Annotated in this window: 47 protein-coding genes and 1 tRNA gene (1 of these 48 cut by a window edge); 31 read left to right on the top strand and 17 right to left on the bottom strand. The window is 64.5% G+C overall.

Annotation, left to right across the window (positions count from 1 at the left end; all coding sequences use genetic code 11):
• Positions 1-62, top strand: partial view of a 2-phospho-L-lactate guanylyltransferase gene (cofC, locus tag BV95_RS07925; RefSeq protein WP_037449731.1) — the end only. The gene continues 517 nt to the left of window position 1, outside the view; only the last 62 of its 579 coding nucleotides appear in the window; its start codon lies beyond the left edge, outside the window; its stop codon occupies positions 60-62.
• A 167-nt stretch (positions 63-229) separates the two neighbouring features.
• Here cofC and BV95_RS07930 read toward each other — a convergent pair whose 3' ends face one another.
• From BV95_RS07930 to BV95_RS07945, 4 genes are all read right to left on the bottom strand, one after another.
• A complete protein-coding gene (locus BV95_RS07930) occupies positions 230-3,967 on the bottom strand; it encodes a calcium-binding protein (RefSeq protein WP_037449734.1) in 3,738 nt (1,245 codons plus the stop codon).
• A 349-nt stretch (positions 3,968-4,316) separates the two neighbouring features.
• A complete protein-coding gene (locus tag BV95_RS07935; RefSeq protein ID WP_037449737.1) occupies positions 4,317-5,483 on the bottom strand; it encodes a glycosyltransferase family 4 protein in 1,167 nt (388 codons plus the stop codon).
• Positions 5,480-6,814, bottom strand: coding sequence for a pectate lyase family protein (locus BV95_RS07940; protein WP_037449739.1), 1,335 nt, complete (start codon positions 6,812-6,814; stop codon positions 5,480-5,482). Before BV95_RS07940 ends, BV95_RS07935 begins: the two co-directional genes overlap by 4 nt.
• Positions 6,811-7,815 (bottom strand): sulfotransferase family protein, encoded by a 1,005-nt coding sequence (locus BV95_RS07945; protein WP_037449867.1) that lies wholly within the window; start codon positions 7,813-7,815, stop codon positions 6,811-6,813. Before BV95_RS07945 ends, BV95_RS07940 begins: the two co-directional genes overlap by 4 nt.
• A 203-nt stretch (positions 7,816-8,018) precedes the next feature.
• Here BV95_RS07945 and BV95_RS07950 point away from each other — a divergent pair, with 203 nt between their 5' ends.
• Positions 8,019-9,347, top strand: coding sequence for an O-antigen ligase family protein (locus BV95_RS07950; protein ID WP_037449742.1), 1,329 nt, complete (start codon positions 8,019-8,021; stop codon positions 9,345-9,347).
• Between the two features lie 13 nt (positions 9,348-9,360).
• Here the strand turns inward: BV95_RS07950 and BV95_RS07955 are convergent, their stop codons facing one another.
• Positions 9,361-10,341, bottom strand: coding sequence for a 2OG-Fe(II) oxygenase family protein (locus tag BV95_RS07955; RefSeq protein WP_037449745.1), 981 nt, complete (start codon positions 10,339-10,341; stop codon positions 9,361-9,363).
• A 274-nt stretch (positions 10,342-10,615) separates the two neighbouring features.
• Here BV95_RS07955 and BV95_RS07960 point away from each other — a divergent pair, with 274 nt between their 5' ends.
• Both BV95_RS07960 and BV95_RS07965 read left to right on the top strand, forming a co-directional pair.
• Positions 10,616-12,889, top strand: a complete 2,274-nt coding sequence (locus BV95_RS07960) for a GumC family protein (protein WP_037449747.1) — start codon at positions 10,616-10,618, stop codon at positions 12,887-12,889.
• A gap of 59 nt (positions 12,890-12,948) precedes the next feature.
• On the top strand, positions 12,949-13,623 hold the full coding sequence (locus tag BV95_RS07965) for a helix-turn-helix transcriptional regulator (RefSeq protein WP_037449749.1): 675 nt from the start codon (positions 12,949-12,951) through the stop codon (positions 13,621-13,623).
• A 133-nt stretch (positions 13,624-13,756) separates the two neighbouring features.
• On the opposite strand, the gene BV95_RS07970 is transcribed toward BV95_RS07965, so the two are convergent.
• The 6 genes from BV95_RS07970 to BV95_RS07995 form a co-directional block, all read right to left on the bottom strand.
• Entirely contained in the window at positions 13,757-15,139 is a 1,383-nt protein-coding gene (locus tag BV95_RS07970) for a lipopolysaccharide biosynthesis protein (protein WP_037449751.1), read from the bottom strand.
• Between the two features lie 26 nt (positions 15,140-15,165).
• Positions 15,166-15,918 carry a LuxR C-terminal-related transcriptional regulator gene (locus tag BV95_RS07975; protein WP_037449754.1) on the bottom strand — a complete coding sequence of 251 codons (753 nt, stop codon included), beginning with the start codon at positions 15,916-15,918 and terminating at the stop codon, positions 15,166-15,168.
• 344 nt (positions 15,919-16,262) lie between these two features.
• Positions 16,263-16,946 (bottom strand): PIG-L deacetylase family protein, encoded by a 684-nt coding sequence (locus tag BV95_RS07980; RefSeq protein ID WP_037449757.1) that lies wholly within the window; start codon positions 16,944-16,946, stop codon positions 16,263-16,265.
• Positions 16,947-16,949: 3 nt separating this feature from the next.
• On the bottom strand, positions 16,950-17,864 hold the full coding sequence (locus BV95_RS07985) for a formyltransferase family protein (protein WP_037449760.1): 915 nt from the start codon (positions 17,862-17,864) through the stop codon (positions 16,950-16,952).
• Complete coding sequence (locus BV95_RS07990; RefSeq protein ID WP_037449763.1) at positions 17,827-18,423, bottom strand: sugar transferase; 597 nt, start codon at positions 18,421-18,423, stop codon at positions 17,827-17,829. Before BV95_RS07990 ends, BV95_RS07985 begins: the two co-directional genes overlap by 38 nt.
• The gene (locus tag BV95_RS07995; protein ID WP_037449766.1) at positions 18,420-19,604 is read right to left on the bottom strand and encodes a glycosyltransferase family 4 protein; all 1,185 of its coding nucleotides are present in this window, start codon (positions 19,602-19,604) and stop codon (positions 18,420-18,422) included. Before BV95_RS07995 ends, BV95_RS07990 begins: the two co-directional genes overlap by 4 nt.
• 348 nt (positions 19,605-19,952) lie before the next feature.
• Between BV95_RS07995 and BV95_RS08000 the strand changes: the two genes are divergently transcribed.
• The 11 genes from BV95_RS08000 (at position 19,953) to BV95_RS08050 (ending at position 32,055) form a co-directional block, all read left to right on the top strand.
• Entirely contained in the window at positions 19,953-22,076 is a 2,124-nt protein-coding gene (locus BV95_RS08000; RefSeq protein WP_037449769.1) for a polysaccharide biosynthesis protein, read from the top strand.
• Positions 22,077-22,089: 13 nt separating this feature from the next.
• On the top strand, positions 22,090-23,328 hold the full coding sequence (locus BV95_RS08005) for a DegT/DnrJ/EryC1/StrS family aminotransferase (protein WP_037449772.1): 1,239 nt from the start codon (positions 22,090-22,092) through the stop codon (positions 23,326-23,328).
• Positions 23,329-23,332: 4 nt separating this feature from the next.
• Positions 23,333-24,175, top strand: a complete 843-nt coding sequence (locus BV95_RS08010; protein ID WP_037449775.1) for a sulfotransferase family protein — start codon at positions 23,333-23,335, stop codon at positions 24,173-24,175.
• A 271-nt stretch (positions 24,176-24,446) separates the two neighbouring features.
• Positions 24,447-25,022, top strand: coding sequence for a polysaccharide biosynthesis/export family protein (locus BV95_RS08015; protein ID WP_037449778.1), 576 nt, complete (start codon positions 24,447-24,449; stop codon positions 25,020-25,022).
• Positions 25,022-26,260 carry an outer membrane beta-barrel protein gene (locus BV95_RS08020; RefSeq protein WP_037449781.1) on the top strand — a complete coding sequence of 413 codons (1,239 nt, stop codon included), beginning with the start codon at positions 25,022-25,024 and terminating at the stop codon, positions 26,258-26,260. The genes BV95_RS08015 and BV95_RS08020 overlap by 1 nt, the downstream gene beginning before the upstream one ends.
• Positions 26,261-26,370: 110 nt before the next feature.
• Entirely contained in the window at positions 26,371-27,507 is a 1,137-nt protein-coding gene (locus BV95_RS08025) for a glycosyltransferase family 4 protein (RefSeq protein WP_037449785.1), read from the top strand.
• Positions 27,504-28,361 (top strand): sulfotransferase domain-containing protein, encoded by an 858-nt coding sequence (locus BV95_RS08030; RefSeq protein WP_037449789.1) that lies wholly within the window; start codon positions 27,504-27,506, stop codon positions 28,359-28,361. Before BV95_RS08025 ends, BV95_RS08030 begins: the two co-directional genes overlap by 4 nt.
• Position 28,362: 1 nt before the next feature.
• The gene (locus tag BV95_RS08035) at positions 28,363-29,499 is read left to right on the top strand and encodes a glycosyltransferase family 4 protein (RefSeq protein WP_037449792.1); all 1,137 of its coding nucleotides are present in this window, start codon (positions 28,363-28,365) and stop codon (positions 29,497-29,499) included.
• Between the two features lie 2 nt (positions 29,500-29,501).
• Positions 29,502-30,206, top strand: a complete 705-nt coding sequence (locus BV95_RS08040; protein ID WP_234703121.1) for a metallophosphoesterase family protein — start codon at positions 29,502-29,504, stop codon at positions 30,204-30,206.
• A complete protein-coding gene (locus BV95_RS08045; RefSeq protein WP_037449798.1) occupies positions 30,203-31,186 on the top strand; it encodes an ATP-grasp domain-containing protein in 984 nt (327 codons plus the stop codon). Before BV95_RS08040 ends, BV95_RS08045 begins: the two co-directional genes overlap by 4 nt.
• The gene (locus tag BV95_RS08050) at positions 31,183-32,055 is read left to right on the top strand and encodes an NAD-dependent epimerase/dehydratase family protein (protein ID WP_037449801.1); all 873 of its coding nucleotides are present in this window, start codon (positions 31,183-31,185) and stop codon (positions 32,053-32,055) included. The genes BV95_RS08045 and BV95_RS08050 overlap by 4 nt, the downstream gene beginning before the upstream one ends.
• Positions 32,056-32,227: 172 nt before the next feature.
• On the opposite strand, the gene BV95_RS08055 is transcribed toward BV95_RS08050, so the two are convergent.
• Positions 32,228-32,800, bottom strand: coding sequence for an outer membrane protein assembly factor BamE (locus BV95_RS08055; RefSeq protein ID WP_037449869.1), 573 nt, complete (start codon positions 32,798-32,800; stop codon positions 32,228-32,230).
• Positions 32,801-32,887: 87 nt separating this feature from the next.
• Between BV95_RS08055 and BV95_RS08060 the strand changes: the two genes are divergently transcribed.
• The 3 genes from BV95_RS08060 (at position 32,888) to dinB (ending at position 35,102) form a co-directional block, all read left to right on the top strand.
• Positions 32,888-33,418: a ubiquinol-cytochrome C chaperone family protein gene (locus tag BV95_RS08060; RefSeq protein WP_037449804.1), complete on the top strand. Its 531-nt coding sequence runs from the start codon at positions 32,888-32,890 to the stop codon at positions 33,416-33,418.
• Positions 33,415-33,939 (top strand): DUF177 domain-containing protein, encoded by a 525-nt coding sequence (locus tag BV95_RS08065; RefSeq protein ID WP_013848078.1) that lies wholly within the window; start codon positions 33,415-33,417, stop codon positions 33,937-33,939. The genes BV95_RS08060 and BV95_RS08065 overlap by 4 nt, the downstream gene beginning before the upstream one ends.
• Before the next feature lie 83 nt (positions 33,940-34,022).
• Positions 34,023-35,102: a DNA polymerase IV gene (gene dinB, locus BV95_RS08070; protein WP_037449808.1), complete on the top strand. Its 1,080-nt coding sequence runs from the start codon at positions 34,023-34,025 to the stop codon at positions 35,100-35,102.
• Positions 35,103-35,168: 66 nt separating this feature from the next.
• Here dinB and BV95_RS08075 read toward each other — a convergent pair whose 3' ends face one another.
• Positions 35,169-35,981 carry a DUF1134 domain-containing protein gene (locus BV95_RS08075; protein WP_037449811.1) on the bottom strand — a complete coding sequence of 271 codons (813 nt, stop codon included), beginning with the start codon at positions 35,979-35,981 and terminating at the stop codon, positions 35,169-35,171.
• A gap of 230 nt (positions 35,982-36,211) precedes the next feature.
• Here BV95_RS08075 and BV95_RS08080 point away from each other — a divergent pair.
• Together BV95_RS08080 and BV95_RS24735 are read left to right on the top strand one after the other, a co-directional pair.
• A tRNA-Ser gene (locus tag BV95_RS08080) sits at positions 36,212-36,303 on the top strand.
• 186 nt (positions 36,304-36,489) lie between these two features.
• Positions 36,490-36,615, top strand: coding sequence for a hypothetical protein (locus BV95_RS24735; protein WP_267880729.1), 126 nt, complete (start codon positions 36,490-36,492; stop codon positions 36,613-36,615).
• A 193-nt stretch (positions 36,616-36,808) separates the two neighbouring features.
• Here the strand turns inward: BV95_RS24735 and BV95_RS08085 are convergent, their stop codons facing one another.
• Entirely contained in the window at positions 36,809-40,474 is a 3,666-nt protein-coding gene (locus tag BV95_RS08085) for an autotransporter outer membrane beta-barrel domain-containing protein (RefSeq protein WP_234703122.1), read from the bottom strand.
• A 615-nt stretch (positions 40,475-41,089) separates the two neighbouring features.
• Between BV95_RS08085 and BV95_RS08090 the strand changes: the two genes are divergently transcribed.
• Together BV95_RS08090 and BV95_RS08095 are read left to right on the top strand one after the other, a co-directional pair.
• Positions 41,090-41,776, top strand: coding sequence for a type IV toxin-antitoxin system AbiEi family antitoxin domain-containing protein (locus BV95_RS08090; RefSeq protein WP_037449817.1), 687 nt, complete (start codon positions 41,090-41,092; stop codon positions 41,774-41,776).
• Positions 41,769-42,620, top strand: a complete 852-nt coding sequence (locus BV95_RS08095) for a nucleotidyl transferase AbiEii/AbiGii toxin family protein (protein WP_037449820.1) — start codon at positions 41,769-41,771, stop codon at positions 42,618-42,620. The genes BV95_RS08090 and BV95_RS08095 overlap by 8 nt, the downstream gene beginning before the upstream one ends.
• Before the next feature lie 336 nt (positions 42,621-42,956).
• Here the strand turns inward: BV95_RS08095 and BV95_RS08100 are convergent, their stop codons facing one another.
• Positions 42,957-43,139 carry a hypothetical protein gene (locus BV95_RS08100; protein ID WP_037449822.1) on the bottom strand — a complete coding sequence of 61 codons (183 nt, stop codon included), beginning with the start codon at positions 43,137-43,139 and terminating at the stop codon, positions 42,957-42,959.
• A gap of 58 nt (positions 43,140-43,197) precedes the next feature.
• Positions 43,198-43,890 carry a CDP-alcohol phosphatidyltransferase family protein gene (locus BV95_RS08105; protein WP_037449824.1) on the bottom strand — a complete coding sequence of 231 codons (693 nt, stop codon included), beginning with the start codon at positions 43,888-43,890 and terminating at the stop codon, positions 43,198-43,200.
• A 385-nt stretch (positions 43,891-44,275) separates the two neighbouring features.
• Between BV95_RS08105 and BV95_RS08115 the strand changes: the two genes are divergently transcribed.
• The 7 genes from BV95_RS08115 to BV95_RS08145 all read left to right on the top strand — a co-directional run bounded on the left by BV95_RS08115 (position 44,276) and on the right by BV95_RS08145 (position 47,885).
• Positions 44,276-44,491, top strand: a complete 216-nt coding sequence (locus BV95_RS08115) for a hypothetical protein (protein ID WP_037449829.1) — start codon at positions 44,276-44,278, stop codon at positions 44,489-44,491.
• A complete protein-coding gene (locus BV95_RS08120) occupies positions 44,488-44,730 on the top strand; it encodes a hypothetical protein (protein ID WP_037449831.1) in 243 nt (80 codons plus the stop codon). Before BV95_RS08115 ends, BV95_RS08120 begins: the two co-directional genes overlap by 4 nt.
• Before the next feature lie 334 nt (positions 44,731-45,064).
• Entirely contained in the window at positions 45,065-46,150 is a 1,086-nt protein-coding gene (locus BV95_RS08125; protein ID WP_037449833.1) for a sensor histidine kinase, read from the top strand.
• Positions 46,147-46,524: a response regulator gene (locus tag BV95_RS08130; RefSeq protein WP_037449836.1), complete on the top strand. Its 378-nt coding sequence runs from the start codon at positions 46,147-46,149 to the stop codon at positions 46,522-46,524. Before BV95_RS08125 ends, BV95_RS08130 begins: the two co-directional genes overlap by 4 nt.
• Positions 46,525-46,696: 172 nt before the next feature.
• Entirely contained in the window at positions 46,697-46,903 is a 207-nt protein-coding gene (locus tag BV95_RS08135; RefSeq protein WP_037449838.1) for a cold-shock protein, read from the top strand.
• A gap of 2 nt (positions 46,904-46,905) precedes the next feature.
• Entirely contained in the window at positions 46,906-47,166 is a 261-nt protein-coding gene (gene infA / locus BV95_RS08140) for a translation initiation factor IF-1 (protein WP_037449840.1), read from the top strand.
• Positions 47,167-47,639: 473 nt separating this feature from the next.
• Entirely contained in the window at positions 47,640-47,885 is a 246-nt protein-coding gene (locus BV95_RS08145; RefSeq protein WP_037449842.1) for a hypothetical protein, read from the top strand.
• Positions 47,886-47,888: 3 nt separating this feature from the next.
• Here BV95_RS08145 and BV95_RS08150 read toward each other — a convergent pair whose 3' ends face one another.
• A complete protein-coding gene (locus tag BV95_RS08150; RefSeq protein WP_037449845.1) occupies positions 47,889-48,119 on the bottom strand; it encodes a hypothetical protein in 231 nt (76 codons plus the stop codon).
• 246 nt (positions 48,120-48,365) lie between these two features.
• On the opposite strand from BV95_RS08150, the gene BV95_RS08155 reads away from it, so the two are divergent.
• Together BV95_RS08155 and BV95_RS08160 are read left to right on the top strand one after the other, a co-directional pair.
• The gene (locus tag BV95_RS08155; RefSeq protein WP_037449848.1) at positions 48,366-50,192 is read left to right on the top strand and encodes a cation:proton antiporter domain-containing protein; all 1,827 of its coding nucleotides are present in this window, start codon (positions 48,366-48,368) and stop codon (positions 50,190-50,192) included.
• A 152-nt stretch (positions 50,193-50,344) separates the two neighbouring features.
• Positions 50,345-50,752, top strand: a complete 408-nt coding sequence (locus BV95_RS08160; RefSeq protein ID WP_162179728.1) for a YegP family protein — start codon at positions 50,345-50,347, stop codon at positions 50,750-50,752.
• Positions 50,753-50,907 lie beyond the last annotated feature (155 nt).

Raw genomic sequence — 50,907 nt, forward strand, 5'->3', positions numbered from 1 at the left:
GCCTGGGCTTTGACATCGACCAACCGGGCGATCTGGCCGATTGGGAACGGCGCGCACCTTAGGGAAGCTCGCCCCACCAAATCCTCCCTACGCGCAGCGTGGGGAGGGGGACCGCCGCTGAGCGGTGGTGGAGGGGAAATTCGGAGGTCGTGCCCGTTCCCCTCCACCAGCCTTCGGCCGGTCCCCCTCCCCATCTCTCGATGGGGAGGAATAGGAGAGGTTCTGCGCCTTAAATGAAGCTGCTGGAATCCACTCCCGTCAGAGTGTTGACCCCCAGCAGCAGCACGCTTTGTTCGAACGCTCCGTCGCCATTGGCGTCGTAGAAGACCCAGCCGTCGGTTGTCCCGGCGACGAAGGTCACATGGTTGACCCCGGCGGTCGTGTTGGCCGCCGCCAGAGCGTCGGCGAAAATATTGGTGGCGATCGCCTTCTCGGCATAATCGACAGCGGGCAGGGAGCCGTTCAGGAAATCGAGGTCGATGCGGTCGCCCTCACTCGCCTTGAAATCCGTGATCCGGTCGTAGCTTGCCGTGTTGAGTGTCGTGTCGCCCCGGTTGAAGACGAACATGTCCGCCTCCGTCCCGCCGGTCAGCGTATCCTTGCCCGCGCCGCCGATCAGCACATCGTTGCCCGCGCCGCCCTTCAGCGTGTCGCCCGCCGCGCCGCCGTCCAGCAGGTCGTTGCCCGCGCCGCCGTCCAGACTGTCCTGCCCATCCTCGCCATAGAGCCGGTCGTCGCCCGCATTGCCCAGCATGGTGTCGTTGCCCAGCCCGCCCCAAAGGCCGTTATTGCCGCTGTTGCCGGTGATGGTGTTGGCAAGGTCGTTGCCGGTTCCGTCGATATTGTCGATGCCGGTCAGGGTCAGCTTCTCGATCTCGGCGGCCAGTTTGTAGCTGACCGAAGCGTTCACCTGATCGGTGCCGCCCCCGGCCAGTTCGAAGATCAGGTCGTCATTGGCGCTGTCGCCATCATCGGACCAACTGTCGACGATATAGCTGTCGTCCCCGCCGCCGCCGGTCATGCTGTCCGCGCCGCTGCCGCCATCCAGATAATCATTGCCCAGCCCGCCCGTCAGCACGTCATTGCCGTCGCCGCCGAACAGATTGTCGTTATCGTCCCCGCCGTCCAGCATGTCGTTGCCGCCCAAGCCGTAGAGGATGTCGGCGCCCGCGCCGCCGGAAAGCATGTTCGCCGCGTCATTGCCGGTGATATTGTTGGCCAGATCGTTGCCAAAGCCGTTGATCGCCGCCGCGCCGGTCAGAACCAGCTTCTCCACATTGGCGGCCAGGCGATAGCTGACCGAGGCATAGACGAGGTCGCTGCCCCCGCCCGCCAGTTCGATCACCTGATCGTCATTCCCGGCAAAGCCGTCGTCCGAATAAGTGTCGACATAGAAGATGTCGTTGCCCGCGCCGCCATCCATATAATCGGCGCCTGCCCCGCCATCGATGGTGTCGTTGCCCGCCAGCGCATAGATGGTGTCGTTGAGCGCGGTGGTCTGATAGGCGAGCACGCTGGTCGTCGGGCTGATACTGTTGTTGCCGGAGGAACCGGTGATGGTCCTGCCCCCCTCCGCCACGTCGGTGACGGTGATGGACAGCATCTGGTCGTCGACATTGCTGCCGTCGGTCGCGCGGACCATGACCTGATAGACGCCGTCGCCATCGGCATCGAGGCGGTTTTCGAAATCCGGCGGGTTGATGAAGGACAGCGCGCCCGTCACCGCGTCTATGATGAAGAGCGCCGCGTCGGCTCCGCCCGATATGGCGTAGGTCGGCGTCGTGCCGTCCGCATCGGCGGCCGCGACGACGGTCACGGCGCTCGCATTTTCCGCCATGCTGACCGTTGCCGTCGTGCCGCCTCCATTGGAGGTGATGACCGGGGCGTTGTCGTTCGTATTGGTGACCGTGATCGCCAGCGTCTGCGCGACGCTGGTGGCGCCGTCGCTGGCGCTGACGATGACATTGTAGATGCGGTCGCCATCGCTGTCGTCGGGCGCTTCATAATCGGGCGCGTTGATGAAGGAGAGCGCGCCGGTCACAGCGTCTATGGCGAAGAGTGCCGCGTCCGCCCCGCCGCTGATCGTATAGCTGAGCGTCGCGCCGTCGGCGTCGCTGGCCTGTATCGTGGCGGCCAGCAGGCTGTTTTCCGCCACCGACAGGGCTGTGGAGGCCGCCCCGCCATAGGAGGTCAGCACCGGCGCATTGTCGTTGAGATTGGCAATGGTGACAGCCAGCGTCTGCTGGTCCGTGTTGCTGCCGTCGCTGGCCTGCACGATCACGTCATAGACATTGTCGCTATTGGCGTCGGCGCGGGCTTCATAATCGGGCGCGTTGATGAAGGAGAGCGCGCCGGTGACCGCATCGATGGCGAAGAGCGCCGCATCCGCCCCGCCGACTATCGCATAGGCGATTGATGGTCCGTCCGCGTCGGTCGCCGTCACCGTCGTCACGGCGGTCGCATTCTCATCGACCATGATCGCCGCCGCAGCGCCGCCGCCGTTGGAGGTGATGACCGGGGCTGCTCCGTCCGGCACGTCGTTCACGGTCACCGACAGCGCTTGCGTATCCACCCCGCCATTGCCGTCATTGGCGGCGACGATCACATGATAGACATTGTCGCCATCGGCATCGGCCGGACTTTCGAAATTGGGCGCGGCGATGAAGCGCAACTCGCCCGTCGCCGCGTCTATGGCGAACAGGGCGGCGTCGTCGCCGCCGACGATGGAGAAGCCGACAGTCTGCCCGGCGTCCGTATCGGTCGCGGTGACGGTGGTGACCGCCGTGCCATTCTCATCGACGGCCAGCGCGGCAGTAGCGCCGCCGCCGTTGGAGGTGATGACCGGCGGCGCGTTCAATGCCGTCGAGGACGTCGTCATGTCCGCGAACTGGAAGAATTCGACATTGCGGATCGTCTTGCTGCCCTCCGGCGATCCGGCGCGCTGGTCGACCGCGATGAAGCTACCGTCGGTTTGCAGGGTAAAGATATAATCCATCCGGTTGCCGGAAAAGACGACGGTGTCGATATCGCCGCTGCCGTCGATCACGTCGTTGCCCGCGCCCGCAAGGATCGTGTCGTTGCCCGCGCCGCCATGCATATAGTCGTTGCCGTCGCCGCCATCGAGCAGGTCGTCGCCCGTGCCGCCATAAAGTTCGTCGCTGCCCGCGCCGCCATAGAGCCGGTCGTTGCCCGCATCGCCGTTCAGCGTGTCGTTGCTGTTGGTGTCGGCGTCGTCGCCATAGAGAATATCGTTGCCGCTGCCGCCCGACAGATTGTCGCCGCCCGCCTGGCCGTAGAGGATGTCGTCGTCATCGCCGCCGGTCATCCTGTCGCTGCCCCGGCCGCCATAGAGGATGTCGTTGCCCGTGCCGCCGTCGATCACGTCGTCCCCGGCGATGCCGTTGAAGCCCAGATCGTCGCCATAGAGCAGGTCGTTGCCCGCCCCGCCGGAAATAGTGTCGCCGCCGCGCCAGCCGAAGATGATGTCGTCGCCTGCGTCGCCCTGCAGATTGTCCTTGCCCGCGCCGCCGATGATGACGTCGTTGCCCAGACCCGCCTGGACCAGCACGTCCTTGGCATAATCGACGCCGCCCGCGCCGTGCGCCGTCAGGTCGATAATGTCGTCGCCATCGCCCAGCCAGAATTGCTCGATATTGTCGAAGCTGCCGAAGCCGCCGGATATCGCGCCATTGTTGTAGAAGATCGCATCGGACAGATTGGACCCGTAGATGACGTCCGTTCCCGTGCCGCCCATCAGCATGTCCATGGAAATCTGGATATTCATCGCGGCCAGTTGATAGGCCGCACCGCCGCCGGTCAGGATCGCGGAATTCCACACAAGCTGCGCCAGCACCGCGTCGGGACGCACCATGTCCAGATTGGCGAGTCGGGTGAAGGCGAAGAACTGGTCTTTTTCATTACCAGCTATGATGGTCTGACTGCCCAACGCGTTGAAATAATTCGCCATGCTTGCCCCCTGTCAGCGTCCTTGTGAAAGGTCGCAAAGCTTTAACTGTAATTGGCGCCGGGGCGGTGGGGGCATCGGGATAATGCTTACTCCATCGGGAGTGCGCCGATGGGTGTAGCGGTGTTCATTCGGGTTTGATGACGTCCTGTCTTCGCAGGAAGGGTGGGTGGATTGGGTGGAGAGCGGACATCGCCAAATCCTCCCCATCATTAGATGGGGAGGGGGACCATGCGGAGCATGGTGGAGGGGAAGTTCGGAGGTCGTGCCCCTTTCCCCTCCACCAGCCTTCGGCCGGTCCCCCTCCCCACGCTGCGCGTAGGGAGGATTTATTGCCGAAGCCGACCGCCGATCATGGCCGCAGCGCTTCGTAGATCGCGCTGACCTGGGCGGCATGGGCGGCTTCGCTGAAGCGGCTGCGCGCATCGGCCTGCGCCGCCAGCGCCATGGGCCGGGCGTCTCCCAGGCCATCGCAAGCCAGCGCCAGGGCATCCGCATCGTCCGGCTCCACCAATAGGCCCAGACCTCCCTCCAGCGCCTCGATATTGCCGCCGGAGCGGGCCGCGACGATGGGCGTGCCGACCAGCATCGCCTCCACCAGCGTCCGTCCGAACGGCTCGCCCACAGCGGGGACGACAAGCTGGTCGCAGGCGGCGATCCAGAAGGGGCCGGGCGTACGATAGCCCATCAGCTTCACCCGGTCCCCGACGCCCTTGTCCGCGATCCGCCTGCGCAGCGCCACATCCATGGCGGGCAGGCGCGCCTCCCCGAACATCAGGCCCATGACGGGGCGAGCGGTCATCGCCCGCAGCCGCGCGATCATGTCGACGAACAGCAAGGGGCGCTTTCTTGGCACGAAAGCCCCGAAATAGCCCAGAAGAAGCGTGTCCGGCGCTACCCCCAATTCGCGGACCAGCGCGTCGCGAGCCTTGGCCCGGTCCACCTCCAGGCCGGTGTCGAAGGGGCTGTGCACCACCGACGCCCGGTTCCGCGCCGACCATATCCCCGCAGGCGGCAGCGCGAAGGAGGATACCGCCAGCACCCGGTGGGCGAGGGCAGGGGCCAACAGGCGCAGGCCCAGCGCCGTGGGATCGCCGCGATGGTGCCAGATCAGCTTTGCCCCGGCCAGCCGCGCCGCCAGCGCCCAGTTGGCGCTGCTCCGCCCGTCGTTGATGTGGACGATGTCGATCCGGTTGCGTCGCAGGAAGCGCGCGCGGGGCAGCACGCCCGTCAGCGTGCGCCCGAATTTCCGCAGGGTGAAGGCCTCCCCCGGCACGAACAGGGCCTGGGCGGCGGGATCGTCCATCCGCTCATGCCCGGCGAAGAAATTGGCGATCATGCCGTCGGGCACTTCGGTGACGATGATCGGCCGGTAGAGCGCCGGATCGAGATGCGCCATCAGCCCCCGCACCGAAATATGGCTGCCGCCGATACTGTCCCCGGAAAAGGGAAAACAGATGCGCAGGCGGCTATCGTGCGCCGCGTCGGCGGATTTCAGCCGGGGCAGGGGCGCGTTCATCCCGCACTCCCGTCCATCAGGTCGCGGGAGAGCTGGTCGAGATATTGGTCGAGATTGGCGACGCCATCGCCATCCGCATCGTCCCAGGGATCGGCCTTGCGCGGATCGGCGCCATGTTGCGCTTCCCAGCGGTCGTCCATGCCGTCGCCGTCCGCATCGAGATAGGGCGCACCGGGCGCGGGTTCATCGATCAGGCCGGGTTGCTTGACGATATGCCCCTTGCGCTCGCGCACCTGATGGACGATCCGCCGGTCGAACGGGTCGCGGGGGAAAGCGCCCGCTTCGCCCAGCACCGATTCATAGGCCGCGTCCGCCGGTTCCGCCGCGATGGTGGCGGGGCAGGGGGGCCTGTCCACCTTCGTCTGTTCGATCAGCGGGGAGATATGGACGAAATCGCCGTCGAACCGGTTGTCGGCCAGATAGACTTTGGCGATCCCCTTCGATCCCGTGACGTTGCGCGCCACGCCGACCGTGTCGGACCGGGTGTTCTTCCCCGCGATGAAGCTGTTGCCGATCAGGGACACCGGCACGCCGCCGAAACTTTCCCAGATTTCCGCGAATTCCGACTGGCCGTTATACAGGATGTTGTTGATCACCTCCGCGCAGGAACCGGGCGGGAAGTTCAGGTCCGGATTGCGGTCGCCATTATGGGCGCAGATATTGCCGATGAAGCTCAGATGCTGCGGCCCCTTGGGGTCGCTCGCCAGCAGCGCGCATTTGTCGTGTTTGGGAATCCCCTCCGCGAAGATGCTGTTGCTGATCGTGATCCAGTCATTGTCGCCATAGCCGTTGATCAGCTCGTCCCGCGCCCAGCTTGCGCTGACATGGTCGATGATGACCTGGCGGCTATTCTCTATGGTGAAGCTGTCCTCCGACCCGCGATGCGTACCGGTGCGGTCGTTGCGCACGCGGATGTGGCGGATGACGATGTCGTGCGTATTCTTGATCAGGATCGGCGTGCGCCCTTCCGCGCCGCCCGCATGGGTGATGACGATTCCCCCGCCCGGCGCGGTCTGCCCGGCGATGGTCAGCCAGGGATTGGCGATCACCGGCGGACGGCTGGTGAAGCGGATCACGCCGCTCACCCGGAATATGCACACGCGCGGTCCGGAGGCGTCGATGCAGGCGCGCAGCGACCCCGGCCCGCTGTCGGCCAGCGTGTCCACGGCAACGATCCGCCCGCCGCGCCCGCCCTTTGCTGCCGCGCCATAGCCCATAGCGCCCGGAAAGGCGGGTTCGCCCTTCACCGGCTGCGCCCGCGATTCGCTGCCCGCGCCGGAACAGCCCGCCATCACGACGGGTAATATGATCCCGGCCAGCAGCCACTTCATGATGCATCCCCGCTGCGCAGCGAATAGCCGTATCGGCGCAGCAAGGGCGCGCACAAAAGGGTGAACAGCGCCTGTTTCCATCCCGGCATGTCCCGTTTCCACTTGTCGTCGCCCAGGATGGTGAGCGATTTGCGCATCCGGTGGCGGCTGCCCGCGACCTGATGGCGCGGTTCGAAAGGGGCAAGGCCGTCGGCCGGCAGATGCGGCCTTTCCCCCACCAGCGTCACGATCCGTCCGATTTCCCGGCGCGGATCGACCACGAAATCCTCATAGCGGACGCGGATGGCGCGCCCCGGCCCGACCCGGCGGCACAGCATTTCCGCCGCCAGATTTACCATCGACCAGCGCAGCGCCGTGTAGAGCAGCGGCTTTGGCCGCAATTCGCGCTGCACCCCCTTTTCGACGCTGCGCCGATGTCCCTTCATCAGCGACCAGGCGACTCCGCGCCCATCGCGCACGACATGCACGACATGCAGGTCGATCCCCGGCATCGCCGCCAGCGCGAAGGCGCGCCCCGGCAGCTTCGATGAATCCACCAATATCGGCCGTCCCGACACCGCCGCCATGCCGCGCAGCAATTTCAGCGTCTGGCGCCGATGATTGCGCCATCCCGGCCAACGCAGCCACCGCCCCGGCGCGACCAACCCCTCCGTCCGTTCCTGCGCCCGGCGATAGGCCGCCAGAAATCCCTCCGGCTCGCCCTGGGTCCAGCGGGCCACAATGGCCTTCCATTCCGGGCAGTCGCGCACCCGCGCCCCGCAGGCGCAATATTCGTCCCTGTCCCACACATGCCGCGCCAGCGTCGTGACCTCGCCCGCGCCCATGATCGCCGGATGCTCGCCCAGCGCTATGTCCAGCAGGGTGGTTCCGCTCCGCCCATAGCCCGCCACATAGATCAGCCTGATCGCGCCCCGTTCGGCGGCGGGGGCGGCGGCTTCGGTAGTCCGGCCCGCCATCGGGGGCGCTTCGGCATCGCGCAGGGGCAGGATCGCATCCGTCACAAGGGGGTCATCCTTCGCACGAAGCGCCCTGCCGGGTCCGGCGGCGCCCAGGCGCATTTATCCCGTCAGTCCCACCGGCATTTCAACGGATCACAAGGCTGATCCACCGGCAAATTCGGATAGGGTCGCTGGCTGTAATCGCCCCCCGCCTCGTCCCGAAGGGCGTTTGCGCGCCGCCCGCGCCGGGCGCAGCCTCCTGCTCCGTGACGACTCTCGCCAGCCCCGCCTCGATCACCCCAGCGGCTCCCGCCCGGCCGGACGTCTTCGCCCCGCAGGAAGCGGTCTGGGACAGGATCGCCCGCTATTGCCTGCTGGTCGCGATTTTCCTCAGCGGCTGGGGCCTGTTGCGGGTGGGGCAGATCAACCTCACCTTCTCCGATTTCTTCTTCCTGATCAGCTTCGCCATATCCGGCCTGCGCGGGCGGCTCAGCGTCACGCCCTTCCGTTCGCTCACCCCCTTCTGGCTCGCTGGTCTGGTGATGATGCTGGGCGGCCTGTTCATCGGGTCGGTGATCAACGGCGATCCGCTGCGCTGGGTGAACATCGCCCTGCAATATATGGTGGCGTTCCTCTTCATCCCGATCCTGCTGATGCAGCAGGAGGAAAAGACGGTGCGCATCGCGCCGCTGATCTTCATGCTGGGCATCACCTGTTCGGAAGCCGTCGGCATCGCCGCCAGCTTCTTCTTCACTTTCAACGACACGTTGCACTGGCTGGGCGACGGCTTCATCACCGGCAACGGCCGTCTGGGATCGATGGCGGGCCAGCCCAATCCCAACGGCGCGGTCGTCGCCTTTTCGCTGCCCATGCTGCTCTATTCGATGCGCCATCGGCTGATCGGCGGGCTGGGCGGCTTCGCCTGCCTTGTCCTGCTGCTGTGGGGATTGATGCTCAGCGCCTCCTTCACCGGCTTCGCGGCATCGCTGCTGGCGCTTTTCACCACCTTGCTGCTGATGGGCGTGCGCTACATCTTCCGCCTGGGAATGGTGGCTGCGGTGGCCGCCGGCCTGTTCCTCGCCAGCGGCGCGCCGTTGCCCAAGGCCTTTCAGGAACGGGTCGGCAATGCGGTGGAGAGCGGCGATATCGACCAGGCGGGCACCTTCATCAACCGGTCCCAGCTTATCGAGGAGGCCTGGGGCTTTGCCGAGGACAATATGATCATCGGCATGGGCGTCGACCGCTATCGCGAATTGTCCGCCTATGACAATCCGGTCCACAACCTCTTCCTGCTGATCTGGAACGAAGGGGGTGCCATCGCCTTTTGCGGGCTGATCCTGCTGCTCGCGCTCATCGCCCTGCTGGCCGGGAACGGCCTGCGCATCAGCCGCGACAAAGGGGCTATGGCGGCGGCGGTGGTGCTGGTGTTCCTGATCTACACCATGTCCTATCCGCACATGTATTCGCGCATGTGGGTGATGCCGGTGATGGTCGCGCTGGCCGCCACCTATGCGCCGCGCCGCCCGGTCCGGTCCGATGCCGTGCGGCTGATCTACGCCAGACCGGTGGGGCCGTTGCCATTGCCGGAATTGTGAGGCGGACCTTCCGTCAGGCCGATCCGATCAGTAATGTCACATCGTCCGTGCGGGGATTGCCGCTCTGCTCCGGCCCTGGCCTTTCCACATGCAGCACCCGGTGCAGCACATGGCGCACGCCATAGGCCTGCGTCGCCATGCTGCCGGGGAAGACCGCCAGCGTGTCGCGATCGATCGGCAGGTCGACCCATCGCCCATCGGCGAAAACCTGCGTCAGCATATGATCCCGCTGGCCGCAAAGGGCGGAAAAATAGCGATAGTCGAAATGCGCTCCTTCGATCAGCCTTTGTCCCGGCGCCATGTCCCGGCTGCGGTCGCGGCGCAGCGCCATGCGGTTGAGGCTGCGCACCAACGGCCCGACGAAGGGCGCATCCGCCAGCAGGCCGTAAAGATCGGACAATCCTCGCGGGCTGAGCATCCCCGCCGCCTGCCACCGCCTTTCGTCCAGCGCGCAGCCCGCCCGTCCCCACCGCCCCAGCGAATTGCGGGCCAGCGCGTCCAGCCGGGCGAAGTCGGCGGCGTTTTCCTGATATTTCAACCGCTGCACCACGACCTGGAAATCCGCGGGCGGCGTTCCTTCGGGGGCCAGCGCCGCCATCAGCCGCCCGCCGACGGTCCAGCATTGGTCCAGCAGCGCTTGGCCTGGCCTATATTGCCCGGTCCCCTGCACGAAATGAGCGGGCCGCGCGCTGACCTGTCCTTCCCGTCCGTCCCGCGACAGGGCCATTTTCCGGGCGATATAGCCATGGCGTCCCGGCTGGAAATAGAAGAGGTCGCCCAGGCTGGCGGTGATGTCGCCGCTGCCATGATAGTTGCGCGCAATGTCGATCAGCGGCGCTTCCCACGGCATCTGTTCGGCGGAATCCTCCAGCAGCCCGGACCATAGCTCCGCCACGATTTCCGGACAGCGCACCAGCACCGCCGCATGGCCCGCGCCGAACAGCCGGGCCAGCGAACCCGGTTCCAGATCCCGATATGCCAGTTCCGCGATCATTGGGCGCTCCCCTGTGCGGAGCGTTCTTATCCTTGATCAACTCTCGCTCAATGGCGCGGATTGGGACGATCCGGAATAGTCAGACATGCATCAGAAATGTTTAGGGGGCGGCTGGCCCGATCCTCATCCGAAGGGTTAGCACCAATGCGCACCCCCAGGCCCCGATGCGCTTTTGCCCTGGCGCGCCGCAGCCCGCAATATCGCCCGGATCGGAGGACGGCCTTTCGCATGGGCCGCGCTCCTGCGCCTTCGCGATGCGACATGGGAGATTGTCATGGCGTCCGCACAGTTGACACTGATCGATGGCGCCGCGTCGGGCGGCGGCGCGGAAAAGGCGCGCGACCTGTCCTTCGAACTGCAACAGATGTCGGCGCGCCAGATCTGGTTCCTGCTGCGGCGGCACATGAAGCTGGTGGGGAGCATCGTCATCGCCTGCGTGGCCGTGGTGCTGATCGTCCAATTGCAACTGCCCAACCGCTATGAGGCGACCGCGACGGTGCAGGTGGAGCTGAACGATTCCACCGGCTCCAACCAGGCCGACGCCACCCGCAACCAGCAGCGCGTCGCCAATGAGGCGCGCATGTACCGGTCGCAGGCATTGGCCGAACAGGTGGTGCGCGACCTCAATCTCAACCGCAACCAGGCCTTCACCCATGGCGTGTCGATGACGGTGCAGCAGGCGGCGGCGCAACTTGCCAAGACCACCCGCGTCGTCAGTTCGACCGACTCCGACTTCATCGACATCACCGTCCAGTCGCGCAAGGCGGAACTGGCGGCCCGGATCGCCAACCGCTTCGTCGACAGCCTGCGCAAGATGCGCTCGCAACGCCGCCAGACCTGGCGCGATGGCCTGAGCGTCGCGCTCGACAAGGAAACCGCCCGCCTCGCCCATGACGTGGAACTGGCGGAACGAGCCGTCGCTGATTTCCGCCGCGAGCATCTGATGCCGATGGGCGCGGGCAGCGCGGAGGATTATCAACAGATGAACCGCATCGCCGTGGAGGCCGCCTCCACCGCCGCGATGAGCAGCGCGATGCAGGCGCAGGCGGCAGGCGTCAGCCGCGCCGCCAGCATGCGCACGGTCGCGGGCGCGACGTCCCCCGCGCTCGACAATCTGCAGAAGCAATATGACGACCTGATCCGGCAGCGTTCCGAAATCTCCGTCCAGATGGGCGCGAACCATCCGCAGATGCAGGCCCTTTCCGCGCAGATCGCGCAGGTGAGCAAAGTGCTGGTCCAGGAACGGGCCGCCGTCGTCGCGACCCAGCAGACGAAGAACGACACCGACGCCGGGCGCGAACGGGCGCTGGCGCTGGCGGAGGCGAGCGCCGCCTCGGCCCGCGCCGGGCAGCTCCAGTCGAAGCTCAACGCCATCACCGGCGCGGCCTTCCGCAACAATGCCAATCTGGTCGACCTCTCCATCCTCGACCGGCGGGCGGAGGTGGCGCGGCAGGCCTATCTTACCACCGCGCAGCGCGCCCAGACGGTGCAGTCCGAATTGCAGACCACCGGCGTCAATTCGACCATGGTGTCGGCCGCGGCCGTGCCGCTGCAGCCGGTCGCGCCCGCGCCCAAGAAAATGGCGCTGGCCGCCTTCGTCGGTTCTTCCGTTCTGGCCTTCCTGATCGTGCTGGGGATCGAGATGTTCGACAACCGGCTGCGCAGCGGGGACCAGCTTCGCCGCCTTTTCGGCCTGCGGACGCTGGCGATGCTGCCGAAGCTGGAGGAATCGATCGGCGCGACGATCGAGGAGAATCCGGTCACCACACAGCCGCAATCGCTGTTCACCGAAGTCGCCCGCAATCTGGCGAGCGAGATCGAGGAATTGCCGCATCAGGGGACCAGCCAGCGCGTGCTGGTGACGTCGCCCTTGCCGGGCGACGGCAAGTCCAGCGTCGCGCTGACGCTGGCGGCGGCCGCCGCCTCCATGGGCCGTCGCGCCATCGTGGTCGACCTGGACCTGCGCCGCCCCGGCCCCAGCATCTTGCGTTCGATCCAGGACGGGGCCGGGACGCCCGACCTGATCGACGTGCTGACCCATGCGGGCGAAAGCCGCAGGCTCATCCCCCAGCCCGAACGCCATGTGGAGCATGACGCGGCGGAGGGCGCGGCCCCGACCGCCCTGATGCCGGTGGTGCTCAGCACCCGCGAACAGATCCGCAATCCGGCCGCCGTGGTGCAGGGGTGGCAGATCGGCCGGTTGCTGGACGAACTGCGCGAGCGGTTCGATCTGGTCGTCATCAACGCGCCCGCCATCCTGGCCGTGCGCGATGCGCGGACCCTTTCCTCCCTGGCGGATTCGACCCTGATGGTCGTGCGCTGGGGGCATACTACGGTCGAACAGTTGCGCGCCTCGCTCCAGATGGTGAACAATCAGGTGGTCGGGGCCGTCTTCAACCAGGTCGATTATGAGGATCATGCCCGGCGCGGCTATGGCGACGCGGTCCAATTCTACATGGGGTCGGCCGCTTATTATTCCGACGCCTTCCCGGCCCGGCAAAGCTGGGCGGACCGGGTCCGCCACGCCTTCACGCGCAAGGCCGCGTGAGCGGCCCGCCCCCATCGCGGGAGGCGCCCTTGCCTTCCATTCGTTCCGGAACCGTAATAATGGAAGAGGATGCTCCCCGTCTCAACCTGCTGATACTCGACGGAAGCCCGCTTCGCCGGGCCTGCATCGCCGTCGCGCTGGAGACGGCGGGCACCCGCATATTGCAGCAGGCCAGCCTGGACCAGCCGGACAGCGGCGAGCCGCCCGACATCATCCTGTTCCAGACGGGCGATTCCGAACTGGAAAGCGATGCCCTGCCGATGCAGATCGCCCAGGCGCGGCGGCTGTGGCCCGCCGCCGCGATCCTGGTGATCGCCGACCATGGCAACGAAGCGCTGATGCAGGCCGCGATCGCGGCGGGGGCGCAGGCCCTGCTGCGCTCCAGCACCGATATCGCCACCATGCGCCGCGTGCTCCTCCTGCTCAGGGAGGGGTTGGCGGTCTATCATGCCTCCCTAGTCGCTATGCTGCAGGCGCGCGCGCCTGGTGCTTCGGAAAGCCTGGGCGAACGGGTCGCGCTGGCCGTGGACAAGTTCAAGCTGCTGACCAAGCGGCAACGCGACGTGTTGCGCCTGCTTGCCCAGGGTGCCTCCAACAAGGATATCGCCCAGCGGCTGAACATCAGCGAAAGCACGGTCAAGGTGCATGTGCGCGCAATCATGGCGGTGAACGGCGCGTCCAACCGCACGCAGATCGTCGCGCATCTGCTGAAGGGGGCCAACGGCGGGGATTAAAGCGCGGACCCATCCATTTCCTCCCCATCGGGAGATGGGGAGGGGGACCAGCCGCAGGCTGGTGGAGGGGAATGGGGCAGGACCTCCGAATTTCCCCTCCACCACGCTTCGCGCAGGGAGGATTTAACCAACTCTATCCCAAACCGGCCGCCACCGGACGGACCTTGGCCCGCCGCAGCCAGCTTATGTCCAGCAGCACGGCCGTCACCACGCCCAGCAGGACATGCGCGACATTCCCGCCGATCGCGCCATAGCGCGGCACGGCATAGGCCGCGACCGCCACGAACAGCGCCGTGCCGAAGCCGGATATCGCCAGCACCTTCCAGCTCTGGTTCATGGCCAGCATGGCCGACCGCGACGGGGCGGCGTGCAGCATCAGCATCACCGCCACCAACTGGGTCAGCAGCAGCATATAGGTTTCCGAATAGGCCGCGCCCGGCCCCATCCGGATCAGCAGCGGCCCGAATGCCCAAGCCCCCGCCAGCATGGCGAAGCCGACCGCCGCCAGCGCCGCCTGCACCTGCAGCGTGGCGGCGCGGAAGTTGCGGATATTGCCGTTCGCCCACATGCGCGCCACATCGGGATAGACCACCGCCTGCACCTGCGCGCCGACTTGGGTCGCGACCTTGGCGATGCGCTTGGCGAGATAATAGACCGCCGCCGCCGAACTGCCCGCCACCGCGCCGACGAACAGCGAGTCCGCCTCCGTCGTGATGACGCGCAGGGTCAGCGACAGGTTGGTCGAGCAGGCGAAGCCGAAGAAGCCGGGAAAATCCCTCGCCAGCCCTTTCAGCCTGGCGTGGAGCGGATTGGGTATCCCCATCTGCCGCAAGGCGCGGAAGCCGACCCAGAAGACCAGCACCGACCCCAGCGCCTGGGATACGGTCCACGCCACCATGAAGCCGATCACGCCCGCCCCCATCATCATGCAGAGGAAGGCGAGCAGGATGCGCAGCACATTGCCCGCGACCTGCGCATAGGCCAGCATCTTGAACTGGCCGGACAGGCGCAGCGCGGCGGTCGGCACGCCCGCGATGTTGAACAGGGTCGCGACCGAATAGATCGCCACCAGTTCCAGATGCACCGGCTTCAGGCCGAACAGCGACCCGAACAGCCATGCTAGGCCGACGGCGCTGGCGGCGGCCACGGCGGCCGCGCCCATGTCCAGCATCAGGCCGTAGCAGTAAAGCCGTTGCAGGCGACGGGGCGAACCTCTCGATTCCTCCTCCACGGCGAATCGGATCAGCGGTTGCCAGGATTCGAAGCGCAGGATGCGCTCCACCACGCGATTATAGGACAGGACCAGCACCATGACGCCATAGGTTGCCGGTCCCAGCGACCGGGCCGCCATCGCCACGCTGACCAGCATGATCAGCGCGTTCAGGAAGTTGCCGGACAGCAGATGACCCACCGCGATCAGCCGGCCCCGGCTTCCCTTGACCAGGAAGCCTCCGAACCGGCCGCGCAGCATGGGCAGGGCGCGTGCGGTCAGCACGCCCATCATGTCATAAGCCATGACGATCCCCCTTGGGGTCGTGAAGATCAGGCGTGGCTGGGTACGCCCGCCAGTTCCAGAACCGGCAGACGCGCCGGGTGGGGGATGGCGACGGGCAATTCGGGCTCGACCTCCGTCACGCGCCCGCGCATGCCGTGATTGGCGGCCCAGATCGCCGCCTGCGTCCGGTTCTTGACGTGCAGCTTGCGCAGCACGGCCTTCACATGGACTTTCACCGTCGCTTCGCTGATGTCCATCCGCTTGGAAATGACCTTGTTCGGGCATCCCATGATCAGCCAACGCAGGATTTCCAGTTCCCGGTCGGACAGGCAGGCGGCGTCCACCGGCCGTTCGACCTCCAGCGCGTCGGTCAGGCTGGGCCGCGATTGCAGCTCGTCCGCCAGTTGCGGCGGCAGGACGCGTTCGCCCATGGCCACCAGCCGCAGCGTCGCCACCAGCCGGTCGCAGGAAATTTCCTTGACGATATAGGCCAGCGCTCCCAGGCGGAACGCCTTCAGCATGATCTGGAAATCGAACCTGTCGGACAACAGGACGAGGTAGGAACAGGGAAAGCGTTTCTGCAGAACCGACAGCGTTTCGACGTCCATCGCCTCGGTTCCATCATCGATCAGCAGCAGGGCCGGTCCCACATCCTCTTCCGGCACCTCCACCTGTTGGAGGGCTGTGCTGATATTGGGATATTGGGTTACGCGGAAATCCCTCTCCATCAGGATGCGGCTAAGCCCCTCCCGAACGATTGCATTACCGCACAACAGACGCACATTGACTGGGTAAGACATTGGGTGGTCCCCTCATGATCTCTTCCACCCCCATAAGCAGGCCCCAAATGGGATGTAGAAGACCAGTAATAAAATGCCTGAAGTGCGACCCTTTCTTTTCGTTTCAACGACTTATCATTACCATATTTGTGCAGCCGAAGTCCTGCATTGTACAATGGAAATTTGGGGTTGCCGCAATAAGGCGTTAACACATTGTTAAGGTGCTGAATTTTTAGTGCCGCTTATAGGAGATGTTGCACCTGCGGCGACGTTTCATACCACTTTGGTGGTATCGCGAAGGGTGTAAAGGGGAAATCCCTGCACAGCTCCACCTTTAGGGTGATTCGCGAAAAAACTAATCCATGTTAATGGATTTGGCGAACAAGAACAAAGGCTTCAGCGGCGTGTCGATGGACCGTCGCCCCCCTCAGCGTCGCGAGCGCGCGAATGGCCTCCAGCGACCGTTCGTCGGGGCTGGGCTTCACCTGGGTCTGGAACAGGCGGAAGGCGGCGATCTTCCTGTCCAGCGTCTCTTCGATGTCGACGAATATGTTCGGGATGAAGGCGGGGGTGACGCCGGGCGCCAGCCAGTTCGTCTCCGACAGCGTTTCATAAGCCATGACGCAACCGGGGCCGTTGCCGCTGCGCGGCCGGGCGTGGACCAGGGCGGCGTTGAAGACGATCTGGTGGTCCAGATGAATGTCGCCGATGAAGGGGATCAGCAGCAGATCGGGTTCGATCCGCGCCAGCGCCGATGACAGGGCATGGTTGAGTTCGCTTCGCGGAATCCGGTCCAGCCCGGCGGCGGGGAAATCCAGGAACTGGGTGTCCGTCACGCCGATCATGGCATGCGCGCGCAGTGTTTCGGCGCGGATTTGCCGCACCAGCGCCTCTTCGAACAGGGGCGGCTGGCCGCGGGTGACGACGATCACATGCACTTGCGCGCCCGCCGCCGCCGCCCGCGCCATGGTGCCGCCGCAGCCCAATATCTCATCGTCGGGATGGGGCGCGACCACCGCGATGCGGCGGGCGTTGAAGGGCGGCGTCATGGGCTATTCCCCTAATATGGCGTGGAGCCTGGGCGGCTTGTCGACGCCGCTCCACTGCGTGACGGTCAGCGCGGTCGCCTGGTCGCAGAAGATGGTGAAATTTTCCGCCGTCCGGGCAATCACTTGCCCGGCCGATGCGGCATGGCGACCGCCCATGTCCGACAGCTCCGCCGCCCAGATATGCAGCTCCGCGCCGTTCGACCGGGTGAAGGCGCCGGGATAGGGGTGGCCCGTGGCCCGGATCAGCCGCAATATCTCCGTCGCGGGCCGCCGCCAGTCGATCAGCCCATCCTTCGGCGTCCGGCGCGCCGCCCAGGTGGCGCAGCTTTCGTCCTGCGCCAAGCGCGGTGCGTCTCCAGCCGCCAGCCGCTCCAGCGAGCGGTCGAGCATGAGGGCCAGCGCCCGCATATGCTTGGCATAGAGCGAGGCGGCCGTCTCCATCGGCGCGACATGGAAATATTGCTGGTCGAGGATCGCCCCCGTGTCCGTCCCCGCGTCGATCCAGAACAGCGTTCCGGCGGTGATCGGCTCCTGCTGCAATATGGTCCAGGGAATGGCCGCCCGCCCGCGCAGCCGGGGCAGGGCGGCGGGATGATAGCCGACGACCCGGCCGGGAAAGAGGTCGCGAAAGGCGGCCCCGCAAATCTGCGACCAGCCCATGACGAAGGCGATGTCCGCGCCTGCGTCCCGGATCGCGGAAAGGGCGTCCTCCCGGTTGATATTGTCGACATGGACGATCCGGCAGCCCTGTTCCATGGCGGCGGGCCGCAGGTCGACATAATCGGAATGGCGGGCGGCGTGCGCGGGATCGAGCGTCACGAGCGCGGCGACATCCCATCCGGGATGGCGCGTTATCGCATCGAAGGCGATCCGGGTGGTTTCAACCGCCCCGATGAGGAGGGCGCGCTTCGTCGGCATGCCAGTCGATCCTTTTTTCGCCCCTGGCCACGACCAGCAGCGTGCGGGCGATGATCCGCGCATCCAGCCGGGCGCTGCGGTTGCGCACATAGCGCAGGTCGAAGCACAGCTTCTCCTCCAGGCTGAGCAGGGTGTTGCCGCTGACCTGGGCAAGGCCGGTCAGGCCGGGGCGCACCAGGCCGCGCTCCACGCCGTCACGCCCCATGGCATCGACGGTGTCGGGCAGCAGCGGGCGCGGCCCGATAAAATCCATCTCGCCGCGCGCGATGTTGACCAGTTCGGGCAACTCGTCCAGCCGCGACCGGCGCAGGAACCGCCCCAAGGCCGTCACCCTCCGCGCATCCGGCAGCAAGGCCTCCTGCCGGTCGCGCAGGTCGCGCATGGTGCGGAACTTGATCATGATGAAGGGCCGCCCGCCCCGGCCACTGCGGAACTGGCGGAACAATAGGGGCCGCCCCACGTCGATCAGCACCAGCGCCGACAGCAGCAGCAGCAGGGGGGACAGCAGGCCCAGAAGCGCGACCGCCGCCAGCCCCGCCGGACGGAGAAGGGCGATCATGCCCGCTCCGGCACCAGCAGGGCAGGGGAGGGCGCAGGGACGGGCATGGGCTGGCCGACGCCGCGCAATTGCATGACGTCCAGCAGCGTCGCATTCACCTTGTCGACGTCATAGATGTCGACCGCCGTCTGCCGCGCCGACCGGGCCATGGCCGCCACCCTTGCCGGGTCGGCGATCAGCCGCTCCATCGCGACCGCCAGGGCTGGCCCGTCGCGTGGCGGGACCAGCAGGCCGTTGACGCCGTTGCGGATCGGCTCCCGGCACCCAGGCATGTCGGTGGTGATGATCGGGCGCCCCGTTGCCAGCGCCTCCAATATCGTGCGCGGCAGGCCCTCGCGATAGAAGGATGGCAGCACGAAGGCATGGGCCGAAGCGATGAACGGCCGCACGTCGCGGGTTTCGGGCAGGAATTCGATCAGCCCTTCGCTGCGCCACCGGTCCAGATCTGCGGCGGTATAGCCGGTGGGATTCTCCGTCTCCGGCCGGGTCAGCAGCAGGAATCGCGCGTCGGGGCGGCGGGTTCGAATGATCCGCGCCGCCTCCACATATTCGCCCACGCCCTTGTCGCGCATCAGGCGGCCCATCATCAGAAAAGTGAAGGGGCCATCGGGCAGGGGGCGTTCCACGAAATGCCGGACATCGATGCCGGAACCGGGCACCTGCATCACCCTTTGTCGGGGGGCCACGATCCCGCTCTCCCGCATGACGCGATGATCGTCGCCGTTGAACACGAAGATGCACTTCGCCCCCGCCACGCCGATCCGGTACAGCTGCGACACGACGGTCCGCAGCCAGGGGCGGCTGTCGGCTTCCCCGCTGAAGACATAGCCAAGGCCGCTCATGATCGCGAAATAGCGCGCCCGGCTCCACAGGCGAGCGGCCAGCCCGCCGTATATGATCGGCTTCTGCGTATAGGCGACGACGACATCGGGCCGCTCCGCCCGCATCAGCCGCCGGTAATGGAGCAGGGTGCGCAGGTCATGCAGCGGGTTGGTGCCCGCCCGCGCCATCGGCGTCCGGCGGAAACGCGCGCCCATCTGCGCCAGCTTCGCCAGCACTTGGGGTTCTTCGTCGGGGGCGCAGGCGACGACGTCATGCCCCTCCCCGATCATCCGGGCGATCAGCGCGCCGCGAAAATTGATCAGCGACCAGGACAGGCTGGAGAGGATCACGACTTTCATGGCGCATATGCCTCCCGAAACCATTCAGCACGGGAGGTATCACAACGGGCATCCCGCTTCGGCGGTGCATCGGTAGATTACCCCTTTGAGGCAGGTCACATCCCCTCCGCGTGTTGCGTGGCGCCGGTGGCGGTGCGACGGTCCCGGCGGCATAGCCATAAGGGGAGATCGTCCGTCCCGGCCGGGCCGCGCAAGGGATAAAGGATGATGTCCGCTCGACCGATTACCGGGAAGCCCCCGTTTCGATAGCCTTGTGCCTACCGTCGGTTGCGGCGGGCATGCAGGGCGGCGCCTCCAGGCAACCCTCTTCCACCGCAACCGGCGGACCAAGGGATCGGAGACGAGCGGATGCCGAATATCGCGCCAGCCGGGCAGGACGGGACGGAAGCCGTCGCGGACACGCCCCTCCTGCGGCTGGATGCCGCCGTCCGCGCCTTCGCGGCGCGGGGGGCGGCGCGTTTCCAGGCGATCAGGCTGATCATCATCCTGATGCTGGACGCGCTGATCATATTGGGCAGCTTCATGCTTTCCCGCCTGATCCTGTCCGATCTGCCGATGCCCCGGACGCTGTTCGACCCCTGGTTCATGGCCCTGTTCGTCGGCGTCAACCTGACGATGCTGTTCGTCATCCGCACCTATCGGCAAAGCTGGCGCTTCCTGTCGGTCGGGGACGCGTTGTCGCTGGCGGCCAGCCTGCTCGCCAGCAGTTGGCTCATCTGGATGATCACCGCCGGGTTGATCGCCCCGCAAAAGATGATGCGCGGCGTGATGACCATCTTCCTGACGGTCGACGTGCCGCTGACCGTCGTCCTGCTGCTGGCGGCGCGGGCTTCGCGCCGAGCCTTCTACAAACATGTGCGTTCCGCCCGGCTGCGCCGGACCGTGCAGGCGCGCCGCCGCATATTGCTGCTGGGCGAGCTGGACTGGGCGCGGGTCATGGCCGACCTGGTGCCCACCGACGGCGGATCGGGGCTGGAGATTGTCGGCCTCATCTCCTTCGACGGGCATGAGCGGCGGCTGAACGTCGGCGGCCTGCCGATATTGGGATCGCCGGAGATGCTGCCCCGGATCGTCGCGGACCTCGACCGCCTGGGCAAGCGTCCGGTCAGCCTGGTGGTGCAGGAAAGCAGCGAACGGCTGGACCGGCAGCAGATATTGCGCATCGCGAATCTGGCCGAGCAGGAAAATCTGGTCGTCTCGCGCTTCCGCAATCCCTGGACCAGCGCGCAATCCATGGACGGCGACCGGCTGGCCATAGAGAAGATGCCGCTGGCCGAATTGCTGGGGCGCCCGGAGATCACGGTGCAGCACAGCTATCTGGAGCGTGTCGTCACCGGAGCGCGGATCATGGTGACGGGGGCGGGCGGCACCATCGGCGGCGAACTGGTGCGCCAGCTTGCCTATTATTCGCCGGTGGAGATCGTGCTGCTCGATCACAGCGAATATAATCTCTACGCCATAGAGATGGAGGCGCGGGAGAAATTCCCCCATGTCCGCTTCCACGCCGAACTTTGCTCGATCCGCCAGCGTCCCGCGCTGTGGCAGGTGTTCGAACGGCGGCGGCCCGAAATCGTCTTCCACGCCGCTGCCCTCAAACATGTGCCGATGGTGGAGGCCAATCCCTGCGCCGGGGTGCACACGAACGTGCTGGGCACCCGCAACGTCGCGGACGCCGTCTGCGAGTTCGAGGCGCGGGCGATGATCCAGGTATCGACCGACAAGGCGGTGAACCCCGTCGGCCTGATGGGCGCGACCAAGCGGCTGGGCGAATTATACTGCCAGGCGCTCGACCTGATCGGCAGTTGCGATCCCGACAGCCCCCGCTTCCTGACCGTGCGTTTCGGCAATGTGCTGGGGTCCAGCGGGTCGCTGATCCCGCTGTTCCAGCAGCAACTGGCGAACGGCAAGCCGCTGACCGTCACCCATCCCGACATCGAACGCTTCTTCATGACGGTGCAGGAGGCGGTGCTGCTGATCCTGCAAAGCAGCGCCCGGGCATTGGAGACGGATTCGGAACGCGGCACCATCTTCGTCCTCGACATGGGCGAACCGGTGAAGATCGTGGAGATCGCCCGCCGCGTCATCCGCATGGCGGGGCTGCGTCCGGACATCGACGTGCCGATCAAGTTCATCGGGCTTCGTCCCGGCGAAAAACTGTTCGAGGAACTGTTCGACACGTCGGAGGACAAGATCGAAAGTGCCATTCCCGGCATTTTCGAGGCCATGCCCTCTCCCATTCCGCTGGAGATGCTGGTGGAGGGTTTCGGCCAGCTTGCCCGGCTGATAGCGGCGGGGGATGCGGATGAACTGGTGCGCCTGACCCATGAGATGGTCGCCGCATCGGCCAGTTCGCGCTGGGCGGAGATATTGCGGCGGCTGGCGGCGGAAAGCGCCGACACGCTGTTCATGACGCCGCGCCCGGCGGAAGGCCCGGTCGCCCTGCCGACCGATCTGCCGCGCGATGTCGCCTGATTTTGGGAGAAGCATGATGCAAGCCGCCCCTGCCCGCGCCGCACTCCCTCCGCGCGCCAGCCCGCTCGACGATCCCGCCTTGCGCTGGCCCCAGCATGAGGCGGATGAGGTCGCGGCTGTCATGCACGTGCTGGAGAGCGGCCGGGTCAACGCGATGGTCCATGGCGACCAGAGCCGCGCCTTCGAAGCCGGGTTCGCGGCCTTTTGCGGCATGCCCCATGGCATCGCCGTCAGCAACGGCACGGTCGCGCTGGAACTGGCGCTGCGGGCGCTGGGCGTCGGGCCGGGGGATGAGGTGATCCTGCCCTCGCGCAGTTTCTTCGCCAGCGCGGCCTGCATCGTAGCGGTGGGCGCGATGCCGGTCTTCGCCGATATCGATCCGGCCAGCAACGCCATCGATCCGGAATCGGTCCGCCGCATGCTGTCGCCGCGCAGCCGGGCGATATTGTGCGTGCACCTCGCCGGATGGCCCTGCGACATGGATGCGCTTCGGGCGCTGGCCGACGAAAAGGGGCTGTGGCTGGTCGAGGATTGCGCGCAGGCGCATGGGGCGACCTTTCGCGGCGACCCGGTCGGCGGCTTCGGCGACGCCGCCGCCTTCTCCTTCTGCACCGACAAGATCATGTCGACCGGCGGGGAAGGGGGCATGTTGCTGCTGCGCGACGAGGCGCATTGGAAACGGGCCTGGGCCTATAAGGACCATGGCAAGAATCCGGACAAATTCTTCACGCCCGCCACGGCCAGCGGCTTCCGCTATCTGCACGACAGTTTCGGCAGCAACTGGCGGATGACCGAAATGCAGGCGGCCATCGGGCTGGCGCAGCTTGCCAAGCTGCCCGGCTGGATCGCCCGCCGCCGCCGCAACGCGCAGGTGCTGATGCGCCTGCTGCGCGCCGATCCGGCGGTGGAGGTGCCGGAGATTCCGGATCATGTGGGCCATGCCTTCTACCGGCTTTACGTCACCATCGCCGCCGACCGGCTGGGCGAAGGCGGAACCGCGCCGATCATCGACCGGATGGCGCGCATGGGCATGCCGGTCGGCAGCGGCTCCTGCGCCGACATGACGCAGGAGGCGGCCTTTGCAGGCATCGATGTGCGCCGGGACGGCAGGCTGCCCGTGGCGCAGGACATTGGCCGCCGCAGCATAGCCTTCCCGGTCGACCATCTGCTGAACGAGGGAGACATGCACCGGCTCGCCAACTGCCTTGAGATCGCGCTGGCGGAGCAGGATTGCCCGCGAAAGGGGATATGAGACGATGAGCAACGACCGCCTGCCGCATTTCGTCATCATCGGCGCCGTCAAGGGCGCGACGACCTGGATTCACAACCAGCTTCAGGACAATCCGGCCATCTACCTGCCCGCGCCGGAGCCGCATTTCTTCAGTCAGGATTATGCGCTTGGCCTGGACCATTATCGCCAATTCTTCGACGGAGCGCGGCCCGACCAGATGCTGGGGGAAAAGTCCGCCGATTATCTGGCCCATCCCGATGCGGCCGCCCGCCTTGCGGCAGTCCTGCCCGAAGCGCGGCTGGTGGTGCAGCTTCGCAACCCGGTCGACCGCGCCTATTCGGATTACAAGATGCTGTTCCGGCGCGGCACCGTGACGGAGGGGCCGGAACATTATCTGGACGGCCGCCCGAACGGCCAGCCGCGCTTTCTGGAGGATGGCCTCTATGCCCGCCATCTGCGCCGCTGGCTTGACCATTTCGATGCGGATCAGATCAAGGTGATCCTGTTCGAGGATGTGAAGGCCGCCCCCGAAGTGACGGTCGCCATCGTCAGCGATCATATCGGCGCGCCCTGCCATTATTCCACGCAGGTGGGGTCCGATCCGCGTAACGACAGCAGCGAATATTTCCTGCCCCTGCCGGTGCGCACCGCGCTCGCGCCGTTGAAGCAGGCGGTGCGTCCGCTGCGCGGCAATGTCGTGTTCGAACGGGTGCGCGGTGTGTTCGCCCGGCAGATCGCCTATCCGCCGCTCGCCCCGGCGCTGCGCCAGCGCATGGTCGACTATTATGCGCGGGACATCGCCGATCTGGAGGATCTGATCGGCCGCGATCTCAGCCATTGGCGGCAGGATAGGCGGCTGGCGGCTTAGAATGTCCCCCTCCCATTCGTCATGCTGAACTTGTTTCAGCATCCATTGTGCCTCCTGACGCTTTGGTCGCCTGGGGAGAAATGGATGCTGAAACAAGTTCAGCATGACGGAGTGCGCGGAGGATGGCCTGGCTCTCCCACACTTCTCCTTCGAATCATCCCCAAAGCGTTCGGCCTCTCGCCCCTTTTTGCCTGCCGCGACCCGTTATTGCCCGTCCCTGAATCAGTCGAAGGGCTTAAACTTACGCCATATCCATCGAGAGGGGACGCAGATGCGCAACCGGCTTCATCATGGCCTTTTCCTCGGCCTTTTCGCCCTGAGCACAGCCTGTTCGAGCGGGCTGTCCGGTCTCGCCAGCCTTCCGCCCGCCCCGACCGTCGCCTATCGCCTGGGCGCGGGGGATGAGGTGCGGGTGGCGATTCCCGGCCTCAGCGGGACCGATTCCGGCGACAGCAGCTACACGATCAACGATCGCGGCCAGATTTCCCTGCCGGTGCTAGGCGATATCGACGCGGGCGGCAGGACGGTCCCGGAATTGCAGGCCAGCATCGCCCAGCAATTGACCCAGCGCCAGTTGCTCAACGCGCCGACGGTCAGCGTCCAGCCGGTGAAGCTGCGCCCCTTCTATGTGCTGGGCGAGGTGAAAAGTCCCGGCGAATATCAATATCGCGCAGGCATGTCGGTGCTGGCGGCGGTGTCCGTCGCGGGCGGCTACACCTTCCGCGCCGAACAAGGCAGCGTCGCCATCACCCGCATGGTCGATGGCCGCCAGGTGGTCGGCCGGGCGGGCGAGCGCGACATGATCCAGCCCGGCGACACCGTGCGCATCTATGAAAAGTGGTTCTGATGCGCCGCCCGGTTTTCGGTCCCGCTTCGGGCGGCGCGGCGGCTCTGTTGCTGATGGCGACCCCTCCCGACGCCCATGCGCAGGATCTCGACCCGGCGACCCCCTTGCAGGGCGAGCCTGCCGCGCTGTTCGAACCGACGCCGCTCAGGCTGGGCAGCGCGACCGTCAGGATCGGCGGTAGCGCCCGGCTGGAATATGACAGCAATATCTATGCCCAGGCCTTTGGCGAGAAGGATGATTTCCGGCTTCAGGTCCGTCCCTATGTCGACCTGTTGCGCAAGGGCGGCGCACTGGAACTGACCGCCCGGGCGGAAGGGGATTTCCGCAGATATTTCCAATATGACAAGGAAGATGCGGAGGGCGGGCGCGTGTCCGCCGGGCTGAACTGGAACCCGTCAGCCGCCGACCGGCTGACCGTCGCCGCCGGCTGGCAGCATCTCATAGAGGATCGGGGCGAGCCGGAGGGCAACACCCTGCCCAGTATCGGCCCGCGTGAACTGAATCTGGTGGATGGCGACCTGTCCTATCTGCATCAGGGTTCGCGCATCGGATTTCTGGTCAAGGCGACCGGCGCGCGGATGCGGTACACCCGCGCCATCGATAAGGAACGCGATCTGGATGCGGTCGGCGGCCTTGCGCGGGTGATGCTGCGCGTGTCGCCGCTGATGAGCGCTTTCGTGGAGGGGGTCGCGGCGCATCGCAATTTCCGGCTGGCCCCGGCGCCGGGCCAGTTCAACCGCGATGCGTCGACCTATGGCGCGCGGATCGGCATCGCCATCGATCCGGGCGGCACGCTGCGCGGCGATGCGGCGGTGGGCGTCTATCGCCTGGACGCCAAGGACAAGCTGATCGAATCGCAAACCCGTATGTCGGTGCAGATCGCCCTGACCTACGCCCCTCGTCCGCGCACGGCGATCTCGCTGGAGGGTTTCGTCGGCAATGTCGCCACCTACCGAACCGGGGTACAGTCTCGCGAAGACATGCGCTTCCGGCTGGGGATCAAACAGGAAATCCGCCACAATCTGTCGGCCCAGTTGGGGATTCTCTACCGCCGCAGCAAATATTTCGGCGTTGATGACACCGACCATCTCTATGGCGTCACGGGCGAGCTGGAATATGCCGTCAACCGCCGCGTCGCCATCGCGGCGACGGCGCGCTTTTCCAAACGCGACAGCAGCGTTGCGCTTGACGAATTCGACCGTTTCCGCGGGGGCCTGGAACTGCGCGTCCATTATTGACGCCGCCATCCAAAGAGGCAGCCGCTAATCCCTTCGCGCAATGGACTTGAGCCGCCCCGGCTAGGACACTGACCGGCGTAACAGCGTGATCATACAGGAACCCCGCCGCCATGCTGGTAAGAGCATCCAGGCCACCCAAAGTCGCGTTCGTCCTGCCGGGATTGGGCGCCGGGGGGTCGGAACATATCGTCAGCCTGCTCTGCAACCATTTCGCGGCGCAGGGTTGGGCGATCAGCCTGATCGTGTTCGAGGAGCCGTCTGTCCCCTCCTATTACGCCTATCGTCCGGAGGTGCGGATCATCCGGCTGGGCATGAAATCGCGCCGCCGCGCCGCGCCCGCCGGGATGCTGGCGATGCTGCGGCGACAGCGGTTGCTGAGCCGGACGCTGGAGGAAGTCCGGCCCGAACTGGTCGTGAGCTTCCTGACGCGCACCAATATCCTGTCGCTTCTCGCCGCCCGGCCGCTGGGCATTCCGGTGATCGTGTCGGAACGCAACAATCCCGCGCTGCAAATGGTGGGACCGGTGTGGAGCAGGCTACGGCGGATGACCTACCCGCGCGCGGCCGGCCTGATCACCATGACGCAGGGGGCGATGGACTGGTTCAGGGCAACGATGGACGTGAAGGGCTGGGTGATCCCCAATCCCGTGCCGCCCGCCGCTCTGGGCGGGGATCGCCGCGTCGGAGGTCGTACCATCGGCGCGGTCGGGCGGCTGGTGCCGCAAAAGGGTTTCGACCTGCTGCTTGACTCCTTCGCCCAAGTGGCGGCGCGCATCCCCGACTGGACCCTGACGATCTGGGGCGAGGGGCCGGAACGCAAGGCGCTGGAGGGGCAATGCGCGCGCCTTGGCTTGACGGATCGGGTCAGCCTGCCCGGCGTGACGGAAAAGCCGGGCGAATGGATTGCCCGCACGGACATCTTCATCCTCTCGTCCCGTTTCGAGGGCTGGGGCATCGTCGTCGGCGAAGCGATGGGCGCGGGATTGCCGGTGATCTCCTTCGATTGCCAATGGGGTCCGGCGGAAATGATCGAACATGGCAAGAGCGGCCTGCTGGTGCCCAATGGTGACGCGGCGGCGCTGGGCGAAGCGATCGTCTCCCTCTGCGCCGATGAAGCGCGGCGCGAAGCCCTGGGCGCGGCGGCACGGGAACGCATGGCGCAATTCGGCCATGATCAGGTGCTCGCCCAGTGGCAGTCGGTCGTCACCAGCCTTCTCGACCGTCATCGCGTGAGGGCCGGAATATGAACATGATGTCGCTCAAGGGCTTTGCGCGGGCGATGCGGCGACGGCTGCGGGACGAACCGCATCTGCGGCTGGCGGCGGCGCGGGCCGACGCTTTCCTCGTCTCTTATCCCAAGAGCGGGCGAACCTGGCTGCGCTATCTGCTGTCCTGCTATTTCGCCGAGAGCGCCGGCCTGGGTTTCGAACCCGACCTCACGAGCACCTTCCGCATCCTGCCCAATTTCGACCGCGATCCCGTGCGCGGCATCGACGCCTTTGTCGGGCGCGGCGGCGATGGGGAACTGCCCTTGGTGCTGGTCAGCCATCTCCCTTTCCGAGAGCGGCTGTTCCGCGACCGGCCGGTCTTGTTCCTCGTCCGCGATCCCCGCGACGTGATCGTGTCCGCCTATTTCCACGCGACCCGGCACAAGAAGAGCTTTTCCGGCGACATGGCCGCTTTCCTGGACGAACCCAAATATGGAATGGCCGCGCTGACCGACTATCTGAACGGCTGGGCGGCGGGGCTGGAGGGGCGGCCGCATCACCTGATCAGCTATGAACAAATGCTTGGCCAACCGATGCCGACCGTCGCCGCCATCCTCGCCTTTCTGGGCGTGGAGCCGCAGCCCGCAATCCTCGCCCGCGCCGTCGCCGCCGCGCAGTTCGACCGGATGCGTGACAAGGAACGCGATGGCGGCATTCCCGGCCATGATTATGACCGCAACGACGACCAGAGCCTGCGCATGCGCAGCGGCAAGGCGGGCGGCTTCGGCGCGTGGCTCAGCCCCGATCAGGCCGATCTGGTGCTGGAACGCTGCCGCGCCGACCTGTCGCCACGCGCCCTGTCTCTGCTGGCCGCCACCGGCGTGGATCTGTGACATGCGCATCTGCTCCATCATCACCAGCTTCACCTCCGGCGGAGCGGAAATGCTGGTCTGCAATCTGGCCGAAGCCTTTGCAGGCGGGGGGCATGAAGCGGCCGTCATCGCGCTCAGCGACGCCGCGCAGGTGGGCAATGCGTCCGATACCGAAGCGGCGATGATGGCGCGGGTACGGGCGGGCGGCGCGAAAGCTCTTTCCCTGGGCCTCGCCAACCGCAACGACTGGCTGGGCGGGGCGCTGGCCTTGCGCCGGGCGCTGCGGGATATCCGGCCGGATGTGATCCATGCCCACAGCGCTCGCGCCCTGTTTCCTCTTGCGCTCGCCATGCCCGGCGTGCCGGTGGTGCTGACCCATCATAACAGCCGCCTGTCCTTCCCCCCGGCGGCGTTCGCGCTCTTCAACCGCATCGTCGACAGCTATGTCGCGATCAGCGACCAGTGCCAGGTGCTGCTGCGCGGCCATGCGCGCAAGCCCATCCGCATGATCCTGAATGCGGCCAGCGACCGGTTCCAGGCGCAGGAGCCGCGCATGGCGGCCCGGCGCGATCCCATGATCCTCGCCGTCGGCACGGTGTCGGCGCAGAAGGACTATCCGACCCTGCTGCGCGCCGCCCGCCCCTTGACCGAAGCACTGGCGGCGCAAGGCCGCAGCGCTCGCATCTGCATCGCGGGCGGAGGACCGGAATTCGTCCAACTCCGGACACAAGCCGTGGACGAACCCGTCGAGCTGCTGGGTGCGCGCAACGATGTCGACGCGCTGATGCGGCAGGCCGACCTGTTCGTGAACTGCTCCCTCTGGGAGGGGTTTCCCATCGCGATGATCGAGGCGGCGATGAGCGGCCTGCCCATCGTCGCGACCGCCGTGGCGGGCAATCGCGAAATGGTGACGCCGGGCGTCAACGGCGCGCTCGTCCCGCCATCCGACCCCGCCGCGCTGGCGCAAGCGATGCTGGACACATTGAGCGACGATGCCCGCTATTCCGCGCTGTCGCAGGGCGCTCTGCAAGCCGCCCGGCGCTTCTCCATCGAAGGCTGCGCGGCGGCGCATCTCGACCTCTACCGGCAGTTGATCGATGCCCGCCGCCCGCATCTCTCCGCGCCTCCCCTGACCCGCCCGGTGTCGCCATGCGAATAGCGGTGTTGACCGATATCCATGCCGCCAGCGAGCCGTTGCAACTCGCGCTCACCGCTGCGCGGCGGGAGGGGTTCGACCGGATGCTGATCCTGGGTGACCTGCTCACCTATGGCGTGCAGCCGCTGGAGACGCTGGAACTGGTGCAGGGCGCGGCGGCGCGCGACGGGGCGATCCTGATCAGCGGCAATCACGACCTGCTCTATCAGGGATCGGCCGCTGCGGACGCCTATCGCGCCGACCTGCCAGACTGGCTGCGGGAGAGCGTGGACTGGACCGACGCCCATATCCCGCCCGGCTGCATGAAGGCGTTCGACTGGCGCGAAAGCTGGACGCAGGGGCCGCTGTTCGCCGCCCATGCCAACCCCTTCGATTTCGGCGACTGGCGCTATATCCGTTCGGCGCGGGAGGCGGAGGAAGCCGCCGCCACGGTCGCGGCGCGGGGTTTTCTCTACGGCTTGTTCGGCCATGTCCACCGGCATCGCCGCTATGACTGCCGGGCGGCCACCATCTTCACCCTCGCCTCGCTCGGCCAGCCCCGCGACGACCGGGACCGCATGCCGAAATGGGCAATGATCGAGATCAGGGGGGAGCTTGTGACCATCGAAACCCGCGATATCGATTTCGATCCGGAGGACCAGATGCACGCGATCCGCGCCACCACCCTGTCCGCCCCCACGCAGGAGCGGCTCTGCCGGTTCTTCGCATGAAGATTTTCGTTACCGGAGCGGGCGCGGTGCTGGGGCAGGGCATTATCAAGTCGCTGCGGCAATCGGCGCTGGATTGCCGGGTGATCGCCGCCGATCCCAATCCGCTTTCCTCCGGCCTTTACTGGGCGGACGGGGCCTATCGCCTGCCCTTCGCCGATGACCCGGCCTTTGGCGACCGCATCCATCAACTGCTGGACCAGGAACGGCCGGACGTGGTGCTGGTCGGAACCGATGTCGAACTGTCCTGGTTCGCCGCCGAACGCCACCGGCTGGAGGCGCTGTTCGGGACGCATGTGCTGGTCAGCGATCCTCGCGTCGTCGCCATCGCCGACGACAAGCTGGAAACGGCGCGCTTCTTCGAAAGCGTCGGCCTGCCTCACCCTGCCTCCGCCGCTGGCGAGGATGAGGAAGCGGTCGAAGCGCTGATCACCAAGGTCGGCTTTCCGCTGGTGGTGAAGCCCCGGATCGGCGCGCGCTCGGTCGGCGTGTCGGTGGTGCATGACCGCGCCGGACTGGCATCTGCGCTGGAGGGACGCGGCGGGCTTGTCGTGCAGCAATGCGTGGGCAGCGCCGATTGCGAATATACCGCGTCCACCCTCGTCTTCGATGGCGAGGTGCAGGCGTCCATCGTGATGCGCCGCGACCTGCGCGACGGAAACACCTATCGCGCCTATGTTGGCGACTATCCGGAACTGAACGATCAGGTGCGGACGCTGGGCCGGGCGCTGCAACCCCATGGCCCCGCCAATTTCCAGTTCCGCACCGACGCCGACGGCACCCCCCGCGTGTTCGAGATCAACGCCCGCTTTTCCGGCACGACGCCGCTGCGCGCCATGGCGGGCTTCAACGAGGTGGAGATGTGCGTGCGGAAATTGCTGCACGGCACGCCGATCGTCCAGCCGCCGGTCCGTCCGGGGGTCATATTGCGCTATCTGGACGAGATGTTCGTGCCGCATGAGCGCATCGACGCGGTGCAATGAGCGGGTCGTTCCCCCTGCTCGCCCTGACCGGCGGTTCGGGCTTTGTCGGCCGCGCTTTCGCGCCCATGGCGCGCCGGGCAGGCTGGCGCATCCGCCATCTCGGCCGCCGCCCGCCGCCCGATGCCGATCCGGCGGACGAATGGGCGTTTCTCGATCTGTCGGCGGTGGAGGATGTAGACCTTTCCGGCTGCGCGGCGCTGGTGCATCTCGCTGCCCATATCCCCGCCCATCATGGCGACCCCGCCGAAGCGGAACGCTGCTGGCGGATCAACGCGCTCGGCACGCTGAAACTGGTCGATGCGGCGATCAGGACGGGCGTGCGGCGGATCATGCAGGTGAGCAGCGCCAACGCCTATGCGCCGACTCCGGAATCGCCGGACGAACATGCGCCCCTCTTTCCGGGCAGCAGAGGCTATTATCTCGGTTCGAAGGTCTGTCAGGAAATCTATGCGGCGGATCGTTGTCGGGGGGAACATGTGCTGCTCCAGACGCTGCGGCTGGCGTCGGTCTATGGGCCGGGCCAGCAGAGCGGCGCGCTGGCCGTGATGGCGCAGGCAGCCGCCAGCGGTGGGCCGATCCGCGTGCATGGCAGCGGCGGGTTCGGGGCCGATCTCGTCCATGTGGACGATGTGGCGCGGGCCATGCTGCTGCTGCTGGGCAGCGAGAATGCGGGGGCTTTCAATGTCGGCAGCGGCGTTCGCACGACGATTGCGGAACTGGCGACCTTGCTGGCGGAGCAAACGGGCGCGCCGGTCGTGCATGATGACGGTGTGGGCAAGGAGGATTGGGGCTTCCCCGCCCTCAATATCGATCGACTGCGGGCATTGGGATGTCAGCCGACGCGCTTGGCTGACGGCTTGAAACTGTAGGAGCGGCGCTGTGCCTAAAATCCTCCCTACGCGAAGCGTGGGGAGGGGGACCGCGCGAAGCGTGGTGGAGGGGAAATTCGGAGGTCATGCCCCATTCCCCTCCGTCGACGCTACGCGCCGCCACCTCCCCATCTCCCGATGGGGAGGAATAGGAGAGGTCAGCCTACAGCCTCTAGCTCCCGTTCGGCCCGCCGGTGTTGCTGCCGCCGCCGCCGCCGCCACCGCCCATGCCACCGGCGCCGACCGCGCCGATATTGCCGAAAATCTCGTCGAACAGGCTGCGATGGCGGCCCAGCGTCGGCGTCTTGTCGCCCGAAGGGGAAATCTTCGCCACCTGCTCCAGCCCCATGCGGTCCACCGCCACGACATTGCCCGCCGCGTCGAAGCGGACATGCAGCACCGTCTGCGCCACCGGCTTAGGATTGGAAAAGGCCAGCGCGCGCATGTCGCGCGACACATAATACCAGTCCTGATCGCCGAACTGCGCGACGAAGCTGGGTCGACCCAGCGTGCCTTCCACCGATGCGCGGTTGTCGATGCCCGGCTGCACCGAATCGACCAGCAGCTTGTCGACCTGATAGCCCTGATGGGTGCGGATGCGCGCGCAACCCGACGCGCCCAGCAGCAGCGCGCAAAGGCCCGCGCCAAGCAGGATCCGCCCGCTGCGGGATTGGCGGCTGAACTGGCGCATGAACTTCTCCTGCGGGGGCACGCCCCGGACCTTGTCGAAAAACAAAGCCGCCATTGCATCGGGCGGCTGGCCGATCAATATGGAAATGCGTGGGCCTCGGCAAGGGGCCGCCTTTCGGTTCAGCCAGGAAACTATTTCGTCATGCCCAGCATCTTCCAGCGCCTGTTCGCGCCAAGCGACCCCAGGGACGCGATGCGCACCCTCTACAACGCCATCGTCGCGGAGGGACGCCAGCCCCATTGGTATGTGAAGGGGCAGGTTCCCGACACGATGGACGGCCGCTTCGACATGATCGTCGCCATCCTCGCCCAGGCGCTGATGCGGCTGGAGGCGCTGGGCGCAGCGCAGGAAAGCGTCTGGCTGACCGAATTGTTCGTGGACGACATGGACGGCCAGTTGCGGCAGGAAGGGATTGGCGACGTCGTCGTCGGCAAGCATATCGGCCGCATGGTAAGCGCGCTGGGCGGGCGTCTGGCGGCCTATCGCGCCGCATTGTCGGGCGAAGCGGACCTCGGTGAAGCAGACTTGGGCGAAGCGATTGCCCGCAACCTCTATCGCGGCGAAGCGCCCTCCGCCGACGCGCTGGCGCATGTCGAATCGCATCTGCGGTCGCGCTGGGTCCGGCTCGGCTGCGTCAGCCGCGATGCGCTGATGGCGGGAGACCTTGGATGAGCGCCGCGCCCGAATTTTCGCGACCCGTGCGGGTCGACCAGCTTGCCCGCCATGCGCAGCCGGTGACCATCACAGCCGACGCCGCCGAACGGGAGGCATTGGCGAAGCGATTCCACCTGCTCGCGCTCGACCGGCTGGAGGCGGACTATGCGCTAAGCGAGGAAAATGGCGCGATCTACGCCAAGGGACGGGTGCGCGCCGATCTCGCCCAGCCCTGCGTCGCCACCGGGGTCGCCGTGCCGGAAGCGGTCGACACCGATTTCCTCCTGCGCTTCGTCCGGGAAGGGGAGGATGCGCCCGAAGGCGACGAACTGGAACTGGATGCCGAGGATTGCGACACGATCGGCTATGACGGCCTGGTCCTCGACATGGGCGAAGCGGTGGCCGAGACGGTGGCCCTGGCCATGACCCCCTATCCGCGCGCGCCGGAAGCCGACGCCGTCCTGCGCGAAGCGGGCGTGCTGAGCGAGGAGCAGGCCAGTCCCTTCGCCGCTTTGCTGTCGCTCAAGGACAAGAAATGAGGCTGGCGCGGGCTGCCCGATAGCCTGCGCCTGTTGCCACGCCGAGGGCTGCCTTCCGGCTCGCCCTGTGGCATAACGCCCCCATGGAAACCCCGCCGCGCAAGATCATCCATATCGACATGGATGCCTTTTACGCGTCGGTCGAACAGCGCGACGACCCCAGCCTGCGCGGCAAGCCGCTGGCGGTGGGCGGCGGCGGTCCCCGCGGCGTGGTCGCCACCGCCAGCTATGAAGCGCGCAAATATGGCGTCCGCTCCGCCATGCCCGGCGCCAGGGCGCGGCGGCTCTGCCCCGACCTGCTGTTCGTCCGCCCCCGCTTTGAGGTCTATCGCGCCGTATCGGCCCAGGTGCGGGAGATATTCTCGCGCTTCACCGACATCATCCAGCCGCTTTCGCTGGACGAAGCCTATCTCGACGTCACGCGGAACAAGCCGGACATCCCTTCCGCCACGCGCATAGCCGAGGAAATCCGCCGCCTGATCCGGGAGGAAACCGGCCTCACCGCATCGGCGGGCGTTTCCTACAACAAGCTGATCGCCAAGCTGGCGTCGGACCAGAACAAGCCCGACGGCATTTGCGTCGTCCGGCCGGAGGAGGGCGCGGCCTTCATCGCCAAGATGCCGGTGCGGCGCATCCATGGCGTCGGGCCGGTGACGGCGAAACGGATGCAGGCGCTGGGCATAGAGACGGGCGCGGATTTGCGGGCGCGGGATCTCGCTTTCCTCCAGCATCATTTCGGCAGCGCCGCGCTGTTCTATTATCGCGCATCGCGGGGGGAGGACGACCGCCCCGTGCATGAGCGGCAGGAACGCAAATCGGTGAGCGTGGAGGATACTTTCTTCGACGATCTGACGGCGGAGGATGCGCTGATCACGGAAATCGATCGGATCGCGGAGAATCTCTGGGGCCGGATCGAAAAGAGCGGCGCCTATGGCCGGACGGTGGTGCTCAAGGTCAAGTTCGCGGATTTCCGCATCATCACGCGATCGAAGAGCTTCGGCGGCCCGGTGCGCTCGCCCGACATATTGGCGGAGACGGGCCGGGCCCTGCTCCGGGCGCAACTGCCGCTCCGCATGGGAGCGCGGCTATTGGGGCTGGGCGTGCACAATCTGGATCATGAGGAACCGGCAGAGGTCGGCGGACAACTCAACCTCTCCTTATAGGAACGGCCTAAAAGTCCTCCCCACGCTTTGCGTAGGGAGGATTTTCAGGCCCACGCTCCAAATCCCTCAGAAGGGCAGCCAGTTCCGCTTCTCGGTGAACTTCATGTAACCGGCATTGACGCCCAGACGATACCCGACGCCCAGCCGGATCGGGATCAGCACCACGCTGCCCCAGCGCAGATAGCTGGCGGTGAAACCGCCCACCAGATAGGCGGTGCCTTCCGCCGCGGGGAAGCGGTGATAAAGATCCTGCGTGTCATAGAGGTTATAGACCAGCACGAAGGTATTGGCCGCGTTGCCGCCCACGTCGAAGCCGATGGACGGCCCGGTCCAATAGACTTCCCGCTTGCCCTCCACCTTGTGATTCAGCGTGCCGGATCCGTAGCGCAGCCCGACCACGAACGCGCCCGACGCCTCGCGCCCGGCGATATAGGCGTTGGGACGGCCCTGATCCTTCAATATCTTCTCGATGATGCCGGCCAGCCCTTCCGCGCCCTTGCCGAACACGCCCTCGGCCGCGCCGATCAGATCGTCTTCCTGGTAGGAATCGCCCGGAGCGATCGCCGCCGGGGGAGAGTTGGCCGTCACCGGCGCGCCTGTCGCGGTCGAACCGGCGCTGGCGGGAGGTGGGTTATAGGCCGCGCCATTGTCGGCGGGGACGCCGCTGCCGGACTGGACGGCAGGATCGACGCCCGGATCGGTTGGGGTGCCGCCTTGCTGCGGCACGGGGGCCAGGTCCGAATCGATGGCGCTGTTGGGATCGACGGTCCGCACCTGCGCCTGCACGGCGACCGGCGTCAGCGCCATGCCGGCCAGCGCGACCGCCAAAGCGCCCGCGCGCGCTGCGCGGCCTGAAACCCGCCCCAAAAACCCGATCATGCCCGCTACTCCCCAAAGGACCCGCTCTTCAACCATATTTCAGATTATCGGGGAACAAGCTGAAACGACAATGAACGAACGGCGACCCGAGTCGATTCCGCGCCAGTCCGAATCTTCTTTTGGAAATAAGCGCGATTTTTCTCTGTTGGGGACCGTTGCCATGCATGAAACCCGCCGCTATAGGCCGACATCTAGCCACTGCTCACCTCATCCGGTGGGCAAATTCGTGCGGAGACGTGGGTGAGTGGCTGAAACCAGCGGTTTGCTAAACCGTCGTAGCCTTAAGGGGCTACCGAGGGTTCGAATCCCTCCGTCTCCGCCACCTTTCCATTATCCCTCATAAAACCCGCGCCTTTATCCCATGAGGAAAGGCGGCCTGCGGCCGTTGCGACAATTTTCCCTTGATTCTCAAAAGCCAGGCGCAACCCGTCCGTTTCGCATGCCTAACGATATATTGTGGCAACGAAAGCCGATGCTAGATTTCGCGCAAAATAAGAGGGAGAGGGTCGTGACTAGCTTGGTCAAGCGGGCATTTTGCCTGTTCCATCGCCGCCGCCATATTCGCCAGCGCCTTGAGCAAATCAGGCAGGAAAGATGCACTTCGGGTAGCAACAGCTTCACCGTGATCATGTGAGGCGGAGGGGACCGGGCGACAGCGCCGGTCCATCATCCTCGCTCCATTCCTCCAGCACCGAGATGTCATCCGCGATGGATTGCGGATGCAACGCTGCATGGCCGGATATGAGGGCACGCAAAGCGATCAGGCCACCCCTTCCACAGCCAGGCGCCAGCCTTTCTTCAGCCAGACCAATTGCTCTTCCGCAAGATCAAAATTGCCAGTTCAGCCCGGCCTGAAGCTGATGATTTTGCCCACTTCGCGCAATCGCGCCCCGATAACCGAGATTGATCTGCAACCGGTTGCGGATCGCGCCATGCAACCGCAATTCGCTGATCAGACTGTCGCGTGCAATCGGCAGGCCGCTGACCGCGAAACGCTGGCCGTCAAGGCCCGCCTGAACCACCGGCAGTTGATCTCCGAAAACATGCTGCCAGCCCGCCGAGGCGCGCACCGCGAGCCGAGCGCCTCCTACAGCCAGATCGAGGTCGCCGCGCGTGCCTGCGGTCGCGTAGCTGGTGCGCAGGGAATCCGCCTCCAGTTGCAGCGCCGCCGACGCGCCGCTTTCCTGCCCGCGACCGACATCCAGCCGCACATGCGCGATGCTGGCGAAGGGCTCGATCGATCCGGCCGCCGTCTCGATGCGATATGCGGTCTCCCCAAATATCTGCGCGGTCGTTGCGCGATACTGCGTGGCGACCCCATCGGCAAAACCGGAAAAGCGTACGGAACGCTGGACCGCGACATCCTGCCGGGCGAAGGCCAGCCCGCCGCGCAACGCCACCCGGCCCAGCGTCCCGCCGCCATAGAGCCCGGCGTGGTAGCTATCCACATCCGCCTGCCCCTCTCCCCTCATGCGATCGCGATTGTGACCGCCGATCATGCCAAGGCGAAAGCTGCTGTCGGGCGCCTGAACCTCAATGCCCATCAGTCCGCCCGACGAACTCTGGTCGAACCGCCCGGCATTGCCGTCGCTGCGCCAATGGCTCCAGGCGTCGAGCGCCTGCCCCCAATAGGTCAGCCCCGGACGGTCCGGAACCGTCCCACGCAGTCGGTCCAGCGCCGCATCACGCGACAGGCTGCTATTCTGGATCAATGCAGAACGCAGCGAGGCGTGAAATTCACCGGACAGTTGATCGAAGGCTTTGCGCGCCGTTTCGGCGTCACTCATCAACACGGCGTCCTGCACTGTGCTGCCCGCCGCCATCCTTTCCAGCGCCGCGCCGGTCGCCTGCTGGTTCGGGGATGCGGCGACAGCACTAAACCGGACGTCATTGCGATCCAGCCTCAACCTCACGCTGTCATGGCCATAGCGGATCGTAGGCGTCAGGAAGGCAAAGGTGGACGTAACCGCGTCGAACCGGCCCTGCACGCCGCCCTCCGCAAGCAGGATGACATAGGTGGAACTGGGCCGGTAATTGCCGTTGTTGCCGATATGGGCGACTGTGCCGCCCAGCGTCGCGACGCCGGTGACGATGATCGCATCCGCCGACGTGCCGAACGGATCGGCCTCCACCTCATAGCGGCTTCCCGGCGCGAAGGTCAGATCTCCCTCGACGTGCAGTGTGGCGATCCCTGGGCCGGGCCCGATCCTGCCGCCCGGAGCGACCCGGACGGACCCCAATGTACCGCGGCCAGCCAGTAGCGCGTTTGCCTCCACTGCAATCTGGCTGCCCAGCTTTCCGTCGACGACCAGGCGTCCGGACTGAAGTTGGGTGCTGCCGGTGAAGCCGGAGGAATCGCCGCTGAGGATCAATGAACCGCCGCCCGCCTTGATGAACCGCCCGCTGCCGCTGATCCGGCCGGAATAGCTGCTGCTGCCGGTCTCTGCGAACCGGAGTTCCGCGCCCTGCCGCAAGTCGGCATTGCCGGTAAAGCGGCTCGCGGCGGTCGCCAGCCGCCCCTCTTCCAATCGCCAGTCGAGCGAGCTGACACCGGTGAGCGTCAGCACGCCGCTGCCCCTTTTCACCATCGTCCCGGCGTTCCCATCGAGCGCCCGGATCGCGCCGGAAAAACTGCCATTGTCCCGCTGATCGAACACCACCGTCGCCGCATTGCGGATATTGCCGCGAAGCGCGCGGGCATCGCCGACCAGCGTGCCCCCCTCGACCTCGGTATCGCCCGTGTAGCTGTTGGCGCGGGACAGGATGAGCGTGCCCGCATCGCGCTTGACCAGGGTCGTGGCTCCGGACAGGGGCGCGGCGATTTCGGCGGTCAGGCTGGCATCCCACTCGCTGCCCGCGCCGACGCGGATGATCGTGCGATCCCCTCCAGCCAATGTCAGCGTGCCTCCCGACAGGACATAGCCGCCGGTCGCGAACTGCAATCCGCCCGTCTTTACCGCCCCGGCGCTGTTGTCGATCAGCACCTGCCCGCTATTGCCGGTGAAGATCGCAAAGCCATCGGCCTTTCCGGCCTCGTTGCTGGCCCCGTCCTGCCCGGTCCAACTGAGCGCTCCGTTGCGCCAGGTGCCGGGGCCGCCGTCCACCCGGCCATTGCCATAGCGGGTCGGGTCGCCGCCGTCCCAGAATTGCAAGGGGCGCGCCGCCGTGCCGGAAAGCAGATTCACCTGCCCCACGGTCGCGGTCTGGATCGAAAGGCTGTCGACAGCTTGACCGGGAGGCACCGCACCGATCTCCAGCCCCATGTCGGTGAGCCTGCCGCCATAGCTGAAGAGCCGATAAAGCCCTTCGCCCAGCGGCGCGCCATTGGCGACATGCAGCGTGCCGTCCAGCGTCAAATCGCCCGCCACATCGAACAGCGCCGGATCATTCGTCTCCCCAAATGTAGCTTGGGTGATCGAACCGGTGTTAAGTGCAAGATGTCCCATATGAAGCGTCGCCCCAGCCCTGCCCGTCAGGCGTCCACCCGTGGCGATCTCCACGGCCCCGACCTGCCCACGGCCGCCCAACACGCCGTTCGCACCGACATGGAGCGTGCCGCCCAGCGTGCCATCGACCCGCAGTGTGCTGTCGGCAATCTCGGTTCGGCCGGAGAAGGTGGACTGGCCGGTCAGGACGAGCATATTGGCTCCCCTGACGTCGAAACGGCCATTGCCTGAAAGGGCGTAGGGATAGATGGTTTCCGCCCCTGCCCCCTCGCCCGCATCGAAGGTCAGCCGTCCCGCCGCACCTATCTCGACATTGCCGCCAAAGCCGGCCGCGGGGGCCACAAGCGCGCCTTCCTCCACGCGCCAGTCCAGATTGCTGCCGCCGTCAAAGGTAAGCGTGCCCTCACCCCGTTTGATCATGAAGCCCCAGAAGCTGAACAGGCCGCTGACGCCCCCGGCGAAGAGTCCGTCCTCATGCTGATCGAAGATGACGGTGCCGCCATTTTCCAGATTGCCGCGGATCGAATCCGTGTTGCCGATCACCGTGCCGCCATCGACCCGCATATTGCCCTGATAGCTGTTCGCGCCGGTCAGGATGACCGTGCCGAAATCATTGAAGAACACGCTTCCATTACCGGTCAGTTCGGCGTCGATCCGCGTGGTCGCCCCCGCCGTCGAACGAACCGAGGTATAGGCACCGCCATCGAGTTTCAGTTGCCCGCCGGCAAGGCGATAGCCGTCCGTCAGAAAATGCATGCCGGTGACAGCCGGAACCCCTTCACTGTCGTCGATCGTTATCGTGCCGGCCTGGCCCTGAAAAACGGAGAAGGCAGGCACGGGTCGCATCGGCCCATTCACCGTGCCGCTGCTGTCGGTCCAGCTCGGATCGGTGGCGCTCCAGACGCCCGAACCACCGTCGATGACGCCATTCTCACGCTTGGCCGGATCGCTGCCATCCCAAAAGCGCAGCGCCGGTTGCGCTTCCGCGCCGTCAGGCACCATCATCAATCCGCCCACGACCAGCGCCGCGATACTGTCGCTCGCCAATCGTCCTGCTTTCGATACCGAATGCGCAATCGCTCCGTGCCGCCCTTCATCTCGCATCGGCGTAACCCCTTTTTTAAGAAGGCATTTTTTCCAGCCTCCTGAAGAGCCGCAACGACGCAATCGCTTTGCGCCATTGCGTTATCAATCTGCGGGGGAAAGATGGAGCGATCGCCGAACTCACCGCCAAGGCTGTTCAGGAAGGGGGTGGTGATGCCACGGGTCGGTGGCGGGCTCCGAGAACCATCAGCAATACCAACTTCTTGATGTGCTTTTGATGGTTCCGACGGGATGCCACCGGATGGTGTCTGCCGAAGTACGATCGAAATTTGCTGTGAACCAGCCGCTTGCTGGATCTCCCGGACGTAGCCGGAAGAACAAATGGTGCCCAGAAGAGGACTCGAAAACGAGCGATTTTGGCGCAGAAAACCGCCATTTCTTGAGAGCCATCACTACGCAATACCATGACCGATACCCTGGGACTTTTTATTGGGGCGGTTCGAGTCCCGACGTTCAAAATCATGTCGTCGGCAGATGATTCGACAAGGCTTGGTCGGTCATGCGAACGCGACTCATGAAATTCTTGAAACTTTCACATTTTGAAAGTATCTAGAATTTATGAATGCCCTTTCTGAACAGGTTTCAGGATCAAAGCTTGCTGAGCGGATCTTCAACGAAGATCAGCTTCGTGAGCTGCTGGGCGGCAGCGATGCCCGCCGTTATGCTCTGGTACATAGGGCCCTGAAGGACGGTTCGCTGATCCGTCTCAAACGGGCTACCTATATGCTGGGTCAGAGAACCAGCAACGATGCCATCCACCCCTTCGCTGCGGCACAGGCGCTCCTGCCGGGTAGCTATATCTCCTTTGAAACAGCTTTGGCCTATCACGGCTGGATTCCGGAAGCCGTCTTCACCACGGCAAGCGTTTCACCGAGCCGCAAGACGATTACCTATGATACGCCATCCCTCGGGCAATTCAGCTTTCACCCCCTGGCGCTCCGAGAATACCAGTTTCTGACGAGCGTGGATCGGGAAAAGTTCGGCAAACTTGCGGCTTTCGTCGCGCAGCCTTTGCGGGCACTAATCGATCTCATCGCCTTAAGAAAAGAACGCTGGTCCGGTCTGGATTGGCTCACCAAGGGTATGCGGATCGACGAGGATCGGCTGCTTTCGCTTAAGCGTAAGGATTTCTCGGCACTCCACCTCGTTTACAAACACAAAGCCGCCAACGATTTTCTCCATTCACTTGAAGACGCCATTCTGACGTACAAAGGCGCAGCCAAAGGACGCCTCGCGGATGATTGAAATCATTCAGGAGAAGCTTCGCCAATATCGAGCGACCAACGCGGTCGAGGAAGAGAATGCGACCAAGGAGATCATCCAGGAGATCGCTCTGTACGCGCTATGGCGTGGCGACTTTTTCGATGTTGCCCTTTTCCAGGGCGGCACGAGCCTACGTATCCTGCACCGTCTGCCAAGGTTTTCCGAAGACCTCGATTTCATGCTCCGGTCACCCAACCCCGAGTTCGACTGGGCACCATATCTCAAAATTCTGGTCGAGGTTTTCGCTCAGTTCGGATTGAAACTCGATGCCCAGCCGAGGGAAAGGATGGACAAGGCGGTTCGGGAGGCGGTGCTCAAGGATAATTCCATCGCGAGCCAGCTCGACCTGACCTTCGCGGGAACGGGACGTCGCAAGACCATCAGGATCAAGCTGGAAATCGACACCAATCCACCGCCCGGGTCCGGGGAAGCCAGCACCTTTCTCGATTTTCCTTCCGATTACGAGGTGCGGCATCAGGATCTGCCTTCTAACTTCGCATTGAAAATCCACGCGCTTCTTTGCCGAAGCTATCTGAAAGGGCGGGATTGGTATGACTTCTCCTGGTATGTCTCGAACGGGGTGCCTCCCAATCTGACGCACCTCCAAGCCGCCTTCATCCAGGCAGGCCCATGGGCGGGGCAGGAAGGCCTCAAGATCGACATGGCATGGCTGGAGGACACGCTGCGGAACATCATAGCCGCTATCGACTGGAAAGCCGCCGCCGACGACGTCAGGCGCTTCCTGCGCCCAACGGAGGCAAAGTCGCTGGAATTATGGAGCGACCGCTTCTTCCTCGCAAAGCTTGAGAAGATGGCGGCGGCGTGACTTGCTCATTCTGAATTGAGGAGCAGCGGCGTTTTGCCTCCATGCACTGACTGGTTTCCATGCCGCAGGCAGCAATGTTGACATTTTTCGCGATAGATTTGTCAGGTCGTTCTCCAGCTTGAACTGGACTGACAACCGCATTGCGATAGCGGTAGGGGGTTTCATGGCGTATTCGCAACTTCATGATCCCCCAATGCGTCAATCCGACGCATTTTAATTGCCCAACGCAATGTTATCGACAGCATAGCCCTCCTCGACTATGCGACCGACAGCCGCGCGATGCTGGCGATGTTCATACCGTGGCCCCGGACACCCGGACATGCGGATTGACCGCCTTCAAAATGCGGGCGGAAACAAATCCTGATCGGCATCGAGGCGCCGGTCTATCTCCGCGCCCAATTCGTCGAGTTGATCGAAGGAGGCGCCGATCTGGAAAATCGTGCCGTCATCCAGGGTCAGTCTCAGGTGATAGCTTTCGCCGTCGGCTTCAATGGCGAAATGGGCAAGGCGAGCGTTCATGACTGTCTCCGGCAAATATGCGATCCCAAGACCGTAAAAGGCGCAGCGCTCCTGCTCCTCACTTCGAGGTGCGGCGTTCCGCTTCCACAAGGGCAAGCCTTCTTCCCGTGACGAGCGTCTGGCCGATGAAGAGGACGATCAGGATCGAGCCAGCGGTTCCCACGAATATATCGAAGCCAGATAAGCGTCCAAAGAGACCCGGCGCCGTTCCAAGCACCATCATCATGACGGTCAGCCCAATGAGCATCAGGCGAAGTTCGGTCGGCCCGGCGGAGAGATATGAAAGCTTCAATTCGCCCAACACCCGCGCCGACAGAAAGGCATGGATGGACAAGAGCAGATAGCCCGCGAGCGCGACCATTGCGACATCCATCGTCACGAACGGGCTGAGGCCGATCCCCGCAAGGATGAGCAGCGTCGCCAGCCCATCGCAGCTATGGTCGATGAAATACCCATAGGAAGGACGCTCGATGCGCCGGTATCGCGCTAGGCTGCCGTCCATCGAATCGCCGAACCATTGCACGGCATAGCCCGCAATGGCGAGCAGCAGCCATGACGAGGCAATGTTGCTCGCGACATAGCCGGTAAAAATCATGATGGCGCCGACCATGCCGATTGCTGTCAGCCGGTCCGGCGTGACCCAGCGCGGCATCCGATGGCACAGCCAGTTGAGCAATTGCCGCTCATTAGCGGCAAGCCAGTTCTGTTGAATTCTAGATAGCGATTGAGGGGTTTGAAGCTGGATCGTCATACGCTTTCGATCATGGTTGGACAACGGGCGGGTCTGCGCCGATATCAACTGCCGCGACCCAGGACGCGCCAGCCAAGGAAAATCAGCACGACCAGCGATGCGATCAATGCTGCCTGAAGAGAGAAGAAATCTTCCTGCATGACGGCTCCCCAATGTGCGGGAGCACTCAAGTCTCTCTGTCGGATCGCGCGGAAGAAGAACCCGATTATCTTTCGTAGCAGCCCCATTCTCGCCGGAACAGAAGTTTTTGAAATCTACATGGCTTTATCCTGAGACGGGAACGATCCGCTATGCTATTAAACCATTATTGCGCGAAATTTGCTGCAAGCATTCGCCGTGACAGAGAGACCGTCGTGCTCCCGCTTGCCAGCCGAGGAGCATTCCCATGGAAGACCTGAATTATCTGCTGAAGCGCGAGCAGGAAGAATTGCTGCGCGCCCGGATCGCACATAGCCCTGTGGTTCGCATGACTCATCAGCGGCTCGCGCAAGGATATGCGGCGCGGATTTGCCGCCATCCTCATCCATATCGTTCCCGGCGTCCGGATGGCTCCGCATCGTTCAACCCCTTTCCGTTCAACGTCGAAGGCGGCGCGGCATGAGCAGGGTCGTCAATGTCTGGGCCACGCCGGAAGTCATCAAGGAAGCCTGCACCAAGCACGCTTTCCGGATATCCGCGGTGGAAGCGCTGGTTTCCGGTGGCGCAAGGGTCGTGATGCTCGATCCCAGGGATGCGGAGGCTTTTCGCATATTGATGAAGCACAAGCTGATCGACGGCGTCGTCAAGCGATCCGCGTCCCACATGGCGCGGCAATGGACTCCCTCGCTTCACAGGAAATAGCCATGAACTGGTTCGATTATCTCGACCGCCGCAGACAGCCGGAACTGAACCATGCCGATCCCGCCTTACGTCCCGACGAGAAAAATAAACATGAAGAGCAGGCGCGCGCCTAGCTCTGGCTGAGCGATAGGACCTCCCCTTGGATCACGCTAAAGCATGAGATTACCTGTCGGAGACCAGCATTTCTGCAAGACCAATCGGTACAGACGTGGCTCTGGAGAAAGTCCAGTAGGAAAGCGCATTCTATTCGGTGCGATGATGCTCGTCATTCCAGAAAATTCCATTCACATGGCCTCCTGATGTTGAAGAAGGCAGCGTCAGGAGATGCCATCATATGCTGAGTTTCCTGGAAGGCGGGGGATCGATAGCCGATGCCATCAGGTCGCATGATTGGTCGGACTCGCCTTTGGGGCCTCCGCAGACGTGGCCTCAAGAACTGAAGACCACGGTCGGGCTGGTTCTTGGCTCCCACTTCCCCCAATGCATCGTGTGGGGGCCCTCGCTCATAACGATATCGAATCATGCCTTTCTGCCAATCCTGGGAGATAAGCCCTCGGCCCTTGGTCGACCTTTCAACGAAGTCTGGAGTGAAGTATGGCCGTCGCTGATGCCGATGGTCGAAAAGGCTTTCAAAGGCGAGGCGACATATATTGAAGATTTTCCGCTCACCATCGAGCGGCATGGCTATCCAGAAAAGGTCCATTTTACCTTTTGCTATAGCCCGATCAGGGATGCCCACGGGCGGGTGCTGGGCATGCTCGATACGGTGACCGAGACCACGCACAAGATAGAGCTCCATGAGCGGCAGAAGATATTGTCCGGCGAACTTGGTCACCGTCTCAAGAATCTGCTGAGCATCGTTCAGGCTGTGGCCAGCCAGACGTTGCGCCAGTCGCTGGATCTCGAAACGGCCAACGAGGCTCTCGCCTTTCGACTTGCGGCCTTCGGACGCGCAGCCGATGTCCTTACGGCATCACATTGGGATGATGCCGACCTGGATACGCTCGTGCGGGGCGCGCTCGCGACTCATGGAAGCATTGCCGACCGGTTCAGGGCAAACGGCCCGCCCGTGCGGTTCCGTTCGGAGGTGGCGCTGGCGTTTGCCCTGGCTCTTCACGAACTGGTGACCAACGCTACCAAATACGGGGCGCTTTCGAACGAAACCGGACATGTGGACCTGAAATGGTCGGTTGAGCCGGGACCTAATGGCGAGGAGGGGCGTTTCAATCTGACCTGGAGAGAAATCGGTGGGCCTTTGGTCCAGCCGCCGACCCGGCGAGGATTTGGCTCGCTGATGATCGAGCGTTCGCTGCGGGGATATTTCCGAGGAGAAACGGCGATAAGCTACCATCCCGACGGACTCATATTTCAGATAGACGCGCCGCTGGCCGGAGCGCAGGCGGAAGGCATAGGGACTTGAAAGGTGATCATCTTGCAGGCAGCCGATCGATCCTTATTGTCGATGATGAGCCACTGATACGGATTGACGTGGCCGACTTTTTCACGGACCGGGGTTTCGACGTGTTTGAAGCGGAGAGCGCCGATCACGCGATCGCGGTGCTGGAAAAAAATCCCACCATCAGTGTGGTGCTGACCGATGTGCAAATGCCGGGTTCAATGGACGGTTTGAGGCTTGCCCACGTCATTCGCGGACGCTGGCCTCCGACATTGCTTGTGATTGTATCGGGTGCGGTCCCGCTCGGCGCTGCCGAGATGCCCTCACGCGCCACTTTTATAGCCAAGCCGTTCGATCCCCGCTTCGTGCTCGGTGAAATAGACCGACTAAGTGCCTAGCCGGTCAGACCATGCGTTGACTTTTTATCCCCTATAGCCCATATGGGAAGAGCTAACGTCGCCTGCGACGGAATTTGACCCCGCCTCGCGGCTTCTCCTTCCTTTCTCACGCCACCAGCTCCGCCAGCGCTTTTGCGGGCGGATTACCTGTTTTCGTGAAAGGAAACATCGCATGCCTATCGGTACCGTCAAATTCTTCAATCCAGACAAGGGTTACGGCTTCATCGCCCCTGAAAACGGCGGCGACGACAGCTTTGTTCATATCAGTGCGGTCGAACGCGCCGGAATGGTGACGCTTCAGAAGGACCAGCGGCTCAGCTACGAGATCGAGAATGATCGTCGGGGCAAGCAGTCCGCCATCAATCTCGAAGCGGCCTGAGATTGGCCAATGAGGACTTCATCGTCCTCGATGGCATTATTGAAGAAATTTTTCCGGATGGGCGCTTTCGCATCCATCCGGAGAATGAACTCCGGGTCATCGCCTATGCGGCAGACAAGATGCGCCATTCTCATGTGCGCCCTGTTGTTGGCGATCGGGTTTGGGTCGAGATGACTCTCTACGATCCGGACAAGGGTCGGATCATCTTTCGAGAGCGGGCACCCGTGCCGACAAGTGCAACGTCTCGCCCCAAGCGGCGATGATGTCGCGGCGCCAGTATAATCGACACGCGACCATTAAGATAATGGGTTGCTCATCGCCCCTTCGCAAATAATCGACCAGATTTACGCGCGCATTGGCGCGCAAGGATTTACATGATTTTCAAGAAAATTTTACTTCCTCTTTCCAGTCCGCAATCGGTTGGGCCTCTCAAAAAGAAATCCGCCCGGATGACCGGCTATCTCTCCCGGCAGGAACTGCGTCGGATTGTAGCCGAAATGGTAGGATAGAAGCCCATGTCAACATAAGGAAGCCCCCATATGTCCGCTAACAGCGATTTCTTTCTAGCCCGTGCTGCACAGAGCGCGCACGAAGCGTCGGAAACTGACCTGATGAATGTTCGGGAACGTTGCCTACGCTCCGAAAAAGCCTGCCGGGCCATGGCGAACCGGGTGCTGCGAAGCGAAAACGGACGAAAGCAGCAGGCGGGTCGCAAAATAATTCTTGGGCAATCCATATGAACCATAATTTTCGCAAACGTCGCGATACCCCCCGCCTTTCGCCCGAACAGGCTGACCGGCAGGGCCGCGTCTCGCATCTTGCGTTCATGACACTGGGACAGGTCGCAGCGATCGCGTTCCTCAATGGTTCCGATCCACAATTGGGCGGTCGGCCGCTCGACATTGCCATAGCGAGTCTCGACGGTTTCAAAGCTGTCGAGGCAGCACTGCTGGCGGGGCCTTCGGCAGCACAGCTAAAATAGGCATCAGTAGCGAGCAGGAACGATCCGTATGCGGTCGATTGCGCTGGAGGTTGCCCGCATCCGCGCGACGGCCGCCGATCGAACCTCTTCCATCAATGCGGCATCGTAACCGTCGGCCTCCGGCTGCATCTCGACATCGGTTTCGACCACGAGGATGATTCGCCGTTCGCGCCCATCGATTTCCCACTCATGCCAGCAGCGCGCGATATGGGGATGGTGCATTGTCTCGTCCATCTCGGTCTCCCATAGGCAAGCGGGAGCGCGATCGGGTCTCTCAGTCGATCGCAGCCTGCGGAAAATGCGCGAACGATTTTCGGAAAGTACAGGACCGGGCATAACAAAGCGAGCTATTGTCGATCGCGGGTCCATCGCAGAAACGCCGCATGGTGGGAGCAACCGCCGCGGGGCATCGTGACCATTCACGGCGGGTGCCCGACATTTTCGGCTCGCAATCGTGCGGTGCCTTAAGAAAGGCAGTCCATGCCGCATGACACCTCTTTGCTGACGACGATTGTCGCGGCCCTCGTGCTGGCTTTCGTCGGCGGCTTTGCGGCGAGCCGCCTCAAGCTGCCGCCGCTGGTCGGCTATCTGGTTGCGGGCATCGCGGTTGGGCCGTTCACGCCCGGTTTCGTCGGAGACGCCGGTCTGGCAAACCAGCTCGCGGAAATTGGCATCATCCTGTTGATGTTCGGGGTCGGATTGCATTTTTCGATTCGCGATCTCGTGTCCGTACGGCGGATTGCCGTACCGGGCGCCCTTGTGCAGATTTTTGCCGCCACTGCGCTGGGGGCAAGCGTAGCGTGCCTGTGGGGGTGGACGATCGGTGCGGGCATCGTGTTCGGCCTGGCGCTCTCGGTCGCGTCCACGGTCGTCCTCCTGCGCGCCTTGGAGCAGCGCAACATTCTCGATTCGATCAACGGGCGCATCGCGGTCGGTTGGCTCATCGTCGAGGATCTCGCCATGGTCATCGCACTGGTATTGCTGCCCGCCTTGGCAGGTATCCTGGGCAGCCCTTCGGAACCGGCGGACGATGTTGGGCGGATCGCCTTCGATCTGGTGGTGACACTCGTTAAGGTGGCCGCATTTCTGGCAATCATGATGATTGCGGGCAGCCGCGCGGTGCCCTGGATATTGGAGCGCGTCGCACGCACGGGATCCCGCGAACTCTTCACTCTCGCCGTGCTCGCCGCCGCGCTCGGCATCGCCTACGGCTCCGCCGTCCTGTTCGGGGTATCCTTTGCGCTTGGCGCGTTTTTCGCCGGCGTCGTGCTTAACGAAAGCGATTTCAGTCATCAGGCGGCTGCCGATTCCCTTCCGCTCAAGGACGCTTTCGCGGTTCTTTTCTTCGTATCGGTCGGCATGCTGTTCGACCCCGCCGTCCTCCTGCGCGCTCCGATCGGCGTGTTGGCGGTGCTGGCGATCATCGTCCTCGGCAAATCCATCGTGGCCTTTGGCATCGTCCTGGCATTCGGATACCCGGCGCGCACCGCATTCACCGTCTCGGCGAGCCTCGCCCAGATCGGCGAATTTTCCTTCATCCTGATCGGCCTCGGGGTGACGCTCGGGCTGGTCCCCATAGAAGCGCGGGACATGGTTCTCGCCGGAGCGCTGCTTTCGATCACGCTCAATCCGCTCGTGTTCCTTGGCACTGACCTTCTGGAGCGGTGGCTCCGGCAGCGGCCCCGGCTACTCGCGATGATCGAGAAGGAGGATGGCGGGGCCTTGTCGCATCTTCCGGACATGGCCGACGAAGGCGTCCAAAACCACGCTGTCGTGGTGGGCCACGGCAGGGTCGGTCGTCTCGTATGCAAAATTCTCGATGAACAGGGTCTGTCGTTCGTGATCGTGGACAAGGATCGCCGGCGTGTCGAAGGCCTTCGCGCTCGCGGCAAGCCCGCAATCTACGGCGAAGCCTCGGTCCCCGGCATTCTGGAGGCGGCCGGTACGGCCCGCGCCAAACTGCTGGTTATTGCCACGCCTGACGGATTCGAAACCAGGCGCATCATCGAGATCGCCCGGCAACTCAATCCCGCGATCGACACAACTGTACGTACGCACAGCGCTGCCGACATCGCCTATTTCGAAGAGGAAGGCATCGGGCTCGCCATCATGGGGACGCGCGAACTATCCTTCGGCCTGGCGGCATATGCGTTGCGCAGCTTCGGCCTTTCCAACGCTGATGCGGCAGACATCATCCAGCATGAACGGCTGTCCGGCGACGCGGGGGCTTATGAACGGCGTCCGGACATTCCGGCCCGTGACACGCCGGAGCTCAGGCAACGCGCGTTCCCGGACGAGCCGGGCTGACGATCCGATTGTCTGCCCGATCGCCTTGCACGAATTGATGCAAGCCCGATGGCTGAACCATGGTATGAAGCCTGATCACGCGATTTCCAGCCGCAAGCTCCCCTGTGACAGAGAGACTGATGTGCTCTCGCTTGCAACGCAGGAGGATGATGATGTCCGACTCCCTAGACCATTCCTTGCTCGACGGCTTTCGGAATTATGCCGCTGAGAATGCCGATGCCGACATGCATGAAGAGACTGAAGGGCAATCCCGTACCGGTCACGCTTCGCGGGCGCTCGATGATGGAGGCTTGCGCGGGAAGGCGCCTTGGCGCTCCATTCCGCTCTGGGTTTCCAACGACCGTGCCGAAACCTATTTCGAGATCTACCAGCTTATCCCCGCCCCGGCCCCTTTCCTTCGCGGTGAGGCGGCGGAATGGCGGTGGCGCTTATGCGCGCCCGATGGCCAAGTCCGTGCATCCAGTGGCGCCTACACCAATGTGGAAGATTGTCGGGATGCGATCGACGCGCTGCGACGCACTGCGGGAGGGGCAAGGGTTCGGCAGGCGAGCAACGCCTGATGCGGCAACTATGTGTTGATTGCCACTGAGAGTTGACCCGGGATTTCCACCGAGAAGTGACCCGCCTGAAGGTTATGTTTCGGATATCATCGGTGGGTCAAGATGGGGTTTTCTCCTTTCGGGATTTGCCCTGCTGGGCAGAGCTGTTTTTGAAC

Source organism: Sphingobium chlorophenolicum (assembly GCF_000722875.1).
Taxonomy (GTDB): Bacteria; Pseudomonadota; Alphaproteobacteria; order Sphingomonadales; family Sphingomonadaceae; genus Sphingobium; species Sphingobium chlorophenolicum.

What these genes read in the sequence shown, in the direction of transcription:
- BV95_RS08145 (WP_037449842.1), top strand. Translation starts at nt 47,640, where the DNA reads ATGAACCATAATTTTCGCAAACGTCGCGATACCCCCCGCCTTTCGCCC.
- BV95_RS07940 (WP_037449739.1), bottom strand. Translation starts at nt 6,814, where the DNA reads ATGAAGTGGCTGCTGGCCGGGATCATATTACCCGTCGTGATGGCGGGC.
- BV95_RS07975 (WP_037449754.1), bottom strand. Translation starts at nt 15,918, where the DNA reads ATGTCTTACCCAGTCAATGTGCGTCTGTTGTGCGGTAATGCAATCGTT.
- dinB (WP_037449808.1), top strand. Translation starts at nt 34,023, where the DNA reads ATGGAAACCCCGCCGCGCAAGATCATCCATATCGACATGGATGCCTTT.
- BV95_RS08120 (WP_037449831.1), top strand. Translation starts at nt 44,488, where the DNA reads ATGAGCAGGGTCGTCAATGTCTGGGCCACGCCGGAAGTCATCAAGGAA.
- BV95_RS08025 (WP_037449785.1), top strand. Translation starts at nt 26,371, where the DNA reads ATGCTGGTAAGAGCATCCAGGCCACCCAAAGTCGCGTTCGTCCTGCCG.
- BV95_RS08030 (WP_037449789.1), top strand. Translation starts at nt 27,504, where the DNA reads ATGAACATGATGTCGCTCAAGGGCTTTGCGCGGGCGATGCGGCGACGG.
- BV95_RS08010 (WP_037449775.1), top strand. Translation starts at nt 23,333, where the DNA reads ATGAGCAACGACCGCCTGCCGCATTTCGTCATCATCGGCGCCGTCAAG.
- BV95_RS07965 (WP_037449749.1), top strand. Translation starts at nt 12,949, where the DNA reads ATGGAAGAGGATGCTCCCCGTCTCAACCTGCTGATACTCGACGGAAGC.
- BV95_RS07990 (WP_037449763.1), bottom strand. Translation starts at nt 18,423, where the DNA reads ATGATCGCCCTTCTCCGTCCGGCGGGGCTGGCGGCGGTCGCGCTTCTG.
- BV95_RS07985 (WP_037449760.1), bottom strand. Translation starts at nt 17,864, where the DNA reads ATGCCGACGAAGCGCGCCCTCCTCATCGGGGCGGTTGAAACCACCCGG.
- BV95_RS07960 (WP_037449747.1), top strand. Translation starts at nt 10,616, where the DNA reads ATGGCGTCCGCACAGTTGACACTGATCGATGGCGCCGCGTCGGGCGGC.
- BV95_RS08020 (WP_037449781.1), top strand. Translation starts at nt 25,022, where the DNA reads ATGCGCCGCCCGGTTTTCGGTCCCGCTTCGGGCGGCGCGGCGGCTCTG.
- BV95_RS08095 (WP_037449820.1), top strand. Translation starts at nt 41,769, where the DNA reads ATGATTGAAATCATTCAGGAGAAGCTTCGCCAATATCGAGCGACCAAC.
- BV95_RS08055 (WP_037449869.1), bottom strand. Translation starts at nt 32,800, where the DNA reads ATGGCGGCTTTGTTTTTCGACAAGGTCCGGGGCGTGCCCCCGCAGGAG.
- BV95_RS08105 (WP_037449824.1), bottom strand. Translation starts at nt 43,890, where the DNA reads ATGACGATCCAGCTTCAAACCCCTCAATCGCTATCTAGAATTCAACAG.
- BV95_RS08060 (WP_037449804.1), top strand. Translation starts at nt 32,888, where the DNA reads ATGCCCAGCATCTTCCAGCGCCTGTTCGCGCCAAGCGACCCCAGGGAC.
- BV95_RS08135 (WP_037449838.1), top strand. Translation starts at nt 46,697, where the DNA reads ATGCCTATCGGTACCGTCAAATTCTTCAATCCAGACAAGGGTTACGGC.
- BV95_RS08155 (WP_037449848.1), top strand. Translation starts at nt 48,366, where the DNA reads ATGCCGCATGACACCTCTTTGCTGACGACGATTGTCGCGGCCCTCGTG.
- BV95_RS08005 (WP_037449772.1), top strand. Translation starts at nt 22,090, where the DNA reads ATGATGCAAGCCGCCCCTGCCCGCGCCGCACTCCCTCCGCGCGCCAGC.
- BV95_RS08015 (WP_037449778.1), top strand. Translation starts at nt 24,447, where the DNA reads ATGCGCAACCGGCTTCATCATGGCCTTTTCCTCGGCCTTTTCGCCCTG.
- BV95_RS08090 (WP_037449817.1), top strand. Translation starts at nt 41,090, where the DNA reads ATGAATGCCCTTTCTGAACAGGTTTCAGGATCAAAGCTTGCTGAGCGG.
- BV95_RS08075 (WP_037449811.1), bottom strand. Translation starts at nt 35,981, where the DNA reads ATGATCGGGTTTTTGGGGCGGGTTTCAGGCCGCGCAGCGCGCGCGGGC.
- BV95_RS08125 (WP_037449833.1), top strand. Translation starts at nt 45,065, where the DNA reads ATGCTGAGTTTCCTGGAAGGCGGGGGATCGATAGCCGATGCCATCAGG.
- BV95_RS08150 (WP_037449845.1), bottom strand. Translation starts at nt 48,119, where the DNA reads ATGGACGAGACAATGCACCATCCCCATATCGCGCGCTGCTGGCATGAG.
- BV95_RS08035 (WP_037449792.1), top strand. Translation starts at nt 28,363, where the DNA reads ATGCGCATCTGCTCCATCATCACCAGCTTCACCTCCGGCGGAGCGGAA.
- BV95_RS08050 (WP_037449801.1), top strand. Translation starts at nt 31,183, where the DNA reads ATGAGCGGGTCGTTCCCCCTGCTCGCCCTGACCGGCGGTTCGGGCTTT.
- BV95_RS07930 (WP_037449734.1), bottom strand. Translation starts at nt 3,967, where the DNA reads ATGGCGAATTATTTCAACGCGTTGGGCAGTCAGACCATCATAGCTGGT.
- BV95_RS08160 (WP_162179728.1), top strand. Translation starts at nt 50,345, where the DNA reads ATGTCCGACTCCCTAGACCATTCCTTGCTCGACGGCTTTCGGAATTAT.
- BV95_RS07995 (WP_037449766.1), bottom strand. Translation starts at nt 19,604, where the DNA reads ATGAAAGTCGTGATCCTCTCCAGCCTGTCCTGGTCGCTGATCAATTTT.
- BV95_RS07970 (WP_037449751.1), bottom strand. Translation starts at nt 15,139, where the DNA reads ATGGCTTATGACATGATGGGCGTGCTGACCGCACGCGCCCTGCCCATG.
- BV95_RS07980 (WP_037449757.1), bottom strand. Translation starts at nt 16,946, where the DNA reads ATGACGCCGCCCTTCAACGCCCGCCGCATCGCGGTGGTCGCGCCCCAT.
- BV95_RS07955 (WP_037449745.1), bottom strand. Translation starts at nt 10,341, where the DNA reads ATGATCGCGGAACTGGCATATCGGGATCTGGAACCGGGTTCGCTGGCC.
- BV95_RS08100 (WP_037449822.1), bottom strand. Translation starts at nt 43,139, where the DNA reads ATGAACGCTCGCCTTGCCCATTTCGCCATTGAAGCCGACGGCGAAAGC.
- BV95_RS08065 (WP_013848078.1), top strand. Translation starts at nt 33,415, where the DNA reads ATGAGCGCCGCGCCCGAATTTTCGCGACCCGTGCGGGTCGACCAGCTT.
- BV95_RS08045 (WP_037449798.1), top strand. Translation starts at nt 30,203, where the DNA reads ATGAAGATTTTCGTTACCGGAGCGGGCGCGGTGCTGGGGCAGGGCATT.
- BV95_RS08000 (WP_037449769.1), top strand. Translation starts at nt 19,953, where the DNA reads ATGCCGAATATCGCGCCAGCCGGGCAGGACGGGACGGAAGCCGTCGCG.
- BV95_RS08115 (WP_037449829.1), top strand. Translation starts at nt 44,276, where the DNA reads ATGGAAGACCTGAATTATCTGCTGAAGCGCGAGCAGGAAGAATTGCTG.
- BV95_RS07935 (WP_037449737.1), bottom strand. Translation starts at nt 5,483, where the DNA reads ATGAACGCGCCCCTGCCCCGGCTGAAATCCGCCGACGCGGCGCACGAT.